Source organism: Pseudomonas sp. B2M1-30, assembly GCF_025447575.1.
GTDB classification, from domain to species: Bacteria; Pseudomonadota; Gammaproteobacteria; order Pseudomonadales; family Pseudomonadaceae; genus Aquipseudomonas; species Aquipseudomonas botevensis.
This window is the reverse complement of sequence record NZ_JAOEJT010000006.1, coordinates 230,687-284,940: the sequence shown is the minus strand read 5'-3', so window position 1 is coordinate 284,940 and position 54,254 is coordinate 230,687. Positions and strand designations below refer to the sequence as shown.

Genomic DNA, 54,254 nt, shown 5'->3' with positions numbered 1-54,254 from the left:
ACGCCACTGGCCGGGGTCGAACCCGTCGCCACGCCGGTCGGCGGCTTGCTGGTGTACACCGCTACGCCCGGCCAGTACCTGGAAGCGGGGCAGCAGATCGCTGAAATCATCGATCCGATCAACAATCGGGTCACCCCTGTTCACTGCACCGCCGCCGGTCTCATGTACGCCCGCTCGCTGCGGCGCATGGCCACTGCTGGCATGGTGATCGCCCACGTCGCGGGCGCCGAAGCCTATCGCAGCGGCTACCTACTTTCGCCTTGAGGATGCCTGTCCCATGTACAAACTGACCGTTGAAGGCCTGCACAAAAGCTATGGCGACCATCAGGTGCTCAAAGGCGTTTCGCTCAAGGCCAAGACCGGCGACGTGATCAGCCTGATCGGCGCCAGCGGCTCGGGCAAAAGCACCTTTTTGCGCTGCATCAACTTTCTCGAACAACCCAACGACGGCGCCATGAGCCTCGACGGCCAGCCGATCCGCATGGCCACCGACCGCCACGGCATGCACGTCGCCGATCCGAATGAACTGCAACGCCTGCGCACGCGTCTGGCGATGGTGTTCCAGCACTTCAACCTGTGGAGCCACATGACCGTGCTGGAAAACATCACCATGGCCCCGCGCCGGGTGCTGGGTTGCAGCAAGGCCGAGGCCGACGAGCGTGCGCGGCGCTATCTGGACAAGGTCGGCCTGCCGGCGCGGGTCGCCGACCAGTACCCGGCATTTCTTTCCGGTGGTCAGCAGCAACGGGTGGCCATCGCCCGTGCGCTGGCGATGGAGCCGGAAGTCATGCTGTTCGACGAACCGACCTCGGCCCTGGACCCGGAGCTGGTGGGCGAAGTACTGAAAGTGATTCAGGGCCTGGCCGACGAGGGGCGTACCATGATCATGGTGACCCACGAAATGAGCTTCGCCCGCAAGGTGTCGAGCCAGGTGTTGTTTCTGCACCAGGGCCTGGTGGAGGAGGAAGGCGCGCCGGAGGATGTGCTGGGCAATCCGAAAAGCGAACGCCTGAAGCAATTCCTCAGCGGCAACCTCAAGTAACACCGGACGCCGCCTCAGTGGGAACGGGCTTGCTCGTTCCCACATGCAATTGCCCATCGAAAATTAAACTTGTCCTGCCGCCGCGCGGTCACTGAAGGAACACCTTCGGAGCGCAAACGGCCGGCATGGGCACCTCTACCGACTTCGCCAGACTCTGGTTCAGCGCCCGCGACTGGAAGCCGTTCGTCTTCCAGAAACACGTGTGGGCAGCGGTCAAACGCGGCGAGTCGGGGCTGCTCCACGCCAGCACCGGCGCCGGCAAAACCTATGCAGTGTGGTTCGGCGCGCTCAATCGCTTCGCCTGCCCCTCGCCTCCCGTTGAATCCACACGCAAGCGCAAGACCCCGGCCGAACCGCTGACCGTGCTGTGGATCACTCCGATGCGAGCCTTGGCCGCCGATACCGCCCGCGCCCTGCAAGCGCCGCTGGACGACCTGCACATCCCCTGGAGCGTCGGCCTGCGCACCGGTGACACCGGCAGCAGCAAGCGCGCCCGGCAGAACCGGCGCCTGCCCACCACGCTGATCACCACTCCGGAAAGCCTGACCCTGATGCTCGCTCGCGCCGACGCTCACTCCGCGTTATCGACGTTGCGCATGGTGGTGGTCGATGAATGGCACGAATTGCTCGGCAACAAACGCGGCGTGCAACTGCAACTGGCCCTCGCCCGCCTGCGTCGCTGGCATCCGCAGTTGATCGTCTGGGGAGTGTCCGCGACCCTCGGCAATCAATCCCACGCCGAACAGGTGCTGATCCCACAGGGTGGTGGCGTAAGTATTCAGGGCCAGAACGAAAAATCGCTGAAGGTCGACACCCTGCTCCCACCGGCCATCGAGCGTTTTCCCTGGGCGGGACACATCGGTCTGAAGATGTTGCCGCAGGTGGTCGCCGAGCTGGACGCCTGCGCCAGCAGCCTGGTGTTCACCAACACCCGGGCGCAGTCGGAAATCTGGTATCAGGCGTTGCTGGAGGCGCGACCGGACTGGGCCGGGTTGATCGCTCTGCATCACAGTTCACTGTCCCGCGAAACCCGCGACTGGGTCGAGCAGGCGTTGAAGAATGGCCAGCTCAAGGCCGTCGTCTGCACCTCGAGCCTGGACCTGGGCGTGGATTTCCTGCCAGTGGAGCGAGTGCTGCAAATCGGCTCGGCCAAGGGTGTCGCCCGGTTGATGCAACGCGCCGGGCGTTCCGGCCATGCCCCCGGCCGCACCTCGCGGGTGACGCTGGTGCCGACTCACAGCCTGGAGCTGATCGAAGCAGCGGCGGCCCGGGATGCCGTGGCGCAACGGCGGATCGAACCGCGTCTGTCGCCGCAAAAACCACTGGATGTGCTGGTGCAACATCTGGTGAGCATGGCGCTGGGCGGCGGATTTGTACCCGATGAGCTGTACGAAGAAGTCCGTGGCGCCTGGGCATATCGTGATCTGACTCCGGCGGATTGGGCCTGGGCGCTGGCTTTCGTACGTCACGGCGGGATGTCTCTGACCGCGTATCCAGATTACCGCCGGGTCGAACCGGACGAACACGGTGTCTGGCGTGTGCCCGACGCGCGATTGGCACGCCGGCACCGGATGAGCATCGGCACCATCGTCAGCGACGCCAGCATTCATCTGAAGTTCTGGAGCAAGGGTGGCGGCGGCAAGCAATTGGGCAGCGTCGAGGAAGGTTTTATCGCCCGCCTCAAACCCGGTGACGGCTTCCTGTTCGCCGGACGCCAGCTGGAACTGGTGCGGGTGGAAAACATGACCGCCTACGTCAAGCGCAGCACCGCGAAGAAAGCCGCTGTGCCGCGCTGGAACGGCGGACGCATGCCGCTTTCCAACGAACTGGCCGAAGCGGTGGTCAGGCGTTTCAGCGCGGCGGCCCAGGGTGAGTTCGCCGGCCCGGAAATGCACGCCCTGCGCCCATTGCTGGAAACCCAGGCGCGCTGGTCCGGCCTGCCCGGCGCCGACAGCCTGCTGGTGGAGGTGTTGAAGTCCCGCGAAGGCTGGCACCTGTTTCTCTACCCGTTTGCCGGGCGCCAGGTGCATCTGGGGCTGGCGAGCCTGCTGGCCTGGCGGATCAGCCAGCGCCAGCCACTGACCTTCTCGATTGCGGTCAACGACTACGGCCTTGAGCTGCTCAGTGCCACGCCGGTCGATTGGTCGCAGCAACTCGATGCCGCGCTGCTCAGCCCCGAGCGACTATTAATGGACGTGCTCGCCAGCCTCAACGCCGGAGAACTGGCCTTGCGGCGCTTTCGTGAAATCGCGCGGATCGCCGGCCTGGTGTTCAGCGGCTACCCCGGCGCGCCGAAAAGCACCCGCCAGGTCCAGGCCTCCAGCGGTCTGTTCTTCGAAGTGTTCAAGCAATATGACGCCGACAACCTGTTGCTGGCCCAGGCCGGGGAAGAAGTCCTGCGGGACGAGCTGGATATCCGTCGACTGGAACAGACGCTGGAGCGGATCAACCGGATGAAGCTGGACATGCATCTGATTAAACGTCCCACACCACTGGGGTTTCCGCTGCTGGTGGAACGCATGCGCGAAAGCATGAGTTCGGAAAAACTCGCCGACCGTATCAGGCGCATGGTCGGTGACCTGGAGAAAAGCGCCGACGCGGGTAAATCCTGATGAGCGCGCCCTACCCCGTGCGCCTGGCGGGCGAAGAACTCTGGCTCCTGCCGGAGAAAGCCCTGTACTGGCCTGCGCAACAGGCCTTGTTGATCGCCGACGTGCATTTCGGCAAAGCGGCCGCCTATCGCCGCCTCGGCCAGCCGGTTCCGCAGGGCACCACGGCGAGCAATATGGCGCGGCTCGACGGTTTGCTGGAGACGCTGGCGTGCCGGCAACTGATCTTCCTCGGCGACTTCCTGCATGGCCCCGGCTCCCACAACCCCGGCACTCTGGACGCTCTGGAGCAATGGCGGGCGCGACATGTCGATCTGCCGATGACCCTGATTCGCGGCAACCACGACAAGCGCGCGGGCGATCCACCCGCAACCTTGAATATCCGCGTGGTGCCGGAGCCGCTGCTGCTCGGGCCGTTCGCCCTGCAACACGAACCGGACCCCCATCCGGAGCGGCATGTGCTGGCCGGCCACGTGCATCCGGTCTATCGCCTGAACGGCAAGGCTCGGCAGAGCCTGCGCCTGGCCTGTTTCCGCCTCGGCGAGGACATCAGCCTGCTCCCGGCGTTCGGGGCGTTTACCGGGGGCTATCAGGTGGACAGGGACGACAGTTGCAGGATTTTTGTCATCGGCGATAACGAAATATGGCCAGTCAGTTGAAGTCCTTTTCGGGCTTCAACCGACTGGCCATACGTTCGACAGCCGATCAGGCGACGGGCGCGGGTGGCGGCTCGTCCGGCAGGGTTGGCTCGCCCGGTTCGGTCGGCTGCTCGTTGGGGGTATCGGGATCGGGCTGACCGGGAATCCCGCCGGCCATGCTGACCGGTGGGTGTGCCAACAAGGACCAGGCCAATACGCCAACCTGATTGGGCTCAAGCCGTGCCAGTTCGGCAGTGATTTGCGGATCGATCTTCATGGGGCACTCCTTCGGCGAAGGCCCGCCCCGCTGTTCGCGGAACGGGCAGTACACACCATAGAGTGTTTACCCGCCGAAGAATTCCCGGTAATTGCCGGATGGACGGATCAGGTGCGCGGCAGGGTCACGCCACGCTGGCCCTGGTACTTGCCGGCACGGTCCTTGTAGGACACTTCACATTCCTCGTCGGATTCCAGGAAGAGCATCTGTGCCACGCCTTCGTTGGCATAGATCTTCGCCGGCAGGTTGGTGGTGTTGGAGAATTCCAGGGTCACCTGGCCTTCCCACTCAGGCTCGAGCGGGGTGACGTTGACGATGATGCCGCAACGCGCATAGGTGCTCTTGCCCAGGCAGATGGTCAGGACATTGCGCGGAATACGGAAGTATTCGACGGTCGTGGCCAGGGCGAAGGAGTTCGGCGGGATGATGCACACATCGCTGTGGACATCGACAAAGCTGCCGGCGTCGAAGTTTTTCGGGTCGACGATGGCCGAATTGATGTTGGTGAAGACCTTGAAATGATTGGTGCAACGCACATCGTAGCCGTAGCTCGACACACCGTAGGAGATCACACGGCTGTCGTCGCTGCCGCGTACCTGACGCTCGACGAACGGCTCGATCATGCCGTGTTCCTGCGCCATGCGGCGAATCCACTTGTCCGATTTGATGCTCATGGCGGGTGTCCTGAATAGCGAGGTGGAAAAATCTGTCCGGCATCTTACCGGGCGCGCCGCCGGGTTCAAAGTCCGGGCTGCAAATCTCGCCGATCATGCAGGAACTACGGGGCTTGGCGACGAACCGTCACACCGCCGATCCTTAAAACGGAGAAACCTTGAGCAGAAGCATTGGCACGTTCCGGAAAAACAGTTAAGGTGGCGCCACTGTGCTGCTTGTGTCACTGAGAATCTCTACACGATATGTTGAATTTCGATCCAACCGTCTACAAGAATTTTTCCTGCTCTTTGCACTCAGTCTCGGCCAGGGTTCTTCCTGAGTCGCAGTTATCTTTGTTCAAGGAGTTACACCATGTCTAATCGCCAAACCGGTACCGTTAAGTGGTTCAACGATGAAAAAGGCTTCGGCTTCATCACCCCACAATCCGGTGACGACCTGTTCGTTCACTTCAAAGCTATCCAGTCCGACGGCTTCAAAAGCCTGAAAGAAGGCCAACAGGTTTCTTTCATCGCTACTCGCGGTCAGAAAGGCATGCAAGCTGAAGAAGTACAAGTTATCTAACTTGTAGCTTCTCAGCTAAAAAGCCCCGCCCTTAAAAGCGGGGCTTTTTTGTGGGCGAGTGTTTTGTGCAGGCAAAAAAAATCGCAGCCTCACCTCGCCCGAGCGAAGAGTGGCTGCGATTGTCTGGCTTTTTTACCAGGCCACGCCGAAACCGGCGGTGTAGCGGGTCTTGTTCAGATCCGCATCATTGGTGCCGCTGATGATGTCGCGCTCGGCCTTGAGGTTGAGCGACGCCCAGTCGGTCACCTTGTAGCGCAGCCCCAGCTCGGCATCCAGCGCGTAATCAGCGACGCCGGACAGCGGTTTGCCGAGTTCACCATTAGTGAAGAACTCGACCTTCTTGCCGATCAGGTAGCGGTTGTAGTCCCACTTCATGGCGACGGAATAGAAGTCGTCCTTGCCGCCATCGCTGTATTCGTAGTCGGTGCGGTTAAGCAGTGAGCCCAGGGAGAACGCTCCCAGTTCGTCATCCCAGAACTGATAACCCGGACCCGTACCCACCACGCGCTGGCGAGACAATTCCTCGACATAATCGCGCTTGTAGTTCAAACGCCCCTGCCAGAACCATTTGTCCGTCAGAAAGCGGTCGAGCGCGTATTCGGCACGCCAGTTATTGGTGGTCACCGCGTCATCCTGAACCTCGCGGTTGTATTCGCCCTCGGCGGTGTGGCGCCAGCGGCCATGGCGCGCGGACGTCTTGAAGCCGATGTCGTAATCGTCGGTGTCTTTTTCGGCGCGCTGATAATCCAGCGCCAGGTCAACATTGCCCTTCCATACCAGATCCTCGACCACCGGCTTGGGCTTGAGAATCTGCTGAATGCTCGCCAGCTCCACGGTTTTCGGCGCGTCACCGTTGGCCAGGGTGACCTTGCCGTCCTCGGCCGCGGTCAGCGACTTGGACACCTCACCCGTGTAGGCATCTTGCTTGACCAGCAAGTGCTGATCACTGTCCAGCGTCTTGACCTCTTTCCAGTCAATCGTGACCGCACCGGCGTACTTGGTCTGAATCAACAGCTTGCCGCCATCGAACACGGTGATAGTGCCGCTCAGCTTGTCACCGTTCTTCAACCAGACGGTATCGGCAAGCAGGGGCGTGGACGCACTGAAAACAGCAAGGCACAGCAAGGTTCTGGACAACATAAGCGAATCGAGAGCTCAAGTTTGCGAAAAAAAGTCGGCATTATCCGTAGGAATAAGACCCTGACAAGGACTGACCCGACTATTTCTATTGAGTTCATTTCTCATCTGCCCGAGCAAGGATTACGCTTGAAGGCATCCATGGGACTTTCCCGAGAACCGTTCAGGAACCGCGTACGTGACAGAACCGATCCCTGCCTGCGAAGACGATGCGCAAATCCGACGCACGGCACTCTACTCGACCCTCGCGCAGGTGCCGGAAGGCAAGGTCGTCAGCTATGGTCAGTTGGCCGAACTCGCCGGGTTGGGGCGCGCCGCCCGCTGGGTCGGCCGTACCTTGAGCCAATTGCCCGGCGACACCCGACTGCCATGGCATCGGGTGCTGGGTGCCGGCGGGCGGATCAGCCTGCCGGTGGGCAGTCCCTCGGGGGATGAACAGCGGGCACGTTTGCGTATGGAGGGCATCACCATCCTGAACAATCGTGTGGATATTCGGCGCCATGGCTGGCGTCCGGTAGAGCACAGCGGTTAGAGTGCGCGCTTTGTTTTCGCAATCTTGAGGCAGACTTCAGCCCATGCCCCGTAAAACCTGGCGCGCCGCGCTCGCCGCCTATGCCAGTCCTTCGACGCTCGTGCTGTTGTTGCTGGGTTTCGCCGCCGGCCTGCCGTACATGCTGGTGTTTTCAACGCTTTCGGTCTGGCTGCGTGAAGCCGGTGTGGCCCGCGAGACGATCGGCTATGCCAGCCTGATCGGTCTGGCCTATGCCTTCAAATGGGTCTGGTCGCCGCTGCTCGACCAATGGCGCCTGCCACTGCTGGGCAAGCTCGGTCGACGCCGCTCGTGGCTGGTACTGGCGCAGACGCTGGTGATCCTCGGCCTGATCGGCATGGGCTTTTGCGACCCGCAGAAACACCTGTCCTGGTTGATCGCCATCGCCGTGGTCGTGGCCTTCGCCTCCGCCACCCAAGACATCGCCGTCGACGCCTATCGCCTGGAAATCGCCGACGACAGTCGCCAGGCCGCCCTCGCCGCCAGCTACATGTCCGGCTATCGCGTGGCCGCCCTGCTGGCGACGGCCGGTGCGCTGTTCTTCGCCGAAGGCTTCGGTTCGACCGGTTTCAACTATCAGCATTCCGCATGGACCGGCACCTACGTGCTGTTCGGCGTGCTGATGGTGCCCGCCCTGCTCACCACCCTGCTGATGCGCGAACCGCCCGTGCCGCTGCGCACGCAGTTGCAGGCCGGCCGCTACACCTTCATGCATCAACTGATGTCGGTGTTTGTGCTGATTATCCTGCTGGTGTCCGTGCCGGCGATGTTCACCCAGCTGTACAACACCGACTTCGCCAGCGTGCTGTTCGGCAGCATGAGCCCTCTCGACCTGCTGCTGGAAGACCGCGCGTTCCTGCGCGCCATTCTCTACACCCTGCTGACTTTCCTGTGCCTGTCGGGCATGGGCCGTCGCGGCCTGGCGCCGGTGCTGACCCCGGTCAACGACTTTATCCTGCGCTACCGCTGGCAGGCGCTGCTGCTGCTCGGGCTGATCGCCACCTATCGGATGTCGGATACGGTGATGGGCGTGATGGCCAACGTGTTCTATATCGACCAGGGCTTCACCAAGGACCAGATCGCCGGAGTCAGCAAGATTTTCGGCCTGATCATGACCCTCGTCGGTGCCGGCATGGGTGGCCTGTTGATCGTGCGTTTCGGGATCCTGCCGATCCTGTTCATCGGCGGCGCGGCGTCGGCCGGCACCAACCTGCTGTTCCTGATGCTCGCCGACATGGGTCCGAACCTGCAGATGCTGATCGTGACCATCTCCCTGGACAACTTCAGCTCCGGCATGGCGACGTCGGCATTCGTGGCTTACCTCTCGAGCCTGACCAACCTGAAGTTCTCCGCCACCCAATACGCCTTGCTCAGCTCGATCATGCTCCTGCTGCCGCGTCTGATCGGCGGGTACTCCGGGGTGATGGTGGAAAAATTCGGCTATCACAATTTCTTCCTGATCACTGCGCTGCTCGGCGTGCCGACCCTGGTGCTGATCGCCCTGCACTGGTTCCAGGAAAGCCGCCGCGAAGGCCCGACACCGACGCCCGAGCCGGTGCCGACCTCGGTCGCGGAAGAGTCGTAAGACATTTCGCAGATGGCGGGAGGAATCCCGCCGTCCTGCCCAACCGCCGGCCGCCCTTCTGTACGTCAGCGGATCTCGCCGGTACACTGCTCCGTCATTTCCAGTCTCAGCAACCGACAACGGCCAACCATGCGCACCAGTCAATTTTTGCTCGCCACACAGAAAGAAACGCCTTCCGACGCGGTCGTGATCAGCCATCAGCTGATGCTGCGCGCCGGCATGATCCGCAAACTCGCTTCGGGCCTGTACACCTGGCTGCCGATGGGCTTGCGGGTAATGCGCAAGGTGGAAGCCATCGTTCGTGAAGAAATGAACGCCGCCGGCTCTCTGGAAGTGTTGATGCCGAGTACCCAACCGGCCGAGTTGTGGCAGGAATCGGGACGCTGGGAAGAATACGGCCCTGAGCTGCTGCGCATCAAAGACCGTCACGGTCGCGACTTCTGCGCAGGCCCGACCCACGAAGAAGTGATCACCGATCTGATGCGCAACGAGTTGAGCAGCTACAAGCAGCTGCCGATCAACCTGTACCAGATCCAGACCAAATTCCGTGACGAAATCCGTCCACGCTTCGGTTTGATGCGCGGCCGCGAATTCATCATGAAGGACGCCTACTCGTTCCACGCCGATCAGGCGTCGCTGCAGGTCACCTATGACCGCATGCACGAAGCGTACTGCAACGTGTTCACCCGTCTGGGCCTGAAATTCCGTCCGGTTGAAGCCGACAACGGCTCGATCGGCGGCGCCGGCTCCCACGAGTTCCACGTACTGGCCGAGTCCGGCGAAGACGACATCGTCTTCAGCAACGGCTCCGACTACGCGGCGAACATCGAGAAGGCCGAAGCCGTGCCGCGCGAAACGTCGCGCGCCGCACCCGCCGAAGAGCTGCGTCTGGTCGATACGCCAGATACCAAGACCATCGCGGCCCTGGTGGAAAAATTCAATCTGCCGATTGAAAAGACCATCAAGACCCTGATCGTCCACGCCGAAGAGAAAGGCAAGCTGATTGCCCTGATCATCCGTGGCGACCACGAACTCAACGAAATCAAGGCCGCCAACCAGCCTGGCGTCGCCAGCCCGCTGGTCATGGCCAGCGATGCCGAACTGCGTGATGCCATCGGCGCCGGCGCCGGTTCCCTCGGCCCGCTGAACCTGCCACTGCCGATCATCATCGACCGTTCGGTCGAACTGATGAGCGATTTCGGCATCGGTGCGAACATCGACGACAAGCACTACTTCGGCGTGAACTGGGAGCGCGACCTGCCGGTTCCGACCGTGGCCGACCTGCGTAACGTCGTGGCCGGCGACCCGAGCCCGGACGGCAAGGGCACCCTGGAAATCAAGCGCGGCATCGAAGTCGGGCACATCTTCCAGCTGGGCAACAAGTACAGCAAGGCGATGAAGTGCGAAGTGCTGGGCGAAAACGGCAAGCCTGTGACCCTGGAAATGGGCTGCTACGGCATTGGCGTGTCCCGCGTGGTTGCGGCGGCCATCGAGCAGAACAACGACGAAAAAGGCATCATCTGGAGCGACACCCTGGCGCCGTTCCAGATTGCTCTGGTGCCGCTGCGTTATGAAACCGATCTGGTACGCGAAGCCACCGACAAGCTGTACGCGGAACTGACCGCCGCCGGCTTCGAAGTGCTGCTGGACGATCGCGACAAGAAAACCAGCCCGGGCATCAAGTTCGCGGACATGGAACTGATCGGCATTCCACACCGGATCGTGGTCAGCGACCGTGGCCTCGCCGAAGGCAACCTGGAATACAAGAGCCGCTCCGAGGCCGAGGCGCAAGCGCTGCCGGTCGCTGACGTGCTGTCCTTCCTTCAGGCCCGTATCCGCCGCTGAAACCAGATAGAGACGTCATGTTCAAGCGAAACACCATAGGCCTCGGTGGTGCCGCCCTGTGCGGCACCCTGCTGGTCAGCGGCTGTGCCAATCACATGTCACAACGCAGCGAGCACGAGGAACGGGTCGAGCGCAAACTGCTCGACCACAGCCTGCAGATCGATGTCGGCGAGCCCAAGGTGCTGGAACTGCCGCAACGGCGGGTGAAGATCCACGAGCAGAAGACTTTTGAAGTCACCGAGTTCGAGGTCACCCGGCGTTACGACCGCTACACGCCCTACCAACCCTGGCGGGAGATCTATGAGATTCCGCTCGGCGCGGTGGCCGTGGTGGGTGGCATTGGCGCCAACGTGATCAACGTGTTCGCACTCGGCAATCTGCCGGACAGCATGACCAGGGACTGGTTCAGCTACGGTTTCGCCGGGCTCAACCCGTTCATGAACGTGCAGTCCAACGGTCGCGCGCAACAGAACCTGGCCGGTATCGACGAAGTCCAGCGTGACAAGCGCACGGAATACTCGAGCCTGCCGTGGAGCGAGCGCCCGGTGCAGGTCAAGGCCGGCAAGCAGACCTTCGACATGACCACCGACCGTAACGGTGTGCTGCGCCTGAACCTGCTGGACAGCCCGTTCGCCGAACATGACCTCAATCATCTGGGCAAATTGCAGATCAGCGTCGAGGACGCCAAGGACGACGTACACAGTGACTCGTCCCTGGCGATCAGCAACCACTTGCGCGGCAAGCTGCTGGAAGCCCACGGCCTGATCTACGACGATCTGGAAGACGACGAAGTGAGCCAGTGGGTGCACCGGGTCAAGCGTCTGTCGGAGCTGGGCCTGGAAGAAGAAGCCAGCGAGCTGGAGCAAAGCCTGATCGAACTGACCCGCAACGATCCTGAATTGCAGGCCGAGTTTCTCAAGTCGCTGACCAAGGATGCCGGCCGTCTGGTTGCCGATCCGGGGCCAAACTAAAAGCCGGAAAGCTTCGTGAGCAAGCCCGCTCCCACGTCGACCGAGTTCCAGCAGATGGAATGCGGTCAACCGTGGGAGCGGGCTTGCTCGCGAAAGCACTCTTGGTTTCAAAGCTGATTTCAGCCAATACCACTACCGCTCAAACAACTCCATCTGCTCGAACCCGCCCCGCAAGTCCTCCAGCCGCACCCCCACCCCCAGCAACCGCACCGGTTTACCCCCGCGATTGAACGCCTGCGTCAGCATCAACTGATAACTGCCCAGGTCACGCCCTGCCCCGGCCTGCTCCAGAGTGGTCTGGGTAAAGTCATGGAACTTCACTTTGACGAACGGTTTGCCCGGCCGGTAGCTGCTGTCGATCCGCTCCATGCGGGTCTTCAGGGTTTCCAGCAACTCCGGGAGCTTGTCCAGGCAACTGCGCAGATCCGGCAGATCGACGTCGTAGGTGTTTTCGACACTGATTGACTGACGGCGGCTGTCGTTATGCACCAACCGCTCGTCGATCCCACGGGCCAGACTCCACAATCGCTCGCCGAAACTGCCGAATTCGCGCACCAGCGCCAACTTGTCCCACTCGCGCAATTGCAGACAGTCGCTGATGCCGAGCTTGCCGAGTTTGTCGGCGGTGACCTTGCCGACTCCGTGCAACTTGCTCACCGGCAAGCCGCTGACGAAATCCTCCACCTGATCCGGGGTGATCACGAACAGGCCGTTGGGTTTGCGCCAGTCGCTGGCGATTTTTGCCAGGAACTTGTTCGGCGCCACCCCGGCAGACACGGTGATGTGCAACTGATTGGACACCCGCCGGCGGATGTCCTGAGCAATCCGTGTGGCGCTCCCGCCGAAATGCGCGCTGTCGGAAACGTCGAGGTAGGCTTCATCCAGCGACAACGGCTCGATCAGGTCGGTGTAGTCGCTGAAGATCGTGTGAATCTCCTTCGACGCCGCCCGATAGGCGTCCATTCTCGGCTTGACGATGGTCAGGTCCGGGCACAGCTTCAGTGCATGCCCCGATGACATCGCCGAGCGCACGCCATAAGCCCGGGCTTCGTAGTTGCAGGTCGCGATCACCCCACGCCGGTCTGCCGATCCGCCCACCGCCAGCGGCTTGCCGGCCAGGCTCGGGTTGTCCCGCATCTCGATGGCGGCGTAGAAACAGTCACAGTCGACGTGGATGATTTTTCGCTGGGTCATGGCAGAAAAGGAAACGTGGCAAGCCGGATCGGCAGTATCTCACTGACACCTGTATATAGCACCAGTAGTCTGAATGTTCTTTTCAGAGTGTAGGAAAAGGCGATTGAATTTATTTTCTCAATCGAAATTTGCTAACCGATAGACCTGAAACCCTTGTCCTACCTGCCCTGCGGCCTTCCCCGGCCGTATCCAAAACCGCTAACCAATTGAGCCAGAACATATTTTTTCCAAATTCAAGGTTGACACCCCGCGGATCCTCTGTAGAATGCCGCCACATCAGACGCGGGATGGAGCAGCCTGGTAGCTCGTCGGGCTCATAACCCGAAGGTCGTCGGTTCAAATCCGGCTCCCGCAACCAAACATCAGAAAAGGCCAATCGAAAGATTGGCCTTTTTTGTGCGCGTCTGTTTTTCAGGGTGAAAACGCAAAGCCTCGAGCCAAACGGGAATTCGTTTCAATTCCGAAACTTAAGGTGTTCGCTGCGACCGTTTGCCGCGATTGCACACTTATTTGACCCTTATCGGGATTATCGGTTGACACCCCGCCGTTCGCCTGTAGAATGCCGCCTCACAGACGCGGGATGGAGCAGCCTGGTAGCTCGTCGGGCTCATAACCCGAAGGTCGTCGGTTCAAATCCGGCTCCCGCAACCAAACATCAGAAAAGGCTACTCGAAAGAGTGGCCTTTTTTGTGTCCGTGGAAAAAGTCCTTTCGCAACAATGATCTGTCACGCTGCAGCCAATCGTTCAGAAACTTCAGACCTGCCGGGTTGCGACTATGCTTGAGTCGCAGGCAAGAGGTCTGCAAGTCAGGAACTGCCCTCGCCGATGCCGGTTGAGAGGCGTAGTATTTTGTGATTATTTTTTCCTACAGGGATTGGTAACTTGGCTCGATACCTCCATCCTGTCGCGCACGATCCAAGAGGTGATTGATGCGCGCCAACTCGTCTGATCCACAAGACACCCTCACAGCGAACCCACCGATCAAAGCCGAGCGTTTGCGCTTGCTGGATCGAGTCAGCAAATACCGGCAACCGATCGGGCTGGCCGTCACGTTGCTGCTGTTCGCCATCGCGTTGATTGCCTGTCGCCACCTGCTCAGTGAACTCGATCTCGATGCGCTGCACGACTCGATCCTCGATGTGCCGAAAGCATCGCTGCTCGGCGCTTTTGCCGCGACCGCCGTCGGCTTCATTATTCTGCTGGGCTACGAATGGTCCGCCAGTCGCTATGCCGGCGTGACACTGGCGCCACGCACCCTCGCCCTCGGCGGCTTCACGGCATTCGCCATCGGCAACGCCATTGGCCTGTCGCTGCTGTCCGGCGGCTCGGTGCGCTACCGTTTATATGCACGATATGGTCTGGGGGCGTCGGAAGTCGCGCACATGACCCTGTTCGCCAGCCTGTCGCTGGGCTGCGCCCTGCCACCGCTGGCGGCCCTCGCGACGCTTAGCGACCTGCCCTCCGCCTCCCAGGCCCTCGGTCTGTCCGAGACGCTGCTTGGCAGCATTGCCGGCGTGGTGCTGCTGCTCGGCGCAGTGCTGGCCATCGGCATCTATCGCCGGCGTCTGCCGGAACAGCCTTACCGCGACAACCTGCTGGTCCGGGTCGGCCGTCGTACATTGCGCCTGCCGGGTCGACGCCTGACCTTCCTGCAACTGGTCATCACCGCCCTCGACGTGGCTGCGGCCGCTACCGTGCTGTATCTGCTGCTGCCGGAGGCGCCGCCGTTTGGCGCGTTCCTGCTGGTGTACCTGCTGGCCCTCGCCGCTGGCGTGCTCAGCCATGTACCGGGCGGCGTCGGGGTGTTCGAAGCGATTCTGCTGGCCGCGTTCGCCGACAAACTCGGCGCCGCGCCACTGGCTGCCGCCCTGTTGCTGTATCGGCTGATCTACGTGGTGCTGCCGATGCTGGTGGCCTGCGTGCTGCTGCTGATCAATGAAGGCCAACGCCTGTTTCAATCGCAGACGATGCGCGCGGCCTCCGGTCTGGCGGCGCCGATCCTCGCGGTCCTGGTGTTCCTCTCCGGCGTGGTGCTGCTGTTTTCCGGGGCGACGCCAGAAATCGACACCCGTCTGGAACACATCGGCTTCCTCATTCCCCATCGTCTGGTCGACGCCTCGCACTTTGGCGCCAGCCTGATCGGCGTGCTGTGCCTGATGCTTGCCCAGGGCCTGCGTCGCCGGTTGTCGGCGGCCTGGATGCTGACCACCATTCTGCTGCTGGTGGGCGCCCTGCTCTCGCTGCTCAAGGGTTTCGACTGGGAAGAAGCCACCCTGATGACCCTCACCGCCGCGCTGTTGGGGGTGTTCCGTCGCTCGTTCTATCGCCCGAGCCGCCTGACCGAGCTGCCGTTCTCGCCGCTGTATCTGGTCGCCAGCCTCTGCGTGCTCGGCGCGTCGACCTGGCTGCTGCTGTTCGCCTATCAGGACGTCCCTTACAGCCATCAACTGTGGTGGCAGTTCACCCTCGATGCGGATGCCCCGCGTGGCCTGCGCTCATTGCTTGGCGCTGCCGTCCTGTTGCTGGTGATCGCCCTGACCTGGCTGCTGCGCACCGCGCGCCCGGTGATTCATCTGCCGACCCCGGATGAGCTGGAGCGCGCCTCGAAGATTCTGATGGCGTCCTCGCAACCGGACGGCGGGCTGTCCCTGACCGGTGACAAAGCCCTGCTGTTTCATCCCAATGACGAAGCCTTCCTGATGTACGCCCGCCGTGGCCGCAGCCTGGTAGCGCTGTACGACCCGATCGGCCCCGGCCAGCAGCGCGCGGAAATGATCTGGCAGTTCCGCGACCTGTGCGACGTTCATCACACCCGCCCCGTGTTCTACCAAGTGCGCGCCGAGAACCTGCCGTACTACATGGACATCGGCCTGACCGCGATCAAACTCGGCGAAGAAGCCCGGGTCGATCTGCAGCGCTTCGACCTGGAAGCCAAGGGCAAGGAGATGAAGGATCTGCGCTACACCTGGAACCGTGGCACCCGCGACGGCCTGTCGCTGGAAATCCATGAGCCGGGTCAGGCGCCGATGGATGAACTCAAGGTGATTTCCGACCTGTGGCTGACCGGCAAGAACGTGCGCGAGAAAGGTTTCTCCCTCGGTCGTTTCAGCGACGATTACCTGAAGCATTTCCGCATCGCGGTGATTCGCTTCGAAGGCCGCCCGGTGGCGTTCGCCAACCTGCTCGAGACCTACAGCCATGACCTGGCCAGCCTCGACCTGATGCGCTCGCACCCGGACGCCCCCAAGCTGACCATGGAATTCCTGATGGTCGGCCTGATTCAACACTATAAGAGTCACGGATACGCGCGCTTCAGCCTGGGCATGGTGCCGTTGTCGGGGTTGCAACCCCGGCGCGGAGCACCGCTGACCCAGCGTCTGGGCTCGATGGTTTTCCGCCGTGGTGAGCAGCTGTACAACTTCCAAGGCTTGCGCCGCTTCAAAGACAAGTTCCAGCCTGACTGGGAACCCCGTTATATGGCCGTCCCCGCCGGACTCGATCCGCTGGTGGCGCTGGCCGACACTGCTGCCCTGATCGCGGGCGGCTTGACTGGATTGGTGAAACGCTGATGATTCAACGCTCCCTGAAGTACATCCTGGCCGCACTGATCGTGCTGGCCGCGATTGCCGGCGGCGGTTTCTGGTATCTCAAACGCCCGGCACCGGAACCGACCCTCGAACAACTGACCCCGACCGATGGCCCGGCCATGACCCGGGTCATCCCCGGCACCAAGCCCAAGGCCCAGGTGCTGGTAGCGGTCAATGACGACCAGAAACTCAGCGACAAGCAACTGAGCACCCTGAGCCGCAGCGCCTCGGCGCAGATCGTCCAGGTGATTCTGCCCAAGGACTGCCTGCTGCAAAGCCGCGCCCTGCAAACCGGCCTGCGCGAGCTGAACGGCCCGGCCACTCTGGTCAGCGGCATCGGCCCCGGCGCCGTGCTGGCCTGGCGCTGGTTATCGGAGCAGAAGGACGACAAGGCTCAGGCCGTCTCTGTGGACCTGGCGCTGGAAAAGGCCGGCTGCACTCACCTGCTGCCCAAATCCGCCGCCCACGGTCACTGGCTGGTGGCGTGGAACGACAACCCGGACGACACCAGCGCCGGTTTCGTGCGCGACCAACCGAACGCCGAAACCAGCATCAGCGACTACGACATCAATCTGCCGCAAGTGCTGAACAACGAACTGCGCAAGATCCTCGTCGGCGGTGACAAGGCCAACGGCGGTCTGCAAATCCCGGTGGTGGAAGTCCCGGCCGGCCAGGCCAAGGACACCGTGACCCTGTTCCTCTCCGGAGATGGCGGCTGGCGCGACCTCGACCGCGACGTGGCCGGCGAAATGGCCAAGATCGGCTACCCGGTGGTCGGCATCGACACCCTGCGTTACTACTGGCAGCACAAGAGCCCGGAACAGAGCGCGCTGGACCTGACCGAACTGATGCAGCACTACCGGCAGAAATGGGGCACCAAGCGCTTCATCCTCACCGGTTACTCGTTCGGCGCGGATGTCCTGCCGGCGATCTACAACCGTCTGCCAGACACCGAGCAGCAGCGCGTCGACGCAATCATCCTGCTGGCCTTCGCCCGCACCGGCAGCTTCGAAATCGAAGTCGAAGGCTGGCTCGGCAACGCCGGCAAAGAAGCCGCCACCGGCCCGGAAATGGCCAAACTGCCACCGGCCAAAGTGGTGTGCATCTACGGCGAAGAAGAAACCGACGAAAGCGGCTGCACCGACAAAACGGCGGTGGGCGAAGCGGTGAAACTGCCCGGCGGCCACCACTTCGACGAGAACTACCCGGCGCTGGCGAAGCGCTTGGTGGACTTGATCGAGAAGCGTCAGAACACGGCGCAGGTGGCGGAAGAGTGATCTGAAGCGCAGTACCCAAAAGCCCCCGCAACTTCGCAGTTGCGGGGGCTTTTTACATTTTTCAAAAACTGTACCAATCCCTGTGGGAGCGAGCTTGCTCGCGAAAGCAGCGGGTCAATTGACGGATTCATCGACTGACACTACGCCTTCGCGAGCAAGCTCGCTCCCACAGGGGATTCGCGGTGGTTTTGAGGTTTATGCACAGCCAGAAAAAAGCCCCCGCCAGCCACAAGGCTGACGGAGGCTTTTTCAATTGAGGCGGGGCCTACATCTCCACCTGCGTCCCCAACTCGATCACCCGGTTCAGCGGCAGATTGAAGAACCGAAGATTACCGTTGGCATTCTTCAACATGAACGCGAACAACGCTTCGCGCCAACGCGCCATGCCTTCGAGTTTCGAGGCGATCACCGTCTCGCGGCTGAGGAAGTAGGTGGTGCGCATCGGGCTGAAGTCCAGGTCGTCCAGATGGCACAGCTTCAGCGCCTGCGGCACGTCCGGCTCGTCAGTGAAACCGAAGTGCAGGATCACCCGGAAGAAGCCTTCACCGTGGGCCTCGACTTCGAAGCGACGGGATGGCGGCACACGCGGGATGTCTTCGTAGACCACAGTCAGCAACACCACTTGCTCATGCAAGACCTGGTTGTGCAGCAGGTTGTGCAACAGCGCGTGGGGCACGGCGTCTGAGCGCGCGGTGAGGAACACGGCGGTGCCCTGCACTCGATGCGGCGGCTGCACACGGATGCTGCTGATGAAGATCGGCAGCGGCAAGGCGCCCTCCGCCAGACGCTCGACCAGCAGTTGCTTGCCGCGTTTCCAGGTGGTCATCAGCACGAACAGTGCAATACCGGCGATCACCGGGAACGCACCGCCCTGCACGATCTTCGGCACGTTGGCGGCGAAGTACAGACCGTCCACCAGCAGGAAACCGAGCAGCACCGGCACGGCCAGGATTGGCGGCCATTTCCACAGCAGCAGCATCACCGCCGACACCAGAATGGTGGTCATCAGCATGGTGCCGGTCACCGCCACGCCGTAGGCCGAGGCCAGGGCGCCGGAGGACTCGAAACCGAGCACCAGCAGCACCACGCCGACCATCAGCGACCAGTTCACGGCGCCGATGTAGATCTGGCCCTGCTCATCGCTGGAGGTGTGCTGGATGTACATGCGCGGAATGTAACCGAGCTGGATCGCCTGACGGGTCAGGGAGAACGCACCGGAAATCACCGCTTGCGAGGCAATCACCGTCGCCAGGGTCGACAGGCCCACCAGCGGGATCAGCGCCCAGCTTGGCGCCAGCAGGTAGAACGGGTTGCGCGCGGCATCCGGGTTCTCCAGCAGCAGCGCGCCTTGACCGAAGTAGTTCAGCACCAGCGCCGGCAACACCAGGATGAACCACGCGCGGGCAATCGGTTTTCGGCCGAAGTGGCCCATGTCGGCGTACAGCGCTTCGGCACCGGTCAGGGCCAGCACCACGGCGCCGAGGATTGCCACGCCCATGCCGGCATGCACCATGAAGAAGCGCACCGCCCACATCGGGTTCAGCGCATGCAGCACTTCCGGGTAATGGCTGATGCCATACGCCCCGAGGGCACCGAGCACCAGGAACCAGGTGACCATGATCGGGCCGAACAGAATGCCGATCCGCGCCGTGCCGTGCTTCTGGATCAAAAACAGCGCCACCAGCACCACCAGCGACAGCGGCACCACCCAGTGGTCGATGCCGTCGAACGCCAGGCCCAGGCCTTCAATCGCCGAGAGCACGGAAATCGCCGGGGTAATCATGCTGTCGCCGTAGAACAGCGCCGCACCGATCAGCCCGCAGACCACCAGCAGCGTGCGCAACTTCGCCCGTCCACCGGCCGCGCGCCGCGCCAGCGCGGTGAGTGCCATGATCCCGCCCTCGCCCTGGTTGTCGGCGCGCAGGACGAACATCATGTATTTGATCGAAACGACCCAGATCAGCGACCAGAAGATCAGCGACAGAATGCCCAGCACTCCGTCGTGATTAACGGGCACGCCATAAGCGCCGGAAAACACTTCTTTGAGGGTGTACAACGGGCTCGTGCCGATGTCGCCGTAAACTACCCCGACCGCCGCGACCAGCATGCTCAGCGGCCTGCTGGCCGAACCCTCGGCGCCTGCCGCGTGACTACTTGCCTGACCCATCCAACACTCCTGATTCTCGAACCGGCTTCTTTGAATGAAGCACTATGCTTTGTGGTGCAGCATGCGCTGTTTTACCTGCTGTTACAGTCGTTTTGTTGACTGTAAAAAAAAGGTAAAGCGTAACGGCGCGAAGCATAGCGCAGCACTCGTCGCATTTCCCTCCATAAAGCTGGTCAAGTGCGCTGCTCATCGCTAGAATTGCGCACTTTTTGACCAGAGGCGCAGTTCAAGCGCCCGTCCGTCGGCTTCCGAACCAGGCAAGCGACGTCACAAAACACCGAGGTTAGACATGTCCACCACTCCTGCGCCGGCCAATCCCAAGGTTGGCTTCGTATCCCTGGGTTGCCCGAAAGCACTGGTCGACTCCGAGCGCATCCTGACCCAGCTGCGCATGGAAGGCTATGACGTGGTGTCCACCTATCAGGACGCCGATGTCGTGGTGGTCAACACCTGCGGTTTCATCGACTCGGCCAAGGCCGAATCGCTGGAAGTGATCGGCGAAGCGATCAAGGAAAACGGCAAGGTCATCGTCACCGGCTGCATGGGCGTGGAAGAAGGCAACATCCGCGACGTGCATCCGAGCGTGCTGGCCGTTACCGGTCCGCAGCAGTACGAGCAAGTGGTCAGCGCGGTTCACGAAGTCGTGCCGCCGAAGCAGGATCACAACCCGCTGATCGATCTGGTGCCGCCACAAGGCATCAAGCTGACTCCGCGCCACTACGCGTACCTGAAGATTTCCGAAGGCTGCAACCATAGCTGCAGCTTCTGCATCATCCCGTCGATGCGCGGCAAACTGGTCAGCCGTCCGGTCGGCGACGTCCTCGACGAAGCCCAGCGTCTGGTCAAATCCGGCGTCAAGGAGCTGCTGGTGATCTCCCAGGACACCAGCGCCTACGGCGTCGACGTGAAATACCGCACCGGTTTCTGGAACGGCGCGCCGGTGAAAACCCGCATGACCGAACTCTGCGAAGCCCTGAGCACCCTGGGCGTGTGGGTCCGTCTGCACTACGTCTACCCTTACCCGCATGTCGACGAGCTGATCCCGCTGATGGCCGCCGGCAAGATCCTGCCGTACCTGGACATCCCCTTCCAGCACGCCAGCCCGAAGGTCCTCAAGTCGATGAAACGCCCGGCGTTCGAAGACAAGACCTTGGCGCGGATCAAGAACTGGCGTGAAATCTGCCCGGACCTGATCATCCGTTCGACCTTTATCGTCGGCTTCCCCGGCGAAACCGAAGAAGACTTCCAGTACCTGCTGGACTGGCTGACCGAAGCCCAGCTCGACCGCGTCGGCTGCTTCCAGTACTCGCCGGTCGAAGGCGCACCGGCCAATGATCTGGATCTGGAGATCGTGCCGGACGACGTCAAGCAGGATCGCTGGGAGCGCTTCATGGCGCACCAGCAGGCAATCAGCTCGGCACGCCTGCAAATGCGCATCGGCCGTGAAATCGAAGTGCTGGTGGACGAAGTCGACGAACAAGGCGCAGTCGGACGCTGCTTCTTCGACGCTCCGGAAATCGACGGCAACGTGTTCATCGACAACGGCAGCAACCTCAAGCCGGGCGACAAGGTCTGGTGCAAGGTGACTGACGCTGACGAATACGACCTGTGGGCCGAGCAGATCTGAAAGCAGATCAAAAACCCCTCTCCCGGAGGGAGAGGGGGCTGACCGGGTTGTTCCGTCGAGCTACGCCGACCTGAAACATCGAGCCGTGCTCAGGCCTTGAAAGCATGCAGACTGGCTCCCTTCCCCCCTCGTCCCCTCTGGGGGAGAGGGCTGGGGTGAGGGGGAAAAATCTCACTCCCGACGCCCATCCCCCGCCGGTCACCGCAACAAACCCGAATGCCCCGCTCTCTCGACAAGATGCGGGGCTTTTTTAGGTCTATCGTTTGTTGATTCATTGATGAGGAGGCAAACGGAGATGCGTCACCATTCGGTCATCCACACACCGAAACTGAGCGACTATCAGGAACTGACCCGGGTCTGGGAGGCCTCGGTTCGTGCCACCCATGACTTTCTGCCAGACGCCTATATCGAATTGCTGAAGAACCTGGTGCTGACCCGCTACCTCGACGCGGTCATGCTCATCTGCACCCGGGACAGGCGCCAGCGCATCACCGGGTTCGCCGGGGTGGCGGCGGGCAAGATCGAAATGCTGTTCATCGATCCGGAACATCGCGGCCAGGGCCTGGGCAAACAATTGTTGCGCTACGCCATGGAACACCTGAACGCCGATGAACTGGACGTCAACGAACAGAACCCGCAGGCCCTGGGCTTCTACTTCAAACAAGGCTTCGAAGTGATCGGCCGTTCGGAGGTCGACGGCATGGGCCAGCCGTATCCGCTGCTGCACATGCGCCTGCGGCAAAACCAGCCATTGGCACGCAACGCCTGACTCAATCCAGAACGCCCGGCCCGACAAATCCAAATCGGACCGGGCTTAACCGGCCCCGGGCAGGTACAATGCACGCCCCTTTTTTGTTACGGCCCTGTCATGACTGACCCGATTCGCCTCTCCAAACGCCTCATCGAACTGGTGGGCTGCTCCCGCCGCGAGGCCGAGCTGTTCATCGAGGGCGGCTGGGTCACCGTGGACGGTGAAGTCATCGACGAGCCGCAGTTCAAGGTCGCCGACCAGAAAGTCGAGCTCGACAAGGACGCCAAGGCTACCGCGCCAGAGCCGGTAACGCTGCTGCTCAACATCCCGGCCGGCCTCGACGCCGACAGCGCCATGCAGTCGCTCGGCGCCGACAGCCTCAGCGAAGAACACCGCTTCGGCAAACGCCCGTTGCGCGGCCACTTCCTGCGCCTGACCGCCAGCGCCGACCTGCAGCCCGGCGCCAGCGGCCTGCTGGTGTTCACCCAGGATTGGAAGGTGTTGCGCAAACTCACCGCCGACGCCGCAAAAATCGAACAGGAATACGTCGTCGAAGTCGCAGGCGAAATCATCGACCACGGCCTCAACCGTCTGCAACACGGCCTCAGCTACAAGGGCAAGGAGCTGCCGCCGGTCAAGGCCAGCTGGCAGAACGAAAACCGCCTGCGCTTCGCCCTGAAAAACCCGCCGCCAGGCGTAATCGCCCAGTTCTGCGAGGCGGTCGGCCTGAAGGTTGTCGGCATCCGCCGTATCCGCATCGGCGGCGTGTCGATCGGCAAGGTGCCGGTGGGCCAGTGGCGCTATCTGTCCGGCAAAGAGAAGTTCTGAGGCCGCCCCCACATTCCGGCATCGCCCGTGCGGTGCCCACAGCGAAACGATCAGGATTGCACACATGGTTCACAACGACGTACTGCGCAGCGTGCGCTACATGCTCGACATCAGCGACAAGAAAGTCGTCGAGATCATCAAGCTCGGCGGCATGGACGTGACCCTCGCTGACGTAATCGCCTGGCTCGACAAGAAAGAACAGGAGGACGAAGGTTTCGTGCGCTGCCCGGACGAGGTCATGGCGCATTTCCTCGACGGCCTGGTGATCTTCAAGCGCGGCAAGGACGAAAGCCGTCCGCCGCTGCCGATCGAAGTGCCGGTGACCAACAACATCATCATGAAAAAACTGCGGGTCGCCTTCGAACTGAAGGAAGACGACCTGCATGCAATCCTCAAGGCCGCCGACTTCCCGGTGTCCAAGCCCGAGCTGAGCGCGCTGTTCCGCAAGGTCGGCCATAACAACTACCGCGAATGCGGCGACCAGTTGCTGCGCAATTTCCTCAAGGGGCTGACCCTGCGCGTTCGCGGCTGATCCCGGTCAGCGGCGGTGACTCATTCGCCGCCGCTGCGCATGACCGTCCATTCCTTTCGAAAATAGTGGCTCCGCTTTTCGCGGCTGACGACTAGGGTGTACTGAACCCTCATCTTCAGGATTCGCCATGCACCCGTACTTTTCCCTGCAAGGCCGCACCGCCCTGGTGACCGGCGGCACCCGTGGCATCGGCAAGATGATCGCCAAGGCCTTTGTCGAGGCCGGTGCGAAGGTCTATGTCTGCTCTCGCGACGCCGAAGCCTGTCACCAGACCGCCGAAGAACTCGGGGCCGTGGGTATCTGCCACGGGGTCGCGGCCAACCTCGCCACTGAGGAAGGCGTGCAGCAACTGGCCACACGGCTTGGCGAGCAGATCAGCCATCTGGACATTCTGGTCAACAACGCCGGCACCACCTGGGGCGCACCGCTGGAAAGCTACCCGGTCAAGGGCTGGGAGAAAGTCATGCAGCTCAACGTGACCTCGGTGTTCAGTTGCATCCAGCAACTCCTGCCACTGCTGCGCAAGTCCGGTTCGGCGACCAACCCGGCGCGGATCATCAACATCGGCTCGGTGGCCGGGATTTCGTCTTTTGGCGAACAGGCTTACGCCTACGGGCCGAGCAAAGCGGCGCTGCATCAACTGTCGCGGATTCTCGCCCGGGAACTGGTGAGCCAGCACATCAACGTCAACGTGATCGCGCCAGGACGATTTCCGAGCAAGATGACCCAGCATATCGGCAACGACCAGCAGGCACTGGCCGAAGACACCGCGCTGATCCCGATGAAGCGCTGGGGACGCGAAGAAGAGATGGCGGCGCTGGCCATCAGCCTGGCGAGCACGGCGGGCGCATACATGACCGGCAACATCATTCCGCTGGATGGCGGGTTCAGTCTGTAGACTGGCGGCACGGCCTTCGCGGGCAAGCCCGCGCAGGCGTTTGCTCAGTCACCAGCAGACTTGAAGCCGGCCGGGTTATCATGCCCGCCCGCTCCCGCTTCGATTGCAGATCATGACTTACAGCGTCTCCCCCATCGGCTTCGTGCGCTCCTGCTTCAAGGAGAAATTCGCCATCCCGCGCCAACCGCAGCTGGCGCCCGCTGCCCGTGGCGTGCTGGAACTGGTGGCGCCGTTCGATCAGGGTGACGCCGTGCAGGGGCTGGAGCAGGTCAGCCATGTCTGGCTGCTGTTCCTGTTCCATCAGGCCCTGGAAGACAAGCCACGGCTGAAAGTGCGTCCACCACGGCTGGGCGGCAACAAGTCCATGGGGGTGTTCGCCACCCGCGCCACCCATCGCCCGAACGGCATCGGCCAGTCGGTGGTGAAACTGGACAAGGTCGAGGCCCATCGCCTGTTCATCTCCGGCATCGACCTGCTGGATGGCACACCGATTCTCGACATCAAACCCTACGTGCCCTACGCCGACATCATCGGCGAAGCCTCCAACAGCATCGCCAGCGCCGCGCCGGTCCTGATCGACGTGCAGTGGACGGACGCAGCCCTGCAACAGGCCCACGGGCACGGGCAACGCCTTGGCGAACCGTTGGTTGAGCTGATCGAGCAATGCCTGGCCCAGGACCCGCGCCCGGCGTATCAGACGCCTGCGCCGGAGCGCGAGTACGGCGCGCAGTTCTGGGATCTGGACGTGCGCTGGCACTACCCGACGCCGCAGCAGATTCGGGTGCTGGAAGTGATTCCCGCCGGGGCGTGACCCCGAAAACGAAAAAGCCCGCGCTGCCTGTTCAGGCAACGCGGGCTTTTTCCATTGTGGGAGCCGGCAAGCCCGCTCCCACCGATTACCGCTGCTTACTTCTCGACGAACGCACGCTCGATCAGGTAGTCACCCGGCTCGCGCATGCGCGCCGAGATCTTCAGGCCGAAGCTGTCGAGCACTTCGCTGGTTTCGTCGAGCATGCTCGGGCTGCCGCAGATCATCGCGCGGTCGTCCTGCGGGTTGATCGGTGGCAGGCCGATGTCGCTGAACAGTTTGCCGCTGCGCATCAGGTCGGTCAGACGACCCTGATTCTCGAACGGTTCGCGGGTCACGGTCGGGTAGTAGATCAGCTTGTCACGCAGCGCTTCGCCGAAGAACTCGTTCTGCGGCAGGTGCTCGGTGATGAACTCGCGGTAGGCGACTTCGTTGACGTAACGAACACCGTGGACCAGGATCACTTTTTCGAAGCGCTCGTAGGTTTCCGGGTCCTGGATCACGCTCATGAATGGCGCCAGACCGGTGCCGGTGCTCAGCAGGTACAGATGCTTGCCCGGGTTCAGGTCGTCCAGCACCAGGGTGCCGGTAGGCTTCTTGGAGATGATGATCTCGTCGCCTTCCTTCAGGTGCTGCAACTGGGAAGTCAGCGGGCCATCTTGTACTTTGATGCTGAAGAACTCGAGATGCTCTTCCCAGTTCGGGCTGGCGATCGAGTAAGCGCGCATAAGCGGGCGGCCGTTGGGCTGTTGCAGGCCGATCATCACGAACTGACCGTTCTCGAAGCGCAGGCCCGGATCGCGGGTGCACTTGAAGCTGAACAGAGTGTCGTTCCAGTGGTGAACACTGAGGACACGCTCGTGGTTCATGTTGCTCATGTACGTGGGACTCCTGGATATTGGGTCTGCGCTTGCACTGCTCGTAGGGAGAGCGCCGACGGTGCGCAATTGCATCGCATTCTAATAGCGCCGACAATATCTGTTAACTGGATTATTAAGATAAGGGTTATCGGTTATATCGATATGCGATTTACTCTCCGTCAACTGCAAGTCTTTGTCGCCGTCGCCCAGCAGGAAAGCGTCTCCCGTGCTGCGGGGCTGCTCAACCTGTCGCAATCGGCGGCGAGCACTTCCATCACCGAACTGGAGCGCCAGTCCAGCTGCCAGCTGTTCGATCGCGCCGGCAAACGCCTGAGCCTCAACGCCCTGGGCAAGCAATTGCTGCCGCAGGCGGTGGCGATGCTCGATCAGGCCAAGGAAATCGAAGACCTGCTCAACGGCAAGTCCGGTTTCGGCTCGCTGTCGGTGGGCGCAACCCTGACCATCGGCAATTACCTGGCGACCCTGTTGATCGGTGGGTTCATGCAACGCCACCCGGAAAGCCAGGTGAAACTGCATGTGCAGAACACTGCCAATATCGTGCAACAAGTCGCCCACTATGAAATTGATCTGGGTCTAATCGAAGGCGATTGCAGCCACCCGGACATCGAAGTGCAGAGTTGGGTCGAGGATGAGCTGGTGGTGTTTTGCGCCCCGCAACATCCATTGGCCAAGCGCGGCAGCGCGACCATGGAGGAATTGACTCACGAAGCGTGGATTCTGCGCGAACAGGGCTCCGGCACGCGCCTGACCTTCGATCAGGCCATGCGTCACCATCGCAGCGCACTGAATATCCGCCTGGAGCTGGAACACACCGAAGCGATCAAACGCGCGGTGGAATCAGGTTTGGGGATTGGCTGCATCTCGCGCCTGGCGCTGCGCGACGCTTTCCGGCGTGGCAGCCTGGTGCCGGTGGAAACGCCGGATCTGGACCTGGCGCGGCAGTTCTATTTCATCTGGCACAAACAGAAATACCAGACCTCGGCCATGCGCGAATTCCTCGATCTGTGCCGCGCCTTCACCGCCGGGGTGCAGCGCAGCGACGAGATCGTGTTGCCGAGTATCGCTTAAAGCAGAATCACTGCCCACACCAGGGCAATCATGCTCAACGCCACGAATTGCGCGGCGCTGCCCATGTCCTTGGCGTTCTTGGACAGCGGGTGCAGTTCGAGGGAAATGCGGTCGATGGCCGCTTCTACCGCCGAGTTCAGCAACTCGACAATCAGTGCCAGCAGGCACACGGCGATCAGCACCGCCTGTTCAACGCGGCTGACATTCAGAAAGAACGTCAGCGGAATCAGCACCACATTGAGCAGCACCAGTTGACGGAACGCCGCTTCGCCGGTGAAGGCCGCACGCAGGCCGTCCAGCGAATAACCGGAAGCGTTGAGGATGCGTTTCAGGCCCGTCTGGCCCTTGAAAGGTGACATAAAGTAGATAACCAACCAAAAAGAAGTGGGAAAGCTAGATCAACGAAAGTCAAAAAAGCGTGAAGATGCCAGCCGTTATTGGCTCGGAATTGACTCAAGTTGTTGCAGCAACAAAGCCGCCTGGGTACGGGTGCGCACATTCAGCTTGCGGAAAATCGCCGTGACGTGGGCCTTGATGGTCGCCTCGGAGACGTTCAGCTCATAAGCGATCTGCTTGTTCAGCAGTCCTTCGCACACCATGGTCAACACGCGGAACTGTTGCGGCGTCAGGCTGGCGAGGCCATCGCTGGCGGCCTTGGCTTCCTCGGAAACGCTGACCGCTTCGAACGCCTGGGGCGGCCAGAACACGTCGCCATCCAGCACTTTGCGCACCGCTTGCTGAATCACGCTCAAGTCGCTGGACTTGGGAATGAAGCCACTGGCCCCGAACTCCCTGGACTTGACCATCACCGAAGCTTCTTCCTGGGCCGACACCATCACCACCGGAATCTGCGGGTATTGCCCGCGCAGCAGCACCAGCCCGGAAAATCCGTAGGCGCCCGGCATGTTCAGGTCCAGCAGCACCAGATCCCAATCGGCCTTTTCCGTCAGGCGCGCTTCCAGTTCGGCAATGCTCGCCACCTCCACCAGACGCACCTGCGGGCCGAGGCCCAGCGTCACCGCCTGGTGCAGTGCGCTACGAAAAAGAGGGTGATCATCGGCAATCAGGATGTCGTATGTGGCCATTTTTCAAATGATCCTGTTTTTGATGGCTGGCCCGCGCATTCGGGCCGTGCCAAGGCAACTCGAGACACCGCCGGGCAGCGGTGTCCACAGGGGCGCGTTCAACGCCAATCACAAGCGAATCGCGGCGTATCAAACCTTGGCCGCACCCCAATCGGCGCCAAGCATGCCCAGCGAAGCCGGGGTGGTCAAGCAACAAGGCCCCTGCTTTAGCAGTATGGGCCACTATCCGGCCTGTATCGCCTGCGTGTTACCTATAAAAGGCAGCAACTCGGCGTGGGCCGGGGTCGCCAGGTTCACGTCCAATTGCTGCTTGGCGCCCAGATAATGCTGGCTGAACACGTCGAAATAGGCGTCGAGCGCCGAGGCGGCAGCGGTATCGCCCGCCAGCTCCAGGCACAACGCCGCCACTTCGGCGGTGCACAAGTGCTCGCTGCGGGTCGAACGGCGCAGGCGATAACGCGACAGTCTGTCGGGCAACAGGCTGAGGATCGGCAACCGGTCGAAGTACGGACTTTTGCGAAACATCTTGCGCGCTTCGGTCCAGGTCGCATCCAGCAGAATGAACAACGGCCGCTTGCCGTTATCCAGATCCACCGTGTTGGTAACCCGCGACGGCTCGACATATTCACCGGGGAACACCAGATACGGCTGCCATTGCGGATCGTTGAGCAGCGCCAGCAACTGTTCGTCGATTTCCGTACGCGACCAGATGAACGCGTGATTATCGCGAACCACGTCGGCGATCAGCCAACCGGTGTTGCTGGGTTTGAACACTTCCTTGCCAGTCATGATCAGGCAGACACCGCTGCGGGTTTCGACCGTCGGACGCCAGGCGCACAGGCAATGGCTGATGATCACCCGACAATCCCGGCAACGCTCGGAGCGAAAACCCCGGGCCTGAATCGGCTTGATACCCTCGTCCTCGCGCTGATCGCGCAGGCGGGCTACGGCGTTGGGGGCATGGCTCATCGCAGGCATGGCCGGCAGACAGGAAAACTCGACACGAACAACACTCGGCAGGGCAATAAAGGCCGGCAGTTTACCAGAGCGACGGGCACAAGCCTGTACCCTCCCGACCGGCTCCCCTATAATTCGCCGCCACTGAACGCACAGCCCCGTGGCTGGTCGAACCACCAGTCACTGAACCAGGAGAGTTTCATGCTGCGCCTTATCGTTCCCACCGCTGCCATTCTGCTGGCGTCGTCCTTCTGCGCTCAGGCTGCCTCCCTGAAAGAGCAAAACCTGAACCGCGAGCTGCGCAATGTCGCAGAACAAAGCAACGTCGGCACGCCACGGGCGATCAGCGAAGACATTCTCGATCAGGGTTATACCGTCGAAGGCACTACGCTGATCAACCACCTGAGCGTGCAAGCCAGTCACGCCGAGCAGATGCGTTCCAACCCCAAGGCCGTGTATTTCCAGCTGGGCGCCTCGGTCTGCAACAACCCGTCGTACCGCAAGCTGATGGCCAAGGGCGCGATCATGCGTTATGACTTCAGCGAAGTGAAAACCAACAAGGCGATCGGCTCGGCGAGCTATCAGGACTCGGATTGCCCGAAAGCCGCCCCGGCGAAAAAGAAGTAATCATCGCGAATTGGCGCGCCGCTGTTCATCCTCGGCGCGCAGTTCGGCCAACAAGGCCTGCAAGTAACGCGAGCGCCGCTCTCCTCCCGCCAGACGGCGGCAGCACTCTTCCTCGAAACTGACATGGTTGGTTTCGGCCGATGCTTTCAGTAATCGATACAGTTGCGTATCGATCTCCAGAGTCACTCTGGTCATGTATCCCGCCTCCTTGCACCCACAATTCCTTGAAAAGCGTGCGTCCTGCGTCCCGTCAGTGACGCAAGGTTGTCTTACAGCGCCTGTAAATTAGTAAATCAGACGCCCCGCCGGCCGGTGCAGCTTCAGACGAGCGGCAACGCCGCGTTGCAAAAATGACACAAACGGTTACTTGGAATGACTTTGGGGCACAAAGATTTAATCAGCGGATAATCCGCCGAGGGTCTAGATTCAAAGTATTCCCGATCACTTTTTCACGGCAGTAAAGGAGCTGCCGGCGAATGTATTTTTGCAGCGCGGCACTGAAGCCGCCCGACAGGGCCAAAGAGTTCTGTGCAGAAGGAGACAGTTGCATGCCTTACCAACCGAATGACCTGCTCAGCCGTCATTTTCAGGAAAGCGGCCACGACCTCATCAACAAGGTCGAAGAACAACTCAACCTGGTTTCCCCCAACAGCCCGAACATTCCGATCTATCGCGACATGATCCTGACCGTGCTGCGCATGGCCCAGGAAGACCACAACCGCTGGAACGCCAAGATCACCCTGCAAGCGCTGCGCGAACTGGAACAGGCGTTTCGTACCCTTGAGCGCTTCCGCGGCCGACGCAAGGTCACGGTATTCGGCTCGGCACGCACGCCGGTCGAACATCCGCTGTATGCAATGGCCAGGCAGCTTGGCAGCGAACTCGCCGGCTCGGACATGATGGTGATCACCGGGGCCGGCGGCGGAATCATGGCGGCGGCCCATGAGGGCGCCGGTCGCGATCACAGTCTGGGCTTCAACATCACCCTGCCCTTCGAGCAGCACGCCAATCCTACGGTGGATGGCACCGGCAACCTGCTGCCGTTCCACTTTTTCTTCACCCGCAAACTGTTCTTCGTCAAGGAAGCCGACGCACTGGTACTGTGCCCGGGCGGTTTCGGCACCCTCGACGAAGCCCTGGAAGTGCTGACCCTGATCCAGACCGGTAAAAGCCCGCTGGTGCCGGTGGTGTTGCTGGACGCACCCGGCGGCACATTCTGGCAAGGCGCGCTGGACTTCATTCGCCAGCAACTGGAGGAAAACCGCTACATCCTGCCAACCGACCTGAAACTGGTGCGTCTGGTCTACAGCACTGAAGAAGCGGTGCAGGAGATCAATCAGTTCTACGGCAACTTCCACTCCAGTCGCTGGCTCAAGCGTGAGTTCGTGATCCGCATGAACCACAAGCTCAGCGATCAGGCACTCGATCACCTGCAGGAAGCCTTTGCCGATCTGTGCCTGAGCGACCGGTTCCACCAACACGCCTACAGCGGCGAAGAACACGATGAGGCCCAGTTCAGCCATCTGGTGCGCCTGGCTTTCGCGTTCAACGGCCGCAATCACGGACGTCTGCGGGAATTGGTGGACTACATCAACTTGCCGGAAAACTGGGCGCATTCAAAACCACAGACCGCACAACGCAACCACGAGTCATCGAAGGTAACGTGAGGGCAAAAAAAAACGGCCCGCTATCGAAATAGCGGGCCGTTTCTTTTATTAGCGAAGCTTAATCATCCATCCCTCGACCGCTGAACAAGCGGTTGATCATCTCCATCGAAAACCCCCTGTACGCCAGAAATCGGCCTTGTTTGGCTCGCTCCTTGGCGTCGACGGGCAGATGTCCGGAGAACTTGCGTCGCCAGGTCTCTTCAAGCTGTTCCTGCCAACGGATACCACTCTCACGCAAGGCGAGTTCGATATCGGTGCGCTGCAAACCTCGCTGGCTCAGCTCTTCGCGTATCCGCAGAGGGCCGTAGCCGGAACGAGCGCGGTAGGAAACAAAACTTTCGAGGTAGCGGGCTTCGGAAAGCAGCCCCTCTTCCGTCAAACGGTCGAGGGCGGTTTCGATCATCTCGGATGAAGCACCACGCTGACGCAGTTTACGCGTCAGCTCGACTCGACCATGCTCGCGGCGTGCGAGCAGGTCCATTGCGGTTCGCCGCACCGCGACGAGGGTATCGAGTACGGCGGTCGTCATCGGTGCAATCAGATATCAGCATCAGCCAGGTCGTCTTCGGTCTCTTTGACCGCAGAAGCCTTGGCGTCAGCGACCGCTGCTGTCGACAGCAGCTTGTCACGCAACTGTTTCTCGAGTCGTGCAGCGACTTCCGGATTGTCCGCCAGGAACTTGGCCGAGTTGGCCTTGCCTTGACCGATCTTGGCACCTTCATAGGCATACCAGGCGCCGGACTTCTCGACGAAGCCGTGCAGCACGCCCAGATCGATCATCTCGCCATTGAGGTAGATGCCCTTGCCGTAAAGAATCTGGAACTCGGCCTGACGGAACGGCGAAGCCACCTTGTTCTTCACAACCTTGACGCGGGTTTCGCTACCGACCACTTCGTCGCCTTCCTTCACCGCGCCGGTACGGCGGATGTCGAGACGGACCGAAGCGTAGAACTTCAGCGCGTTACCACCGGTGGTGGTTTCCGGGCTGCCGAACATCACGCCGATCTTCATCCGGATCTGGTTGATGAAGATCACCAGGCAGTTGGCGTTCTTGATGTTACCGGTGATTTTACGCAGCGCCTGGGACATCAGACGGGCCTGCAGGCCTACGTGCATGTCACCCATTTCGCCTTCGATTTCAGCCTTCGGCACCAGGGCGGCCACGGAGTCGACGATGATGACGTCTACCGCGTTGGAGCGCACCAGCATGTCGGTGATTTCCAGGGCCTGTTCGCCGGTGTCCGGCTGGGAAACCAGCAGGTCGTCGACGTTGACGCCCAGCTTGCCGGCGTATTCAGGGTCAAGGGCGTGTTCGGCGTCGACGAATGCGCAGGTCGCGCCGGCTTTTTGCGCCTGGGCGATCACCGACAGCGTCAGTGTGGTTTTACCGGAAGATTCAGGACCGTAGATTTCAACAATACGGCCTTTTGGCAGACCGCCAATGCCGAGCGCGATGTCCAGACCCAGAGAGCCAGTAGAGATGGATGGGATCGCCTGACGGTCCTGATCGCCCATACGCATTACGGCACCCTTGCCGAATTGACGTTCGATCTGACCCAGGGCCGCAGCCAAGGCTTTCTTCTTGTTGTCGTCCATTAAAGTCCTCACGTAATCAATAAGGCCTGACGGCCAACACCTGTATAAGTAGACAGTATTACACCACAGCGCTCGAGGATCGCCTACCCCTGATTTTCGATTTCTCGTGCCGCTAGTCGCAGCAGCCCCTCTAGCGCGGCCTTGACCGTTTGTCGGCGGACTTCGTCGCGGTCACCGGCAAAGTGCTGCAGCTCGCTGGAAACCGCATCACCCACGCCCCAGGCCAGCCACACCGTACCCACCGGCTTGCTCGGTGAACCGCCGTCCGGGCCGGCCACGCCGCTGACCGCCACGGCAAAGCGCGCCAGGCTTTCTTGCTGCGCACCGCGCACCATGGCTTCGACCACCTCGCGACTGACCGCGCCGACGCTGTCGAACAGCGGCGCCGGGACATTCAGTTGGCGGGTTTTCTGCCGGTTGGAGTACGTCACATAACCGGCCTCGAACCACGCCGAGCTCCCCGGGATCCGCGTGATCGCCTCGGCAATCCCGCCGCCGGTACAGGACTCGGCCGTGGTGACATGGGCGTTGAGCAATTGCAGACGTCGGCCAAGTTCGGCAGCCAGTTGGGTGATCTCTTTCACGACGCTCTCCGGATCGAGTGGAATGAGTACCACCGTACACGAGCCGATTGCGCTTTCAAGACACAGAGTCATTCAAAATGTGCGGGCGCCAGCGCTCTGATATAGGCCTGGCAGGCCTGCAGGGCAATCAATCCACGGTCGCCGGTGTCGGTGATGGCGACAATTCGTCGAGCATGCGCCGGGTCAAGTCGGGCGCGTACGGCTGCATGATCCACGCCGCCGGGGCCGGAGGCGGCGGGCAGGTTGCAGCCTTTGGCAACGTCGCCGGCATCGACGAGGACTGACAGGCGCAGATCAGCAGTGGCAAGACGATCGCGCAGGCGATCCTGATCACGTTGGGCATCGCTCATGGCTCGGTAATGGGTCTGTTCACTGGCCGCGAGCCGTTGCTCCAGGGCCAGACGCTTGTCCTGCTCGGCCTGTTGCGCGCTAGCAGCCGTCAGGGTCAGTTGGTTGAGGGTTTCGGCGTGCAACCGGGCCTGCTCGGCCAATTGCCGGCCGTAGCGCCAGTCCTGAAACTGCCACGCCAGGGCAGCAGCCACCACGGCAAGCAACAGGCTGCCGATCAGACGCCAGGGGATTGGCATAGCACCGCCCTCGCCCGCGCCCAGATGTCCAGGCGATCCTGCAAACCGTTCAACCCGCCGTTGATACGCCGGGTGAGGCTGTTGAACTGATCACGGTCGGCCAGTTCGTTCAAGCCGTTTTGCGCCCAGAACCACGCGGCGGACTCGGCCGCCCACTGCGGTTGCTCGAGCAGTTCCGGCAACGCCAGCAGACGCTCGTCGCCAAACAGCCCGAGGCTGCACTGGCGATAGTTGTTGCGCCCGGTAATCTGGATCAACCCACGACCACGGTACTTCTGCCCGTCGCCATCGGCTTCAGGGGTGTTGCCCAGACGCAGCGCCAGCGTGCCCGTGTCGTATTTGCTCAGGTATTGGTTGTTGCCCAGTTCGCGCACGTATTGCAGTTGCCCCGACTCATGCCCGACCTGCGCGAGAAACGCCGCGACACGCTTGGGCGTGTCGATGTGATGGCCGGCCATGGCGGTGTTTAGCGCGGAAACAAAAACGCCCGCTTGGGAGCGGGCGTTGGGCAGGATGTTCAAAAGATCCTGTTCAGTTAATTGCATATTTTTTGGTCCTCCCTGGATGCTCCGATTGAATCATGACTGGCCGGAAAACCCCGCCAGCCACTTTTTTGCCAGAGTTTTCAGGGTGCCGTCCTGCACCTGAGACTCAGGGGACGAATACACCCAGCCGAGGGTGCCGAAGTTCGCCGTCCAGTCGATTTGTGGCGCTGGAATGACATCAGTGATGTCGACCCAGAGCAGATCCGGGTGAAACATTTCGCTGATATTGCCTTCGGTGGAAAACAGCTCGACCACGGTGTTTTCGACGATGCGTGCGTAGGTTTTCATCAGGCGTACTCGTAGATGATCACAATGCCTGGCGCTCCTGCGCCCCCGGGTCTTGCAGGCTGACTGAATGAGTTTGCAATGCCACCCGCGCCCGCTCCGTAACCGCTTCCCGGCGCTGCCAGACTCAATGCGACACTACTGCCAAATCCACCGTTACCCAACGCAGTGTTGGCACCGTGACCGGCGAGTATCGAACCGGTGAGGCATATACCTGGGCTGCCTGCGGCTCCGGCAGTATTGACGATATTTCCCCCTGACGGTTTGCCGCTGGGAAAACCTCCGACATACAGACCGAAGCCGGGCAACGTCAGTGGATCGTTGTAAGGGGAGCCGCCCCCTCCGGTCGCGGAAACCAGCGTACCGAGCGAACTGGTCCCACCCGGTCCCCCACTCGTATTGGTCGATCCACCTGCCCCACCTGCTCCTACAGTAATGACCTGACTGGTATTTACCGTTTCGAACGATAACCAAGCCTCGGCGTAGCCACCGGAAGCACCTCCTCCCGCGACCGAGATCTGAGTTGAGTTCGTCGCAGCAATACCCGTACTACCACCACCGCCACCCACCACTTTGACCAGTACATTCCTCATCCCCACCGTGGGCGTATAAACCCCGCTGGCAGTAAATGTCCTGACCCCCAGCAAGCGTCCACTCACAGAGTTGCCACCACTGGCGTACACCAGCAGCCAGCTATCCCGAGCCGCGCTGTACACCACCGAACACAGGCTACCCGCAACGATTTCGGCAGGCCGCAATGCACTGAGCGCCTGGCTCAAGAGCGGCTTGGGCAACAATCCATTCGGCGCGAACGTACTCGCTCCGGTATTGGCATTGCCGGCGGTGAAGCGCAGCACCAGACCATCCTTGAGCGCAGTAATGGCAGGTGCATAGTTGGCCATGTACAGATTGGCCGCGCCGATATCCGCCGCGTGCTTGTCCTCGCCCGCCTGACTGATCTTCTTCACCGCCAGCAGCAATTGTGTGGCGTCACTCTCGCTCGGCTCGAGCCCTGCGGCCTTGACCACATTCAACAGCTCATCGGTCACGCCATTGCCCCAAGTCGCCGGGATCAGCGATCCCGGCAATCCTGCAACCGCGTCTTCGTTTACAAACTTGCCGTTCACCAGCCCGATGCCGGGAACGCTTTTTGGATAGTCCACTTCAATTCCTCATGACAAGGCCGACGCCTCAGCCGTTGGCCTGTAACAAATCTTCAAGCCAGTCCGGCTCGACGGGGCGCGAGCGCACCTGCGGAAATTCCGGATCATTCGGCCATTCGCGCAGTGCCTGGCGATAGGCGAGCAGCTGTTTGAACTCTTCGGCGCGCAGCGTCGTACCCTCGCCCATCTCCAGTTCCTCGGCGTCGCGCAGCACCAGCCATTGCGTGACTTGCAGGACGTTGTTGCGCCATGAGCGCTCGCGGGCGGCCAGGATTTCCGGGGAGATGAGCGGATCGATCAGCAGCGGTTGCCCACTGGCACTGGCGCTGATGATCTTGCCGGTGGCCTGTCCGGCAAAGAGTTCGGTGTATTGGGCGCGGGTGATTTCCACGGCACCCTCGGGCAACTCCGGATAGGGGCTGTCGACCAGGTCAAAACCGCGTGTCTGTGCGTAAAAATAAATAGCCATGGTTATCGTCCCCAAACCAATATGCGGCCTGAAATTCCCGGCTCGGCTTTTACGCTCGAAGCGATGACATTTCGAACCCGGGCGGCGGCTGTCGTTGTAGTGGAATTCGCCGCGTCAAACGCCCAGACGGTCACGTTGGAGGAGCCCCAACCTGCCGGATAGCCTTCGTTGGCGACACCGCCCAGCACAGCATTGGGAAACGTCATCGGCAACGACACGGTCATGTTGCCGTTCGCATCGGATCCCCCCGTCACCCACTGCAGGATCAACCCGCCGGGAAACTTCTGATAACCCGACGGGGAAAACTGCGCCGCGAAAAAAGCCGAATACTTCAGCGCTGCCGTGCCATAAACGACCCAGACACCGGACTCGCGCACGAAGGTCGCGCTTTCACCGTTGTTCATCACGATCGAACTCAGATACGCCCCTTGTGGGCTGATCTGCGTACCGGTTTTGCTGGCTACCGTGACCGCTGCGCTGTTTCGGCAATGCAGGCTGATAGTGGCGCCGCTGGGCACCGAAGCGGTGTCCGGCAGCGTCACGGTGTAAGCGGCATTTCCGCCCAAACCGATCGAGCAGCCCACATCCGCCAAGGTCAATTGCGTTGCAGCGGAAATGCTTCGCGCACTGGCGTAATTGCCAAGCGCCCGCTGCACAAATTCGGACGTCGCGGCGGATCGGCTGACATCGAATTGCGCCGCCGTGGCGAACAACGCCGGACTGCGCAACGCGTCGAGCAACTGGTGTGTGTTCGCCTCGTCCGGTGCTATTCCAGCAGCCTGTACAACGCCGAGAATTTCCTGGGTGACGCCGTTGCCCCAGGTTGCCGGGATCAACGAACCCGGGGTACCGGCAAGCGGATCTTCATCCACGAAGCGGCCATTCACCAACCCGACGCCGGGCACACTTTTGGGATAGTCCATCGATCATCTCCTTGTAAAAATTCGCGTCAGCCTTCCAGGGCCAACCACAGCGGCGCTGAAGGCCGGGTTGCAGCGGCCGGGAAACCATCCGCCGCCGGCCAGTCGCGCAGGGCCTGTCGGTACTCGAGCAGTGCCAGATATTGCCCCGCAGAGAGCGTCGGGACGCGACCCAACTCCTGCTCGTCGCGATGGCGGGTCATCAGCCATTGAGTGCCTGACAGCCGGGACTCGCGCCAGGTGCACGCCGGCTCGTCATTCATGATCGATGTCGCCTGGGTCAACACTGGGGTCTCCAGCACGGGCGCAGGTTCAGCGCGGCGCTGGAGGTCACCCAAGGAAGAGCCGATTTCGACCTCAATACCCTCGGGCACCAGCACCATGGCTTCGACAAACGACGGGGCATACAGCTGGGCAATGTCGAAATCACCGGTATCGATCAGCTCGACCGCTACACCGTTTTCGATTCGTGCATATCGGGCCATTACGCGTACTCCCAGATTTCACAGAAGGCGTTGCCGCCAATGCCACTCACGACCGTAGCGGACGTACTGTTGGAGCAGGTGCCGCTGCTGCCCGAACCTCGAACGCCCGCCCAGCCATTTCCGTTCACACCGTTGAAGGGACCGCCTCCGTCGAATGGGCTCGCAGCACCACCACCGGAGAGCACTCCCCAATTGTTGTTGAACATCGCAAAACCTCCGGACACGCCGCGCGCATTGATCAGATTGCCGCCCGTGACCACCTGGCCTCCGGTTCCGCCCTGAACAAACCCGGACGCCGTTGCCGTCACGGCGACAGTCAGGATCTGCCCCCCCATGCCGCCCGCAGCGCTCATGTAGGCACCAAAAGATGCACCACCGCCGGCCTGCCCGATTGCGCTGCGCGCAGCACCGCCGGCACCCAGAGAAATAGGCACGCCGGCGAGTATTTCCGGCGTGACGTCATACAGGCTTTCGGCATAGGCGCCCGATCCACCGCCACCGCCAATGGCTACCGAGTTGGCCGGAACCGGGCCGCTACCGCCCCCCGAACCGCCAGCCCCGACCAACCGCACACGGATCCGTTTGGCCCTGGGATCGGGCCGGTAAACCGTGATCCCGACCGTGTCGAACTGCTTGACCGCCAATAGTCGCCCCGTGGCATCGCTGATGCCATAACCGCTCAACGTGGTCGGGGTATTTTTCAGTTTGGTGAAGTCGACCAGGGCACCGATGGCCGTCGCCAACTGGTCGGTTTTCGCTTCATCAGGCGTCAGCCCGGCGGCCTTGATGGTGTTGAGAATTTCTTGGGTAACGCTGTTGCCCCACGCAGCGGGGATCAACGAACCCGGCGTTCCGGCCACAGGGTTTTCATCGACAAACCCGCCGTTGACCAGGCCGACGCCGGGGATGTTTTTTGGATAGTCCATTACATCGTTCTCCGGAACATATCAGACGTCTACCGCTGCACCGGGCACTGCCGGCCAGGTGATTTCCTCGGGGAAACCGCTCTGTTTTTCGATACGGTTCAATTCCACGCTGTAGAGCTTCCAGTCGAGCAATTGCAGTTGCTCGTCGTGGCTGGCATCACCGATGTCTTCGGCGTATTGCAGCGGGGCGATGCGCAGGACGGCATCGCGCAACAAGGCATCGCGTCGAACGAACACAAGCCTTTTCGAATCCGCCAACCGGGCCTGCTCATCAAGCTGCCAGGCGCCATCGGACCAGACATGAAAACCACCCGGCCATGGCTCGCGGGTAAAGCCGTCCGGCAACCCGCCCAATGCTGTCCAGGTTTGCCGAGTGCCGGTGTCGGTGCGGTACACGTCACCGCGCAGGTCGGGTTGCTGTTGCAGGGCGCCGCCGACATAGGCCCAGGCGACCCCCTCGGCCGCAGGAGAAAGCTCGACGCCCAGCGTTACAGCGTTGCTCGGCAGTTGCACACCGATACCCGGCACCAGTGGAAACTCGACAGGCCCGGACAACGCACCGCTGTCGTCTATCAGGTAATTGAACATGTACACCTCAGATCAGTTTGATGCGGCCGGGATAAGCGATGTTTCGCGGACGGGTCTCGCCCGAGAAATTGCCGATGGTGCCGATGTAGGTATCGGAGTCGAATGCCGGGTTGGGATACGTCGTCGCAACCGTCGTGTTGGTAGGCATGTAGTTGACGTCGGTGAATGCGAATGACGTGTCCGGGATGCAGGGTGCGGGGCGGAACGTCGACCCGGTCCCCGTTGGCAGAAAATGGTTATGGCTTTGCAGGGAATGCCCCTGAAAACTGCCCGAGGCGCGTCCGGTATCTAGGCCTCTGGACTCATCGAGTACCCGCAGAAATTCGCCGCGCACCTCCGGTATGCGAAAGGTCGACGCACCGTCACCGCTGGTCCAGCCACCTTCCCTTCCCGCCCGCCCCGCTTCGGTGGTCAGTGCCCCGGACGCCTGGGCAAAATCCCACAACCACGGCCATTGCGCACGGTTGAACAGCGTGCCGTTGAGGGCACCATAACCACCGGGATTGAGCGTCGTGGTCGTCTCGAAAACCGGACGCCCCAGCGCAGTGCTGTCAAAGCGGCCCAACGGCCACCAACTGCCCGCACCATCGCTGCGCAGATGCCACCAGTCGCCAGCCCCCATCAGCACCAGAAACGCATAACCGCTGGCGGAAAGATGTGTGTGAAAGCGAATCCGGTCTGTACCGGACGCTTGCACCACCAGACGATTACCGCTGTTGTCCACACGACGCACAATCACGTCGCGCACGCCCAGCGCAGGGTTCGCTGCCGGCAGAGTGATGGTCGCGGGAGCGGGGCCGCCATCGATCAGTACCAGACCCAGCTCTTGATCGATCAGTGTTTTTGAAGCCGCAAGCCGGGTGACCACCGAACGCATCGGGCTGGATGTCCCGACGATCGACTGAATTGCCTTGAGCAACTGGCTGGTGTCCGCTTCCGCCGCCACCAATCCACCTGCCGTGATCACACTCAGGATTTCCTGAGTCACGCTGTTGCCCCACACCGCCGGAATCAACGAACCGGGCGTGCCCGCCACCGGGTTCTCATCGACAAAGCGGCCATCGACCAGGCCGACGCTGGGGACGCTTTTTGGATAGTCCATAAGTCTTTCGTTCCTCTGAAATAACAAATGCACCGCGCCCCGCTGTCGCCTTGGCAACGCCGCTCACGGTCTGTTTCTGAAAATAAAAAAGCCCACGTCGAAGTGGGCTTGGGTGAGGCAGAACGAAGGGGACGCGACTAGGCGCCTTGACTGCCTAGCAGGTCGCGAATGGCAGCCAGTGCTTCATCGCCTGCGATGCGCGCCAGATCCATATTGCCCTTGGCGGCCTGAGCGCGGATCTGCGTCTTGGTCTTCAGGCGCAGGGTGCGCAAGGTCAGCAGGTGGTCGGTGAGCTGTTCGGCTTTGGCGAGAATCTGCTCAGCCGCCTGTTTGGCCGTGCGGCCCTTGGCGACCCACGCAGCCACCGACAGCGGCACCTCTTTCTTCGGATAACCGGCGTCCTGATAGGCCTGGGCGTCAGCGGCGGCCTGGGCGTATTCCATGGCCTTGAGCGGATCGCCGGCCAACGCGTTGCGGGCGCTGTCAGCGGCCACGTCGACTTGGGCGCAAAGGCTTTCGGCTTCCTGCTGTTGCAGCAAGACGACTTTGTCTTCGTTCACAAACCACTGCTCGCCGTCCCAGTCATGGGCGGCCGAGGGTTGTGGAAGGCGCAGCTCACCATCGATCTGATGGAGTTCCTGAATGACGATCATCGAATCAGCTCCCATGTCAGCTGGACGTTCACGGCGTCCGCAAAGTTGATCGCAATACCGACGCTGTAGTCCGTCACCGGATGGCTCTTGATCCCCATGCTGAGCAACAGCTCATCGCTGTCGGCAACGGTCTGCGCCAGATTGTGCTCGGCCTGGTAGGACTGCCAGAGCGAACGCAATTGGGTGTGATCAAAACTGGCCATCAACGTGGAGACCGTGACGTCGTTGACGATGTTGTTAGTGAAGATGGTGCATGGGTACGGCGTTGCCGGATTCCAGCCGGCGGCATGGCTCCCGATCCCGGTCGAAATCGGGTTCATCAAGCTGTAGTTGCCCCCCACCCAACCGGTCGATGGAAACGCGACACTGGTCACAGCCGTCGGTGACGGCGTCGGGTTACCCGCCACCAGGCGCGCGGCACGCGCATGGGGATCCAGCGGCAGAAACACCGCGCCAGTGCCATTGACGGTTTGCGTCCAGACCAGACGTGCGCGGTTATAGATCGAACGCACGACCGGCACCGAACCCGGCGCCCCGGTCACGACCCAGGCCAGGCACATGTCCAGCACCGAAGACTGGAATCCACCGCCGGATGCGCCGTTGGCGGTGCCCTTCAGCGACTCGGGCGCAACGTCGTAAATCGTGCCGCGCTGCATGTAAAACGTCAGCACGCCACCGATCACCTGCGCCCGCAAAAAGTACGCGGAGCTGGGCAGCAGGTCGGCACTGCTCCAGGCACTCGTCTGGAACGTACGCGAGCGCCCCAACTGCCCGGCCAGCACTTCCTGGCCGATGCTGACATACACGCCTGCCGGCACCGACACCCGCCCGCCACTGGTGGAAACGCCTGCCGGTGTGATCGGCAGACGCCCGTCAGCCGTTGCCACCGTGGGCAGCGACAGCGCCGTCAGTGGCAAGGCCAGATCCTGGTTCCAGCCCTTGGCCGTCACCGATTGAATCGCCTGCAACAACTGATCGTATTTCTTCTCGTCCGGGGTGAGATCCGCAGCCTTGATGACACTGAGAATCTCCTGTGTGACACCGTTGCCCCAGTCCGCCGGAATCAGCGATCCCGGGGTCCCGGTCAAGGGGTTCTCATCGACAAACTTCCCGTTCACCAGACCGGCGCTGGGTACACTTTTTGGATAATCCATCCCGTCATTCCTCCCTAGTCATAGTTGATGTGCACCTTGGTGTGCGCCGGTGCGCTGCGGTGGATCAGGCATTCCAGCGCCGAGCCCGGGTTGACGCCGAAACGCTCGCCCCAATAGCTGGCGCCGTAGCGTCGACCGAGCAGCAGGCGGCCGCCGGTGTTGAGCGTCCACATGAACTGCGCTTCCCAGGTGCCGAAGTGCGCCGCGCCGAATCGCGCGCGGCCCATGCGCGGGGCTTCGTACTCGGTGATGGTCGCGTTGGGGTAGCCCTGGCTCTTGGCGATGTCGAGGTAGTAGCCGATGGCCTGGCTGCCGACCGCCAGCAGACGCCGACGCACCGCGAGGCGGCGGTCGTCGAACAGCGGCGTGGCGCCCAGGCACGGGTCAGGCAGGTTCATCACCCGCTCCCAGTCCGGCACCAGCTCGCTGACGCCGGTCGGGTCCATCTCGTTCAGCAGGTCAGCAGCGCGGGCGTCGAGACGGGCCAGTTCGACGGCGACGCCTTGCAGCACTTCCTCGAGTTCCGGCACCCGCTCCGGGTCCCATGCCGGGCCGCTGGGCAGCAGTGCGCGCAATTGCGCCTGGTATTGCGCGGCGGTTCGTATCACCCCCATACGCAACCTCCAAAGGTCAGCAGTTGATTGGCCGCTGCGCTGACATCGGCCACCGGCGCCGTCAGCACATGGTCGCTCTCGCCGCTGGTGCTGCTGATCGCTTCGCGGATGTGGCTGATCAACAGCTTCTCGCCGAGGTCGGCTTCGCGGTTGTGCAAGTCACGCAACTGCGCTTCGACGGCGGCGCGCACGGCGGTGGTGTCCGGGGTCAGTTTCAGTTGATAGACCACCGGCACCTGCACCGGCGCTTGCACGTGCACTTCGGCGGTCACCGGGCGCAACGGATCGATGTAGGCCTGGACCTCGGCCAGTTGATCGGCGTTGGGCACCGGTTGCGGATCGTCGTCGCGCATGATGTACACGCCGACCGTGCCTGGCCCGAGGAAGCCGCCACGGCACCAGGCACGGGTCACGCCCGGCACTTCCAGTGCCCAGGTCTCGTAGTCGCTGGCCGAACCGCCATGGGGGATGACGCGGTAGGAACGGATCACCCGCGAGCGCAGCGATTCAAGGCTTTCCCGGGCTACGCCACCGCTAAGCCCCGGCGCCAGTACCACGAAGCTGTTGCCGACGATCCCGGTGATCGGCTGCACCGGCGTCAGCGTCAGGCCCGCATCGGCGTTGCCCAGGCTGCCGGCCTCAAGCGCGGCGATGCTGGTGCTGTTGACGCCGTTCACGCTCGTGCGCGCGGCGGTGACTTTGTAAGTGCGGCCATCGTTGGATTGCAGCAGGGTGTCGACATCCAGCACCGCACCGGCGGTCGCGCTGTAGCTGACGCTGCCGGTGGCGACTTGCGCCGGTTTGCGCGGCTGGTTCAGACGCAGGGCGGCGATCCGCTCCAGGGTCGACTCGTCGGCGGTGTCGGGCAGGATCTGCTCGGCAATCCAGTCGAGGTAGCCGTACAGACCATAAGCGGCGCCGCCGAGGGTGCGGGCCAGGACTTGCGCATCGGACTGGCGCAGCGAATCGCCGGCCAGGTCGCTTTGGGTGCGCTTGATCAGCACCGGCAGCGAAGGGGTTTCAAACGGCATAGATCACCTGCCAACTGTTATCGGGATTGATGTCCAGGCGTTCGCCGTCGGCCAGGGTCAGGACCGTACGCAGGTTCAGGCGCTGGGCGTCGAGGCGTTCGCTGATGATGTCGATGGCGCTGCAATGGCCGTCGTCGATCAGCCATTGCAGGGCTTCGCGGGCATAGAACTCGGCGTCCATCTGGGTCTGGCGCGTCAGCTTGACCCGACGTAGCAGCCACAGTCGCGAGCCGATGCGGTCGTCGGCCACGGTGGGGAACGTGTCGCCCCACCAGCCGTAGCGCTCCTCGTCGTCGAGGGCATCGTCATCGGCGGCGCGGCGCCAGGTGAACAGGCTGATCAGCACCGCGCGGGTCAGCGCGGCGTGGAGGTTCTGGCTGATAAACATCAGGCACCTCCCACTGGCGCGGCGGTCTGTCCGCTGCCGCCCTGAACGCCGCCATGCACATGCTTGATCTGGCTGATGGCGCCCGCGACCTGATCGCCCTTGGAGACAATCTTTCCGGTCTGGTTGATCACCGGCGTGTCGAAGTTGACGGCGGTGCTGGCGCGGATGTTCAGCGTGGCGGTTTCGATGTCGATGATCCGTCCGCGCTTGAAGTGAATCTTGTCGCCCTCGTCGGTGTAGATCGCCACCTCGCCAGCCGCCAGCGACTGCAAACGGTAGCGGCGGTCGGCGACCACCAAGGCGATGGCATGGGAGCGGTCACCGCCGAGAAACGTGACGACGCCCTCGGCGCCGGCCAGCGGATGACTGGTGAAACCGTAGGGTTCGAAGTGCTCCATGTCATCGTTCACTTCGCCGGCGGTGAGGCGCATTTGCAGCGATTGCAGCTTGGATGCCGAACTGGCGAGCACGACAGTGCCGCGCGCCAGAAGGCGTGTCAGTAGGCTCATGGGGTGTCCTCAGAGGTCGGAATCCTGTGGGCGCGGGCAAGCCCATGTCCACAGGGTGAAGGGTGTGCCGCTGAAGCCGGGCTCAGGTTTTCTTCGCAGGCGCGGGACTGGCGTCGAAGGTGTGCGTCGGCGCGACTTGCAGGGTGGTGACCGAGCCTTGCGCCGACAGCGAGTACGTCACCTTGGAAATCAGCATGTCCTCATCGAAACCGAGGACCGGATCCTTGACCTTCACCAGCGTGTTGTGGCGCCACAGATCACCGTTGGACTGGCGCCAGCCCTGCACCTGATAGGTGGTGGTCAGCGCCCGGCCCATGCGGGTCGCGCTTTCCCATTGGGCACGTTGTTGCGCCAGCTCGAAGGTCAGTTGCGTGCCTTCGTTGATCACCGTGGTGCGCCGACGCTTGAAGGTCAGGTCGGCAGACACCGACTCGACCTCGCTGGCCGCCGCCCCGCTCTGCTTGTCCGTGCCCTTCTGCTGGCCGATCACCCGGTATTCGGAAAACACCTGGCTGTAATCCATCGGTGCGTTGGCCGACAAAATATTCTTGCCCAGCTCCAGCGCATCACTGGCGCGACCACCGCTGCCCGGTTTGGCCAGCACCAGCCGGCCCTCAGCGTCATCGGTGGAAAACACCCGCAGCAACGACAGCAGCCGATCAATCGACTGGAACACCGTTTCCCCCGGCACGATCGTGTGTTTGGTCAGCCGTGCGGTTTCGGGAATTTCGTTGACCACCATTTGCGAATATTCCATCGCCAGTGCCTGGACGATGGTCAGCAGCGGCTGCTCCTGCCATTGCCCAGGGCGATTGGTGGCAGCGCAATCGACCAGGTCCTGGGTCTTCGAACTGCCCTCGACGGTCAGGCTGATCTGCCGCCCGTCATAACGGATCGGCGCCTTGAACACGTAGCCGGTGAGCACCAGATCCTTGCCGATCCGCACCTCGCACGGGTCACCCGGCTTGATGCGCTGATCGGTGGTCTGGCCCGGCCATTGCCAGGTGATATCCAGTTTGAAGGTGCGGAACTGGCGCTCCAGGTCAGCGCTGATTTCCACGCTTTTCCAGCCGCCGTATTCCAGATTGTTGACGGTCAGCGTGACACGGTTGTCCTGCTCATCCATGGCTCACTCCCTTGAGACTTTCACATCATTGGGCGAGAACCCGGGATGGTTGATGCCGTTGCGCTGCGTCACTTCATTGACCCGCGTGGCATCGGCAAACTGTTTGTACGCCACCACCACGGCCGGAAAACTCTCCTGAAACGACTTGCTGATCAGCCGCACACCAGACGAGGCAACCGCCTTGAGGTGCGCGCCAATCGCGTCCTTCACATCGGCAATGGCTTGATAGTGCGCGGGATCGGCCTTGTATTCCGCCCCCTGGAGCACCTCTTCCACCTGTTTGAGCAAATGGGTGATGTCATCGTTGACCGGCACCTCTGCGCGCACAACGGGTTTATCCGCCTGCTGGGCGACGGTGGTGGTCGATGTCAGCTTGACCGGTCTGGTCGCCACCGGCATCGAGCCGACCCACTGCGCCACTTTGACGATCAGGGTGTCCTGCACCAGATTGGCCACCGCCTGCGCCGCCGCGTTGGTGTCGGTGCCGGTGGTGATCTTCGGTGCATCGGCCTTGCGGATCGCTTCGAGTTGTTGGGACACGTCGGCAATCACGCCACGGTAACCCTCCTTCGCGAAGGCCTTGAGCTCCTTGATATCACCAAGCAAACCCTTGAACTCCGCCGCCACTTCCTTGGGCAGTTCCTTGACCGCTTTGACCAGTTCGGTGATTTCCCGGTACTGGTCGATCAGCGGCTGTAACTGCTCCTTGATCACCTCATAAACCCCGGTGAGGCTGTTGCGCAGATTGGCAATGCCAATGCGCGCAGCCTTGATCAGGGTCATCGCCTGCTCGAAACGCGCCACCGCCGACCCGAGCAAGGTATCAGCCTTGGCCAGCAGCACTTTCTGGGTGCTGACAGTGGCGGTCGGGAACGGCAACGGCAGGTCGGGGTAGAATTTCAGCGTGAACGTGACCAGCCCGCCGTCCTGGCGAGTGTGGGTCATGTCGCACTCGCCGACCTTGACCTGCAAGCGGCCGAGCCACGGATGCGCCAGTTCGCCGCTGCCCTGCTCCAGTGCCTTGAGCAGCTTGTCGCGCTGCTCCAGGCAATCGGGGCCGACGATAAACGCCGTCAGGTCGTGGGTCTTGGCCTGCTGGCCGAGATCCTCGAAAAATGGCAGGTCGCGTTGCGGATACTCATGCAACTGACCTTTGCGGCCGACCGGGGTTTTCGCCTGGTCGACCCAAAAACCGACACCGCGAAACGATGCCGGCACCAAACGATCACGCCAGCTCATTGAGCACCTCCCATGGACAGCGAGCGATAGCCGATGCGCGACGACACGGCCAGGCCCGGCTGGTTGGTTTGCGGTTGTTCGGTACGCAGCCCGGCCGGCGCATTTTCGAAGCGCACGGTCAGGCCGCCTTCGAGTTGCGTCCGGTTGTTGGCGGCGCTTTGCTGGATCAGGTTGCTGGAGGTTTGCGGCAGGGAGCCGCCCTGCAACGTGCCATTCGCCGCCGGTGCCTGGCTTGCACCAAAGAACGCCGGCGCCAGTTCACCCTTGCCTTCGGCATTGGTCTGGCGCTGCGCCTGGGTCAACGTTTCGACCTTGCCGGTGACCTTGGCGATCAGACCGGCGAAACCACCGTCGAACAGTTCCTTGATCGGCGCAATCACGGTTTGCAGCTTCTGCCACAACTCGCCGAACCACTCGGTAATCGGCCCCCAGTTCTTGATGATCTGCCCCAACGGTGTCCACTCGAACATGTTGTGCAGGAACTCCAGCACTGGCGCGGCCAGCGCCTGCACCACGCCCCACAGCGCCGAAAACACTTCGCTGATCGGCTGCCAGTACATCGCGATCTGTTCCAGCGGCGACCATTCGAACAGACTCCGAAAGAAGCTTTTGACCTGCTGCGCCGAGGTTTGCAGCGCGGCCCAGATTGGCTCGAAGAACGTGACGATACTGCCCCAGTTGTTGACGATCATCCCCAGCGGGGAATAGTCGAACAGCGTGCCGAAGAAGTCTTTGACCACTTGCCCCGCCGCTTGCAACTGCGCCCACATCGGCTCGAAAAACGTGACCACCGCGCCCCAGGCACTGACGATCATCTGCATCGGCGAGAAGTCGAACAGTTTGGCCAGGAAGCCCTTGATGGCTTGCGCCGCCGGTTGCAGGGTGGCCCAGATCGACGCGAAGAAGCCGCTGATCGCGCCCCAGTTCTTGATGACCATACCCAGTGGCGTCCAGTCGAACAGCCCTTTGAGGAACGACATCAGCGGCACGCTCAGCGCCTTGAGCAATTCCCAGATCGCCGAGAACAATCCGGTCAGGGGCGCCCAGTTCTCCAGGATCATGCCGGCCGGTGTCCACGAGAACACCGATTTGAAGAAATCGATCACCGGTGCGGTGACCGCTTTGACCTTGTCCCAGATACCCGAGAAGAACCCGGCGACCGGTTGCCACAGTGCCGCCAGCGCTTGCAGCGGGCGCCAATCGAGCACCGAGCGCAGCCTCGCCATGGCGTCGGTCGCTGCATCTTTCACGCCTTGCCACAGGCCCGTGAAGAATGCGGAAATCGGTGTCCAGTTGGCGATGATCAGACCGGCCGCCACGGCAATGCCCATGGCGATCAGCATGATCGGGTTGGTCTTGAGCACCATGCTCATCACGTCCATGACTTGTGTCGCGCCGGTGATGGCGGTCTGCATGGCCGAGAACGCAATGGCGCCAGCCGCCAGTCCCTCAACCAGTTTCGGGTTGTCGGCGAGCAGACTGCCGACCTGAGTCAGCATGGGCTCCAGACCCACCACCAGCGCCCCGACGGCAGGCACCAGTGCCGCGTCCACCGCCGTCGAGACTTTCGCCATGGCGTCACTGAACACGTTGAGGTTTTGCGCGGCGGCTTTCGGTGTTTCGGGCAGGTCGACGGCTTTTGCCGACTCACTGACCTCGGCCAGCTTGCCCTGAAACGCCGCCGCCGACTTGATCCCCTCCACGAACGGCGTGACCACGCTGCCGCCCTTGAACAGGCCACTGATGTCGATCTTGCCCAGACCGGCCTGTTCGAGGTTTTTCTTGAAACTCTCGACCTTCTTCGAAAGAGCGCCGAGCTTGGGTGACAGTTCATCGATGCCCGTGATCAGCACCGGTTTTGCTTTGTCTTCGTCTGCCATCACTGCACCTGCTGCATCGCATTGATCCGTTGCGCGTGCTCCAGCGATTCGCGGAGCACATCCAGTGGCCTGGCCATCATCTGTTCGGGGTCAACCTTCCAGAACCAGGCCAGGTCATAGGCGACTGCGATCAGGTCGGTGATGGCTCCGACGCCGCACTCATGAAAAAACTCGCAACGGCCCAGCTCAGCGCGTTGAGGTCAGCCAGATCCAGCTGGTTGACCGACGACGGCGGAATGCCGGCGCACACGGCGATGTACTTGGCCGCGACGTCCATGTCGAGGCTGACCTCTTCGCTCTTGTCGATCTTGTACGGCAGCGCCTTGATCGCTCGCACTTCCTGCACCGTCGGACGGCGCAGGACGAGTTCGGTCAGGGGCTCGCCGTGAGCTTCGATCGCAACCTGAAGCTTCACGGCGCCGCTCATTGCCAGGTCCCCTTGATGCCTTCGAATTTCAGTTCGATGGTGGCGTCATCGCCCTTGGAAACCGGCTCTTCGACCAGGTAGGCACCGGCCAGCACGTAGACCTTGCCGTTGCTGAATTCGCAGGTGACGGTGATGTCGGTGCCTTCGATCAGCTTCTTCAGCGGGAAGTCGGCGGTGTGCAGCGCGGTCACCTTGAACGATGGCGCGATGTCGGTTTCCTTGTAGAAACCCGGTACGACGGTTTCTCGTTTGACGGCCATCAGCGGCGCTTCGCAGCCGCCGTTGATGGTCAGTTGCGCGCCGTCCACTTTGACGTAGCAGGTGCCTGCAATCAGTTGACCCATGGTGTTACTCCCTTCAAATAAAAAGCCCACGCGAGGTGGGCTGGAATCAAGCAGTCAGAAGCAGCTTTCAGGCTGCGTCGTCGTACTGCAGACGGAACTGGTTGAGCAGTGCGAACACGCGCAGACCGTTGATGTAATCCGGCGGGAACAGCACGTTCACGCGGCTCGGGTCCTGCACGTCGCGCTCGACGATCAGGTGCTCGGCGAACAGCTCGGCGTTCTCCACATGACCTTCCAGTTCCAGCTTGGCGTACTGGGCGATCAGCTCACCGCGAATGGTGGCCGGGGTGACGATCGGCTGGCCGGCGCCGAAACGGGTGCCGTCGGAGGCCAGTTTGTGCCGGCCGTACTTGCTGGTGATCACGCTTTGCAGGCGACGCACGATGTACGCCGACTGGTGCATGGTTTCGCTGTCCAGGTAGGAGTTGTCAGCCTGGCCGTAAGCGTTCTTCTGATAGGTGGTGATCGAACGCTGGATGCGCACGTAGCCGCCTTCGTAGTACGCGGTGGCGATGCCGTAGTTGAGCAGCGACTGACGCTCGGTCAGGGTGAAACGCTCGCTCGCCGGCGCCGGATCGACACCCGGCAGGCTGCCGCTCTGGGTCGGACGGCTGGCGTCGGCGGAGATGAACACCGACGTGCGCGCCGCCAGTGCGGCGGTCTGTACCCACACCGGTTGCGGAACACCCGGCTCCAGCGCCTGGATGGTCATGTGCTGGTCGTTGCGCGCCTGACCGGCCGCCACCAGCGTGCCGACGGTGCCGCGCTTGGCGCTGTAGACGTGACCGAACAGTTGCTTGGCCCACGACCAGCGACCGGTGCTGTCGTCCATCACCGCTTGCCAGGTGTTGAGGGTGCTCAGATCCGACCACGGCAGTGCGATGAACTCGAACGGCTCGTCACCCAGCGCAGCGACGGCTGCGACCTGATCCGGCACGCCCACGCCGCCCGTCATGGCAGTGATTGCAGTGGTCAGGCCGGCCGGGGTTTCTTCGCCGTTGCTCTTGCCCAGGCGGTTGAATTGCAGGCTGATGTCGTTGCCGCTGTCGCCGGTCCATTTGGCGTTCAGAGTAACCACGCCTTCGGCGGCCGCAGCGCTCACCGGCAGATCGGCGCTGGCGTTGATTTTCTGCGCCAGGGCAGTCGCCGCCTGGGCAGCGGTGGCACCGTTGACCACGGTGGCCTGGACGCGGACACCGCCGACATACAGGTTCAGCAGGCCGGCCTGAGTGGCGGTGCCGGTCAGGGTCAGCACGCCTTTGGCGACGCTACCTTCGGTGTTGTGCAGCGGCAGGCACCAGATCTCGCCGATCGGGTCGGCCTTGCGGAAGGTTTCGTACATCGAGGCGAGCATCGAGCCCTGGCCACCGATGCTTTTTGCCAGTGCGACGCTGGAGACCAGCACCAGTTTGCCGACTTCAGTCGGCGCGATGTTGTCGTTGACCTGAGCCACGATCAGGCGACGCATGCTCGACGTCGCGCTATTGGCGGCCGAGTTGTCCATTTCGGCATAGAACAGCGGTACACGAATGTCCGCGGGGATGTTGCTGAATCCGATCGCCATTATTTGGCTCCCTGTGCTTTGACTTTTGCGGTTTTGAGGGTGATATCGCCGTCGGCCAGACGCCGGCGCCACCAGGCGCTGTCCAGCACTTCGCGACCTTCGAGAGGCAGCAGATCGCCCGCCTCCGGGTCCGGCACGGCACGGCCTGCGGCCGGCACTACGGTGATGCGGTTGCTCATGGGGTTACGTCTCCAGAGAAAGTCATTTCCAGGCGCCCGTCGGGGCCTGGGCGTTTGAGGTTGGGGTCGGCCGGATCGATCGCATCGACCCGCACGGTGACCCCGGTAAAGGACGACAGAGCGTCCAGTTCACGTTCGTGCCAACTCTCCGCAGGCTGACTTGGCAGATTGCGACCGAGCTGGAACTCGGCAAAAAAGCGCAGCCGGTACAGGACGCGGCTGCTGTTGATCGAGACCATTTCGCCGCCGTCATAGACGACCGCGCTGTAGTCGCTGCCCGGCTTGAACCCCACCAGCGCACGCCACAGTTCAGCGCGCAGGTCGTGCAACAGATCCAGCGCTTTTGTGGCATCCGTGGCGTCGAGCACCAGGATGATGTCGAAGCGGTCGCGGATCGGTTGGCGGGTGAGGTTTTGGGCGGTGCTGGTGCTGGCCTGATCGGCCAGCGGGATGACATGGGCCGAGGGCATCGGCAGATCCGGGTTGCCTTGCAACAGCGCCAGATCGACCCCCACGGCAATGTGGTTGGCCAGGCTTTGGCATTGCGCACGCAACTGCGTGAGGATCGGGGTGATCTTCATGGGGGGCGTTCCAGAAAATAAGAGAAACAGGCGTAGCCCTGTGGGAGCAGGCTGCCCGCGAGGGGTCGGCACACCCGACGTGTGGGCAAGCCGACATGTCGAATTCGCGGGCAAGCCCGCTCTTACAAAGGGCTGTGAGTCAGTCCTTGGAGGCTGCCTTGGGGTCCAGGCCGCTCGCTTCGATCAGACAGCGGTAGCTTTCCTCGCGCTTGCCGCTGGCGGTGACCTTTTCGATCGACCAGCGACCGCGCATGAAATCCGGCCAGCTGTCATCGAGCACCAGCAGACCTTCGGCAACCAGCAACGGATCGCCCGGGCAGGTGATCTTCAGCTTGTATTTCTCGCGCAGCATCTTGCGCACTTCGGCTTCACCGATGGCTTTGGCTTCCTCTTCGCTTGCCTGCCTCTGACGAATGACCTTGTACGGCTCGGAGCCGGTAATCACTTCCTTGAGCAACCCGGCGGCAGCGTCCCAGAAGCAGGTTTTGCAACCCTGATTCTGTGTGCGGGCGGTTTCCTCCAGGGTGGCGCTGATGAAGGCGTGATCGCCCGGTCGATTGTTGCGAGTGACCGACAACCTGACGTCCGGCAGCACCTGACCCGACAGCGATTTGACCTGCGCCGGCTTCGCCAGCACATACAGTTCGTTGAACGGTTTGGCGACCGCGTCGTACTTGCTCGCCAGTCGTGTGATAAAGCCCATGTCGGTTTCATTCGACTGATCGACGTGGGCAATTCTGATCAGCGCCAGCTCGGGGTCGACGCGTGGCGAAAATCCATGCCGCGACACCAGCTCGCGAAACAGCCCGCCGAGCGTGGTCGGGCCATGGCTGGCCGTGCGCCGCTGCTTGAATCCGGTCTCGTCCTTGGCGCTGAAAGGCGCTGCGGTGGCGACCAGCGTGAGGCTCAAAGGGAACAGCGTCGGTGTCAGACGCGTCACCTTGAACTGGCCCTTGTCGACCAGTCTGGACTCCAGATAGCCGACCCGCAGACCGATCATCCCGCCCAGGGTCGGCAACCCCTCAAGACCCTCCAGATCAATCACCAGCGTCAGTTGATCGGATTCCAGCCCGGCGGCATCGATGTGACTCCAACTGATCAGACGCTGATTGAGCAGGGTCGCATTGGCCCCGTAAATCTCGATGGCCGGCGTGTATCCCTGTGCCATGCTGCCTCCTTAATCCCAGGCCCTGACCGGGGTGATCGCGGCGGGTTTGCTGTCGAGTTCCGGCAGCGTCACCCAGATACCCGCCGGCAGGACCGGGCCGTGTTCGGCCAGGGTCGGATTGAGTTTCCACAACGCCTCTTCGACCTGATCGTCGCTGCGACCCGACTCGCGGTAGAGCAGCAGATTGACCGAATCACCGGCCAGGCTTCGTACCTTACGCATTGTTGAACTCCGCCAGTTCGAGGGTCCAGTCGATCACCATCGCCGTGCCATCGTCGATGACCTGGCTCTGGGTTTCCTGG

General features: G+C 61.9%; 60 protein-coding genes and 2 tRNA genes (2 of these 62 running past the window's edge). 22 read left to right on the top strand and 40 right to left on the bottom strand.

Features of this window, described 5'->3' with window-relative positions:
• The 4 genes from N8H74_RS15035 to pdeM all read left to right on the top strand — a co-directional run.
• Positions 1-264, top strand: partial view of a succinylglutamate desuccinylase/aspartoacylase family protein gene (locus tag N8H74_RS15035; RefSeq protein ID WP_217832549.1) — the final stretch only. Its footprint begins 855 nt before the window's first position; 264 of the gene's 1,119 nt are visible here — the last part of the coding sequence; the start codon falls outside the window, past its left edge; its stop codon occupies positions 262-264.
• A gap of 13 nt (positions 265-277) precedes the next feature.
• Complete coding sequence (locus tag N8H74_RS15030) at positions 278-1,042, top strand: ATP-binding cassette domain-containing protein (RefSeq protein WP_217832550.1); 765 nt, start codon at positions 278-280, stop codon at positions 1,040-1,042.
• A gap of 125 nt (positions 1,043-1,167) precedes the next feature.
• Entirely contained in the window at positions 1,168-3,654 is a 2,487-nt protein-coding gene (locus N8H74_RS15025; RefSeq protein WP_262148471.1) for a ligase-associated DNA damage response DEXH box helicase, read from the top strand.
• Positions 3,654-4,310 carry a ligase-associated DNA damage response endonuclease PdeM gene (pdeM, locus tag N8H74_RS15020; RefSeq protein WP_262148469.1) on the top strand — a complete coding sequence of 219 codons (657 nt, stop codon included), beginning with the start codon at positions 3,654-3,656 and terminating at the stop codon, positions 4,308-4,310. Before N8H74_RS15025 ends, pdeM begins: the two co-directional genes overlap by 1 nt.
• A 46-nt stretch (positions 4,311-4,356) precedes the next feature.
• Here the strand turns inward: pdeM and N8H74_RS15015 are convergent, their stop codons facing one another.
• Both N8H74_RS15015 and dcd read right to left on the bottom strand, forming a co-directional pair.
• On the bottom strand, positions 4,357-4,566 hold the full coding sequence (locus tag N8H74_RS15015; RefSeq protein ID WP_262148468.1) for a hypothetical protein: 210 nt from the start codon (positions 4,564-4,566) through the stop codon (positions 4,357-4,359).
• A 107-nt stretch (positions 4,567-4,673) separates the two neighbouring features.
• Positions 4,674-5,240: a dCTP deaminase gene (dcd, locus tag N8H74_RS15010; RefSeq protein WP_007954988.1), complete on the bottom strand. Its 567-nt coding sequence runs from the start codon at positions 5,238-5,240 to the stop codon at positions 4,674-4,676.
• Positions 5,241-5,592: 352 nt separating this feature from the next.
• Between dcd and N8H74_RS15005 the strand changes: the two genes are divergently transcribed.
• On the top strand, positions 5,593-5,802 hold the full coding sequence (locus N8H74_RS15005) for a cold-shock protein (protein WP_002554837.1): 210 nt from the start codon (positions 5,593-5,595) through the stop codon (positions 5,800-5,802).
• Between the two features lie 132 nt (positions 5,803-5,934).
• Here the strand turns inward: N8H74_RS15005 and N8H74_RS15000 are convergent, their stop codons facing one another.
• Positions 5,935-6,942, bottom strand: coding sequence for a DUF481 domain-containing protein (locus N8H74_RS15000; RefSeq protein WP_262148465.1), 1,008 nt, complete (start codon positions 6,940-6,942; stop codon positions 5,935-5,937).
• Between the two features lie 175 nt (positions 6,943-7,117).
• Here N8H74_RS15000 and N8H74_RS14995 point away from each other — a divergent pair, with 175 nt between their 5' ends.
• The 4 genes from N8H74_RS14995 (at position 7,118) to N8H74_RS14980 (ending at position 11,890) form a co-directional block, all read left to right on the top strand.
• The gene (locus tag N8H74_RS14995; protein WP_217832555.1) at positions 7,118-7,471 is read left to right on the top strand and encodes an MGMT family protein; all 354 of its coding nucleotides are present in this window, start codon (positions 7,118-7,120) and stop codon (positions 7,469-7,471) included.
• 43 nt (positions 7,472-7,514) lie between these two features.
• On the top strand, positions 7,515-9,074 hold the full coding sequence (locus N8H74_RS14990; RefSeq protein WP_217832556.1) for an AmpG family muropeptide MFS transporter: 1,560 nt from the start codon (positions 7,515-7,517) through the stop codon (positions 9,072-9,074).
• A 129-nt stretch (positions 9,075-9,203) separates the two neighbouring features.
• Positions 9,204-10,919, top strand: coding sequence for a proline--tRNA ligase (locus N8H74_RS14985; RefSeq protein WP_217832557.1), 1,716 nt, complete (start codon positions 9,204-9,206; stop codon positions 10,917-10,919).
• A 17-nt stretch (positions 10,920-10,936) separates the two neighbouring features.
• On the top strand, positions 10,937-11,890 hold the full coding sequence (locus N8H74_RS14980; RefSeq protein ID WP_262148463.1) for a hypothetical protein: 954 nt from the start codon (positions 10,937-10,939) through the stop codon (positions 11,888-11,890).
• A gap of 132 nt (positions 11,891-12,022) precedes the next feature.
• On the opposite strand, the gene dinB is transcribed toward N8H74_RS14980, so the two are convergent.
• The gene (gene dinB / locus N8H74_RS14975) at positions 12,023-13,084 is read right to left on the bottom strand and encodes a DNA polymerase IV (protein ID WP_217832559.1); all 1,062 of its coding nucleotides are present in this window, start codon (positions 13,082-13,084) and stop codon (positions 12,023-12,025) included.
• Between the two features lie 281 nt (positions 13,085-13,365).
• Here dinB and N8H74_RS14970 point away from each other — a divergent pair.
• The 4 genes from N8H74_RS14970 to N8H74_RS14955 all read left to right on the top strand — a co-directional run bounded on the left by N8H74_RS14970 (position 13,366) and on the right by N8H74_RS14955 (position 17,949).
• A tRNA-Met gene (locus N8H74_RS14970) sits at positions 13,366-13,442 on the top strand.
• Positions 13,443-13,658: 216 nt separating this feature from the next.
• Positions 13,659-13,735: transfer RNA gene (locus N8H74_RS14965), tRNA-Met, on the top strand.
• Positions 13,736-14,014: 279 nt separating this feature from the next.
• A complete protein-coding gene (gene mprF, locus N8H74_RS14960; RefSeq protein ID WP_262148460.1) occupies positions 14,015-16,654 on the top strand; it encodes a bifunctional lysylphosphatidylglycerol flippase/synthetase MprF in 2,640 nt (879 codons plus the stop codon).
• Complete coding sequence (locus N8H74_RS14955; protein WP_217832561.1) at positions 16,654-17,949, top strand: AcvB/VirJ family lysyl-phosphatidylglycerol hydrolase; 1,296 nt, start codon at positions 16,654-16,656, stop codon at positions 17,947-17,949. Before mprF ends, N8H74_RS14955 begins: the two co-directional genes overlap by 1 nt.
• Positions 17,950-18,214: 265 nt before the next feature.
• Here the strand turns inward: N8H74_RS14955 and N8H74_RS14950 are convergent, their stop codons facing one another.
• Positions 18,215-20,116 carry a potassium transporter Kup gene (locus tag N8H74_RS14950; protein ID WP_262148458.1) on the bottom strand — a complete coding sequence of 634 codons (1,902 nt, stop codon included), beginning with the start codon at positions 20,114-20,116 and terminating at the stop codon, positions 18,215-18,217.
• 289 nt (positions 20,117-20,405) lie between these two features.
• On the opposite strand from N8H74_RS14950, the gene rimO reads away from it, so the two are divergent.
• The 6 genes from rimO to tsaA all read left to right on the top strand — a co-directional run bounded on the left by rimO (position 20,406) and on the right by tsaA (position 25,563).
• Positions 20,406-21,743, top strand: coding sequence for a 30S ribosomal protein S12 methylthiotransferase RimO (gene rimO, locus N8H74_RS14945; RefSeq protein WP_217832563.1), 1,338 nt, complete (start codon positions 20,406-20,408; stop codon positions 21,741-21,743).
• 295 nt (positions 21,744-22,038) lie between these two features.
• Positions 22,039-22,512 (top strand): GNAT family N-acetyltransferase, encoded by a 474-nt coding sequence (locus N8H74_RS14940; protein WP_262148456.1) that lies wholly within the window; start codon positions 22,039-22,041, stop codon positions 22,510-22,512.
• A 99-nt stretch (positions 22,513-22,611) separates the two neighbouring features.
• Positions 22,612-23,322, top strand: coding sequence for an rRNA pseudouridine synthase (locus N8H74_RS14935; RefSeq protein ID WP_262148454.1), 711 nt, complete (start codon positions 22,612-22,614; stop codon positions 23,320-23,322).
• Between the two features lie 64 nt (positions 23,323-23,386).
• Entirely contained in the window at positions 23,387-23,854 is a 468-nt protein-coding gene (locus tag N8H74_RS14930) for a DUF1456 family protein (protein WP_262148452.1), read from the top strand.
• A 127-nt stretch (positions 23,855-23,981) separates the two neighbouring features.
• Positions 23,982-24,752 (top strand): SDR family oxidoreductase, encoded by a 771-nt coding sequence (locus N8H74_RS14925; protein ID WP_262148450.1) that lies wholly within the window; start codon positions 23,982-23,984, stop codon positions 24,750-24,752.
• Between the two features lie 112 nt (positions 24,753-24,864).
• Positions 24,865-25,563 carry a tRNA (N6-threonylcarbamoyladenosine(37)-N6)-methyltransferase TrmO gene (tsaA, locus tag N8H74_RS14920; protein ID WP_217832568.1) on the top strand — a complete coding sequence of 233 codons (699 nt, stop codon included), beginning with the start codon at positions 24,865-24,867 and terminating at the stop codon, positions 25,561-25,563.
• 95 nt (positions 25,564-25,658) lie between these two features.
• Here tsaA and fpr read toward each other — a convergent pair whose 3' ends face one another.
• Positions 25,659-26,438: a ferredoxin-NADP reductase gene (gene fpr / locus N8H74_RS14915; RefSeq protein WP_007908723.1), complete on the bottom strand. Its 780-nt coding sequence runs from the start codon at positions 26,436-26,438 to the stop codon at positions 25,659-25,661.
• Positions 26,439-26,582: 144 nt separating this feature from the next.
• On the opposite strand from fpr, the gene N8H74_RS14910 reads away from it, so the two are divergent.
• Complete coding sequence (locus N8H74_RS14910; RefSeq protein ID WP_007954941.1) at positions 26,583-27,509, top strand: LysR family transcriptional regulator; 927 nt, start codon at positions 26,583-26,585, stop codon at positions 27,507-27,509.
• On the opposite strand, the gene N8H74_RS14905 is transcribed toward N8H74_RS14910, so the two are convergent.
• The 3 genes from N8H74_RS14905 to N8H74_RS14895 form a co-directional block, all read right to left on the bottom strand.
• The gene (locus N8H74_RS14905) at positions 27,506-27,868 is read right to left on the bottom strand and encodes a diacylglycerol kinase (RefSeq protein WP_042607041.1); all 363 of its coding nucleotides are present in this window, start codon (positions 27,866-27,868) and stop codon (positions 27,506-27,508) included. The genes N8H74_RS14910 and N8H74_RS14905 overlap by 4 nt on opposite strands.
• 75 nt (positions 27,869-27,943) lie before the next feature.
• The gene (erdR, locus tag N8H74_RS14900) at positions 27,944-28,594 is read right to left on the bottom strand and encodes a response regulator transcription factor ErdR (RefSeq protein WP_217832570.1); all 651 of its coding nucleotides are present in this window, start codon (positions 28,592-28,594) and stop codon (positions 27,944-27,946) included.
• A gap of 222 nt (positions 28,595-28,816) precedes the next feature.
• Positions 28,817-29,563, bottom strand: coding sequence for a tRNA-uridine aminocarboxypropyltransferase (locus N8H74_RS14895; protein WP_217832571.1), 747 nt, complete (start codon positions 29,561-29,563; stop codon positions 28,817-28,819).
• A 189-nt stretch (positions 29,564-29,752) separates the two neighbouring features.
• Between N8H74_RS14895 and N8H74_RS14890 the strand changes: the two genes are divergently transcribed.
• Positions 29,753-30,178 (top strand): PA3611 family quorum-sensing-regulated virulence factor, encoded by a 426-nt coding sequence (locus tag N8H74_RS14890; protein WP_217832572.1) that lies wholly within the window; start codon positions 29,753-29,755, stop codon positions 30,176-30,178.
• On the opposite strand, the gene N8H74_RS14885 is transcribed toward N8H74_RS14890, so the two are convergent.
• Positions 30,179-30,373, bottom strand: a complete 195-nt coding sequence (locus N8H74_RS14885; protein WP_217832573.1) for a hypothetical protein — start codon at positions 30,371-30,373, stop codon at positions 30,179-30,181.
• Between the two features lie 353 nt (positions 30,374-30,726).
• On the opposite strand from N8H74_RS14885, the gene N8H74_RS14880 reads away from it, so the two are divergent.
• Positions 30,727-31,845, top strand: a complete 1,119-nt coding sequence (locus tag N8H74_RS14880) for an LOG family protein (RefSeq protein WP_262148444.1) — start codon at positions 30,727-30,729, stop codon at positions 31,843-31,845.
• Positions 31,846-31,903: 58 nt separating this feature from the next.
• On the opposite strand, the gene recX is transcribed toward N8H74_RS14880, so the two are convergent.
• The 30 genes from recX to N8H74_RS14730 all read right to left on the bottom strand — a co-directional run.
• A complete protein-coding gene (gene recX / locus N8H74_RS14875) occupies positions 31,904-32,374 on the bottom strand; it encodes a recombination regulator RecX (RefSeq protein WP_262148441.1) in 471 nt (156 codons plus the stop codon).
• An 8-nt stretch (positions 32,375-32,382) separates the two neighbouring features.
• Positions 32,383-33,441 (bottom strand): recombinase RecA, encoded by a 1,059-nt coding sequence (gene recA / locus N8H74_RS14870; protein WP_217832576.1) that lies wholly within the window; start codon positions 33,439-33,441, stop codon positions 32,383-32,385.
• Positions 33,442-33,524: 83 nt separating this feature from the next.
• A complete protein-coding gene (locus N8H74_RS14865; RefSeq protein WP_217832577.1) occupies positions 33,525-34,025 on the bottom strand; it encodes a CinA family protein in 501 nt (166 codons plus the stop codon).
• Between the two features lie 68 nt (positions 34,026-34,093).
• Positions 34,094-34,612 (bottom strand): lysis protein, encoded by a 519-nt coding sequence (locus tag N8H74_RS14860; protein ID WP_262148438.1) that lies wholly within the window; start codon positions 34,610-34,612, stop codon positions 34,094-34,096.
• Positions 34,591-35,157 carry a glycoside hydrolase family 19 protein gene (locus N8H74_RS14855; protein WP_262148436.1) on the bottom strand — a complete coding sequence of 189 codons (567 nt, stop codon included), beginning with the start codon at positions 35,155-35,157 and terminating at the stop codon, positions 34,591-34,593. Before N8H74_RS14855 ends, N8H74_RS14860 begins: the two co-directional genes overlap by 22 nt.
• Before the next feature lie 33 nt (positions 35,158-35,190).
• The gene (locus N8H74_RS14850; protein ID WP_262148434.1) at positions 35,191-35,445 is read right to left on the bottom strand and encodes a hypothetical protein; all 255 of its coding nucleotides are present in this window, start codon (positions 35,443-35,445) and stop codon (positions 35,191-35,193) included.
• Entirely contained in the window at positions 35,445-36,605 is a 1,161-nt protein-coding gene (locus tag N8H74_RS14845; protein ID WP_217832581.1) for a hypothetical protein, read from the bottom strand. Before N8H74_RS14845 ends, N8H74_RS14850 begins: the two co-directional genes overlap by 1 nt.
• A gap of 28 nt (positions 36,606-36,633) precedes the next feature.
• A complete protein-coding gene (locus N8H74_RS14840) occupies positions 36,634-37,074 on the bottom strand; it encodes a phage tail assembly chaperone (protein ID WP_262148432.1) in 441 nt (146 codons plus the stop codon).
• Positions 37,075-37,076: 2 nt separating this feature from the next.
• Entirely contained in the window at positions 37,077-37,997 is a 921-nt protein-coding gene (locus N8H74_RS14835) for a phage tail protein (protein ID WP_262148431.1), read from the bottom strand.
• A 26-nt stretch (positions 37,998-38,023) separates the two neighbouring features.
• Complete coding sequence (locus N8H74_RS14830; protein WP_262148430.1) at positions 38,024-38,479, bottom strand: phage tail assembly chaperone; 456 nt, start codon at positions 38,477-38,479, stop codon at positions 38,024-38,026.
• On the bottom strand, positions 38,479-39,405 hold the full coding sequence (locus N8H74_RS14825; protein ID WP_262148428.1) for a hypothetical protein: 927 nt from the start codon (positions 39,403-39,405) through the stop codon (positions 38,479-38,481). Before N8H74_RS14825 ends, N8H74_RS14830 begins: the two co-directional genes overlap by 1 nt.
• 21 nt (positions 39,406-39,426) lie before the next feature.
• On the bottom strand, positions 39,427-39,993 hold the full coding sequence (locus N8H74_RS14820) for a tail fiber assembly protein (RefSeq protein ID WP_262148426.1): 567 nt from the start codon (positions 39,991-39,993) through the stop codon (positions 39,427-39,429).
• Between the two features lie 7 nt (positions 39,994-40,000).
• Positions 40,001-41,095 carry a phage tail protein gene (locus tag N8H74_RS14815; protein WP_262148424.1) on the bottom strand — a complete coding sequence of 365 codons (1,095 nt, stop codon included), beginning with the start codon at positions 41,093-41,095 and terminating at the stop codon, positions 40,001-40,003.
• 137 nt (positions 41,096-41,232) lie between these two features.
• On the bottom strand, positions 41,233-41,748 hold the full coding sequence (locus N8H74_RS14810; RefSeq protein WP_262148422.1) for a phage tail protein: 516 nt from the start codon (positions 41,746-41,748) through the stop codon (positions 41,233-41,235).
• Positions 41,745-42,902, bottom strand: coding sequence for a phage tail protein (locus tag N8H74_RS14805; protein WP_262148420.1), 1,158 nt, complete (start codon positions 42,900-42,902; stop codon positions 41,745-41,747). The genes N8H74_RS14810 and N8H74_RS14805 overlap by 4 nt, the downstream gene beginning before the upstream one ends.
• A gap of 14 nt (positions 42,903-42,916) precedes the next feature.
• Positions 42,917-43,516 carry a putative phage tail protein gene (locus tag N8H74_RS14800; protein WP_217832590.1) on the bottom strand — a complete coding sequence of 200 codons (600 nt, stop codon included), beginning with the start codon at positions 43,514-43,516 and terminating at the stop codon, positions 42,917-42,919.
• Positions 43,507-44,547 (bottom strand): baseplate J/gp47 family protein, encoded by a 1,041-nt coding sequence (locus N8H74_RS14795; RefSeq protein ID WP_262148418.1) that lies wholly within the window; start codon positions 44,545-44,547, stop codon positions 43,507-43,509. The genes N8H74_RS14800 and N8H74_RS14795 overlap by 10 nt, the downstream gene beginning before the upstream one ends.
• Positions 44,537-44,935, bottom strand: a complete 399-nt coding sequence (locus tag N8H74_RS14790) for a phage GP46 family protein (protein WP_150594499.1) — start codon at positions 44,933-44,935, stop codon at positions 44,537-44,539. The genes N8H74_RS14795 and N8H74_RS14790 overlap by 11 nt, the downstream gene beginning before the upstream one ends.
• Entirely contained in the window at positions 44,935-45,444 is a 510-nt protein-coding gene (locus N8H74_RS14785; protein ID WP_262148414.1) for a phage baseplate assembly protein V, read from the bottom strand. The genes N8H74_RS14790 and N8H74_RS14785 overlap by 1 nt, the downstream gene beginning before the upstream one ends.
• A gap of 82 nt (positions 45,445-45,526) precedes the next feature.
• The gene (locus tag N8H74_RS14780; protein ID WP_262148412.1) at positions 45,527-46,570 is read right to left on the bottom strand and encodes a phage baseplate assembly protein; all 1,044 of its coding nucleotides are present in this window, start codon (positions 46,568-46,570) and stop codon (positions 45,527-45,529) included.
• Positions 46,571-46,573: 3 nt separating this feature from the next.
• Positions 46,574-47,809 carry a DNA circularization N-terminal domain-containing protein gene (locus N8H74_RS14775; RefSeq protein WP_217832594.1) on the bottom strand — a complete coding sequence of 412 codons (1,236 nt, stop codon included), beginning with the start codon at positions 47,807-47,809 and terminating at the stop codon, positions 46,574-46,576.
• On the bottom strand, positions 47,806-49,689 hold the full coding sequence (locus tag N8H74_RS14770; RefSeq protein ID WP_262148410.1) for a phage tail protein: 1,884 nt from the start codon (positions 49,687-49,689) through the stop codon (positions 47,806-47,808). Before N8H74_RS14770 ends, N8H74_RS14775 begins: the two co-directional genes overlap by 4 nt.
• Positions 49,690-49,819: 130 nt before the next feature.
• Positions 49,820-50,116 carry a phage tail assembly protein gene (locus tag N8H74_RS14765; RefSeq protein ID WP_003222226.1) on the bottom strand — a complete coding sequence of 99 codons (297 nt, stop codon included), beginning with the start codon at positions 50,114-50,116 and terminating at the stop codon, positions 49,820-49,822.
• The gene (locus N8H74_RS14760; RefSeq protein WP_007908779.1) at positions 50,113-50,460 is read right to left on the bottom strand and encodes a phage tail tube protein; all 348 of its coding nucleotides are present in this window, start codon (positions 50,458-50,460) and stop codon (positions 50,113-50,115) included. The genes N8H74_RS14765 and N8H74_RS14760 overlap by 4 nt, the downstream gene beginning before the upstream one ends.
• Before the next feature lie 67 nt (positions 50,461-50,527).
• Complete coding sequence (locus N8H74_RS14755; RefSeq protein WP_262148408.1) at positions 50,528-52,024, bottom strand: phage tail sheath subtilisin-like domain-containing protein; 1,497 nt, start codon at positions 52,022-52,024, stop codon at positions 50,528-50,530.
• Positions 52,024-52,203, bottom strand: a complete 180-nt coding sequence (locus N8H74_RS14750) for a DUF2635 domain-containing protein (RefSeq protein WP_262148406.1) — start codon at positions 52,201-52,203, stop codon at positions 52,024-52,026. The genes N8H74_RS14755 and N8H74_RS14750 overlap by 1 nt, the downstream gene beginning before the upstream one ends.
• A complete protein-coding gene (locus N8H74_RS14745; protein WP_262148404.1) occupies positions 52,200-52,784 on the bottom strand; it encodes a hypothetical protein in 585 nt (194 codons plus the stop codon). The genes N8H74_RS14750 and N8H74_RS14745 overlap by 4 nt, the downstream gene beginning before the upstream one ends.
• Positions 52,785-52,923: 139 nt before the next feature.
• Positions 52,924-53,952, bottom strand: a complete 1,029-nt coding sequence (locus tag N8H74_RS14740) for a phage late control D family protein (protein WP_217832599.1) — start codon at positions 53,950-53,952, stop codon at positions 52,924-52,926.
• Between the two features lie 9 nt (positions 53,953-53,961).
• Positions 53,962-54,174 carry a tail protein X gene (locus N8H74_RS14735; RefSeq protein ID WP_262148402.1) on the bottom strand — a complete coding sequence of 71 codons (213 nt, stop codon included), beginning with the start codon at positions 54,172-54,174 and terminating at the stop codon, positions 53,962-53,964.
• Positions 54,167-54,254 carry the final stretch of a phage tail protein gene (locus N8H74_RS14730; RefSeq protein ID WP_262148398.1) on the bottom strand. Its footprint extends 296 nt past the window's final position, so only the last 88 of its 384 coding nucleotides appear in the window; its start codon lies off the right edge, out of view — the gene reads right to left on this strand; it ends in the stop codon at positions 54,167-54,169. The genes N8H74_RS14735 and N8H74_RS14730 overlap by 8 nt, the downstream gene beginning before the upstream one ends.

What these genes read in the sequence shown, in the direction of transcription:
- N8H74_RS15015 (WP_262148468.1), bottom strand. Translation starts at nt 4,566, where the DNA reads ATGAAGATCGATCCGCAAATCACTGCCGAACTGGCACGGCTTGAGCCC.
- N8H74_RS15030 (WP_217832550.1), top strand. Translation starts at nt 278, where the DNA reads ATGTACAAACTGACCGTTGAAGGCCTGCACAAAAGCTATGGCGACCAT.
- N8H74_RS14850 (WP_262148434.1), bottom strand. Translation starts at nt 35,445, where the DNA reads ATGAAAACCTACGCACGCATCGTCGAAAACACCGTGGTCGAGCTGTTT.
- N8H74_RS14790 (WP_150594499.1), bottom strand. Translation starts at nt 44,935, where the DNA reads ATGTTTATCAGCCAGAACCTCCACGCCGCGCTGACCCGCGCGGTGCTG.
- erdR (WP_217832570.1), bottom strand. Translation starts at nt 28,594, where the DNA reads ATGGCCACATACGACATCCTGATTGCCGATGATCACCCTCTTTTTCGT.
- recX (WP_262148441.1), bottom strand. Translation starts at nt 32,374, where the DNA reads ATGACGACCGCCGTACTCGATACCCTCGTCGCGGTGCGGCGAACCGCA.
- N8H74_RS14940 (WP_262148456.1), top strand. Translation starts at nt 22,039, where the DNA reads ATGCGTCACCATTCGGTCATCCACACACCGAAACTGAGCGACTATCAG.
- N8H74_RS14775 (WP_217832594.1), bottom strand. Translation starts at nt 47,809, where the DNA reads ATGAGCTGGCGTGATCGTTTGGTGCCGGCATCGTTTCGCGGTGTCGGT.
- N8H74_RS14820 (WP_262148426.1), bottom strand. Translation starts at nt 39,993, where the DNA reads ATGTTCAATTACCTGATAGACGACAGCGGTGCGTTGTCCGGGCCTGTC.
- N8H74_RS14860 (WP_262148438.1), bottom strand. Translation starts at nt 34,612, where the DNA reads ATGCCAATCCCCTGGCGTCTGATCGGCAGCCTGTTGCTTGCCGTGGTG.
- fpr (WP_007908723.1), bottom strand. Translation starts at nt 26,438, where the DNA reads ATGAGCAACATGAACCACGAGCGTGTCCTCAGTGTTCACCACTGGAAC.
- N8H74_RS14795 (WP_262148418.1), bottom strand. Translation starts at nt 44,547, where the DNA reads ATGCCGTTTGAAACCCCTTCGCTGCCGGTGCTGATCAAGCGCACCCAA.
- recA (WP_217832576.1), bottom strand. Translation starts at nt 33,441, where the DNA reads ATGGACGACAACAAGAAGAAAGCCTTGGCTGCGGCCCTGGGTCAGATC.
- N8H74_RS14780 (WP_262148412.1), bottom strand. Translation starts at nt 46,570, where the DNA reads ATGGATGAGCAGGACAACCGTGTCACGCTGACCGTCAACAATCTGGAA.
- N8H74_RS14740 (WP_217832599.1), bottom strand. Translation starts at nt 53,952, where the DNA reads ATGGCACAGGGATACACGCCGGCCATCGAGATTTACGGGGCCAATGCG.
- N8H74_RS14935 (WP_262148454.1), top strand. Translation starts at nt 22,612, where the DNA reads ATGACTGACCCGATTCGCCTCTCCAAACGCCTCATCGAACTGGTGGGC.
- N8H74_RS14735 (WP_262148402.1), bottom strand. Translation starts at nt 54,174, where the DNA reads ATGCGTAAGGTACGAAGCCTGGCCGGTGATTCGGTCAATCTGCTGCTC.
- N8H74_RS14805 (WP_262148420.1), bottom strand. Translation starts at nt 42,902, where the DNA reads ATGGATTATCCAAAAAGTGTACCCAGCGCCGGTCTGGTGAACGGGAAG.
- N8H74_RS14895 (WP_217832571.1), bottom strand. Translation starts at nt 29,563, where the DNA reads ATGAGCCATGCCCCCAACGCCGTAGCCCGCCTGCGCGATCAGCGCGAG.
- dinB (WP_217832559.1), bottom strand. Translation starts at nt 13,084, where the DNA reads ATGACCCAGCGAAAAATCATCCACGTCGACTGTGACTGTTTCTACGCC.
- N8H74_RS14750 (WP_262148406.1), bottom strand. Translation starts at nt 52,203, where the DNA reads ATGAGCAACCGCATCACCGTAGTGCCGGCCGCAGGCCGTGCCGTGCCG.
- N8H74_RS14760 (WP_007908779.1), bottom strand. Translation starts at nt 50,460, where the DNA reads ATGGGTCAACTGATTGCAGGCACCTGCTACGTCAAAGTGGACGGCGCG.
- N8H74_RS14770 (WP_262148410.1), bottom strand. Translation starts at nt 49,689, where the DNA reads ATGGCAGACGAAGACAAAGCAAAACCGGTGCTGATCACGGGCATCGAT.
- pdeM (WP_262148469.1), top strand. Translation starts at nt 3,654, where the DNA reads ATGAGCGCGCCCTACCCCGTGCGCCTGGCGGGCGAAGAACTCTGGCTC.
- N8H74_RS14810 (WP_262148422.1), bottom strand. Translation starts at nt 41,748, where the DNA reads ATGATCGTCATTCAGGAACTCCATCAGATCGATGGTGAGCTGCGCCTT.
- N8H74_RS14825 (WP_262148428.1), bottom strand. Translation starts at nt 39,405, where the DNA reads ATGGACTATCCAAAAAACATCCCCGGCGTCGGCCTGGTCAACGGCGGG.
- N8H74_RS14815 (WP_262148424.1), bottom strand. Translation starts at nt 41,095, where the DNA reads ATGGACTATCCAAAAAGCGTCCCCAGCGTCGGCCTGGTCGATGGCCGC.
- N8H74_RS14985 (WP_217832557.1), top strand. Translation starts at nt 9,204, where the DNA reads ATGCGCACCAGTCAATTTTTGCTCGCCACACAGAAAGAAACGCCTTCC.
- N8H74_RS15000 (WP_262148465.1), bottom strand. Translation starts at nt 6,942, where the DNA reads ATGTTGTCCAGAACCTTGCTGTGCCTTGCTGTTTTCAGTGCGTCCACG.
- N8H74_RS14925 (WP_262148450.1), top strand. Translation starts at nt 23,982, where the DNA reads ATGCACCCGTACTTTTCCCTGCAAGGCCGCACCGCCCTGGTGACCGGC.
- N8H74_RS14980 (WP_262148463.1), top strand. Translation starts at nt 10,937, where the DNA reads ATGTTCAAGCGAAACACCATAGGCCTCGGTGGTGCCGCCCTGTGCGGC.
- N8H74_RS14765 (WP_003222226.1), bottom strand. Translation starts at nt 50,116, where the DNA reads ATGAGCGGCGCCGTGAAGCTTCAGGTTGCGATCGAAGCTCACGGCGAG.
- N8H74_RS14930 (WP_262148452.1), top strand. Translation starts at nt 23,387, where the DNA reads ATGGTTCACAACGACGTACTGCGCAGCGTGCGCTACATGCTCGACATC.
- N8H74_RS14955 (WP_217832561.1), top strand. Translation starts at nt 16,654, where the DNA reads ATGATTCAACGCTCCCTGAAGTACATCCTGGCCGCACTGATCGTGCTG.
- N8H74_RS14950 (WP_262148458.1), bottom strand. Translation starts at nt 20,116, where the DNA reads ATGGGTCAGGCAAGTAGTCACGCGGCAGGCGCCGAGGGTTCGGCCAGC.
- N8H74_RS14910 (WP_007954941.1), top strand. Translation starts at nt 26,583, where the DNA reads ATGCGATTTACTCTCCGTCAACTGCAAGTCTTTGTCGCCGTCGCCCAG.
- N8H74_RS14855 (WP_262148436.1), bottom strand. Translation starts at nt 35,157, where the DNA reads ATGCAATTAACTGAACAGGATCTTTTGAACATCCTGCCCAACGCCCGC.
- N8H74_RS14990 (WP_217832556.1), top strand. Translation starts at nt 7,515, where the DNA reads ATGCCCCGTAAAACCTGGCGCGCCGCGCTCGCCGCCTATGCCAGTCCT.
- N8H74_RS14880 (WP_262148444.1), top strand. Translation starts at nt 30,727, where the DNA reads ATGCCTTACCAACCGAATGACCTGCTCAGCCGTCATTTTCAGGAAAGC.
- tsaA (WP_217832568.1), top strand. Translation starts at nt 24,865, where the DNA reads ATGACTTACAGCGTCTCCCCCATCGGCTTCGTGCGCTCCTGCTTCAAG.
- N8H74_RS14840 (WP_262148432.1), bottom strand. Translation starts at nt 37,074, where the DNA reads ATGGCTATTTATTTTTACGCACAGACACGCGGTTTTGACCTGGTCGAC.
- N8H74_RS14785 (WP_262148414.1), bottom strand. Translation starts at nt 45,444, where the DNA reads ATGAGCCTACTGACACGCCTTCTGGCGCGCGGCACTGTCGTGCTCGCC.
- mprF (WP_262148460.1), top strand. Translation starts at nt 14,015, where the DNA reads ATGCGCGCCAACTCGTCTGATCCACAAGACACCCTCACAGCGAACCCA.
- N8H74_RS14890 (WP_217832572.1), top strand. Translation starts at nt 29,753, where the DNA reads ATGCTGCGCCTTATCGTTCCCACCGCTGCCATTCTGCTGGCGTCGTCC.
- N8H74_RS15025 (WP_262148471.1), top strand. Translation starts at nt 1,168, where the DNA reads ATGGGCACCTCTACCGACTTCGCCAGACTCTGGTTCAGCGCCCGCGAC.
- N8H74_RS14745 (WP_262148404.1), bottom strand. Translation starts at nt 52,784, where the DNA reads ATGAAGATCACCCCGATCCTCACGCAGTTGCGTGCGCAATGCCAAAGC.
- N8H74_RS14755 (WP_262148408.1), bottom strand. Translation starts at nt 52,024, where the DNA reads ATGGCGATCGGATTCAGCAACATCCCCGCGGACATTCGTGTACCGCTG.
- rimO (WP_217832563.1), top strand. Translation starts at nt 20,406, where the DNA reads ATGTCCACCACTCCTGCGCCGGCCAATCCCAAGGTTGGCTTCGTATCC.
- N8H74_RS15005 (WP_002554837.1), top strand. Translation starts at nt 5,593, where the DNA reads ATGTCTAATCGCCAAACCGGTACCGTTAAGTGGTTCAACGATGAAAAA.
- N8H74_RS14800 (WP_217832590.1), bottom strand. Translation starts at nt 43,516, where the DNA reads ATGGGGGTGATACGAACCGCCGCGCAATACCAGGCGCAATTGCGCGCA.
- N8H74_RS14830 (WP_262148430.1), bottom strand. Translation starts at nt 38,479, where the DNA reads ATGGCCCGATATGCACGAATCGAAAACGGTGTAGCGGTCGAGCTGATC.
- N8H74_RS14885 (WP_217832573.1), bottom strand. Translation starts at nt 30,373, where the DNA reads ATGACCAGAGTGACTCTGGAGATCGATACGCAACTGTATCGATTACTG.
- dcd (WP_007954988.1), bottom strand. Translation starts at nt 5,240, where the DNA reads ATGAGCATCAAATCGGACAAGTGGATTCGCCGCATGGCGCAGGAACAC.
- N8H74_RS14905 (WP_042607041.1), bottom strand. Translation starts at nt 27,868, where the DNA reads ATGTCACCTTTCAAGGGCCAGACGGGCCTGAAACGCATCCTCAACGCT.
- N8H74_RS14835 (WP_262148431.1), bottom strand. Translation starts at nt 37,997, where the DNA reads ATGGACTATCCCAAAAGTGTGCCCGGCGTCGGGTTGGTGAATGGCCGC.